The organism is Carnobacterium funditum DSM 5970, assembly GCF_000744185.1.
Lineage (GTDB): Bacteria > Bacillota > Bacilli > Lactobacillales > Carnobacteriaceae > Carnobacterium_A > Carnobacterium_A funditum.
Map to the genome: position 1 here is coordinate 807402 of NZ_JQLL01000001.1, position 57671 is coordinate 865072.

At 33.4% G+C, this 57671-nt stretch carries 59 protein-coding genes, 2 pseudogenes and 1 other annotated feature (2 of these 62 cut by a window edge); of the genes and pseudogenes, 10 read left to right on the forward strand and 51 right to left on the reverse strand.

Annotation, left to right across the window (positions count from 1 at the left end; all coding sequences use genetic code 11):
* The 4 genes from nrdD to BR44_RS03685 all read left to right on the forward strand — a co-directional run.
* Nucleotides 1-284, forward strand: partial view of an anaerobic ribonucleoside-triphosphate reductase gene (gene nrdD, locus BR44_RS03670; protein WP_034550709.1) — the final stretch only. 1903 nt of this gene lie to the left of the window's left edge; 284 of the gene's 2187 nt are visible here — the last part of the coding sequence; the start codon falls outside the window, past its left edge; it ends in the stop codon at nucleotides 282-284.
* Between the two features lie 29 nt (nucleotides 285-313).
* Nucleotides 314-877 (forward strand): anaerobic ribonucleoside-triphosphate reductase activating protein, encoded by a 564-nt coding sequence (nrdG, locus tag BR44_RS03675; RefSeq protein ID WP_034550710.1) that lies wholly within the window; start codon nucleotides 314-316, stop codon nucleotides 875-877.
* A gap of 122 nt (nucleotides 878-999) precedes the next feature.
* The gene (locus BR44_RS03680) at nucleotides 1000-1248 is read left to right on the forward strand and encodes a GlsB/YeaQ/YmgE family stress response membrane protein (protein WP_034550711.1); all 249 of its coding nucleotides are present in this window, start codon (nucleotides 1000-1002) and stop codon (nucleotides 1246-1248) included.
* A gap of 90 nt (nucleotides 1249-1338) precedes the next feature.
* Nucleotides 1339-1788, forward strand: coding sequence for a hypothetical protein (locus BR44_RS03685; protein ID WP_034550712.1), 450 nt, complete (start codon nucleotides 1339-1341; stop codon nucleotides 1786-1788).
* Between the two features lie 96 nt (nucleotides 1789-1884).
* Here BR44_RS03685 and ileS read toward each other — a convergent pair whose 3' ends face one another.
* The 30 genes from ileS to dapG form a co-directional block, all read right to left on the reverse strand.
* Nucleotides 1885-4665, reverse strand: a complete 2781-nt coding sequence (gene ileS / locus BR44_RS03690) for an isoleucine--tRNA ligase (RefSeq protein WP_034550713.1) — start codon at nucleotides 4663-4665, stop codon at nucleotides 1885-1887.
* A gap of 99 nt (nucleotides 4666-4764) precedes the next feature.
* Nucleotides 4765-4988 (reverse strand) — a binding site (T-box leader).
* A 1-nt stretch (nucleotide 4989) separates the two neighbouring features.
* Entirely contained in the window at nucleotides 4990-5619 is a 630-nt protein-coding gene (locus tag BR44_RS03695; protein WP_084676082.1) for a DivIVA domain-containing protein, read from the reverse strand.
* A 77-nt stretch (nucleotides 5620-5696) separates the two neighbouring features.
* Nucleotides 5697-6479 carry a YlmH family RNA-binding protein gene (locus BR44_RS03700; RefSeq protein WP_034550715.1) on the reverse strand — a complete coding sequence of 261 codons (783 nt, stop codon included), beginning with the start codon at nucleotides 6477-6479 and terminating at the stop codon, nucleotides 5697-5699.
* A gap of 16 nt (nucleotides 6480-6495) precedes the next feature.
* Nucleotides 6496-6786, reverse strand: a complete 291-nt coding sequence (locus BR44_RS03705) for a YggT family protein (RefSeq protein ID WP_034550717.1) — start codon at nucleotides 6784-6786, stop codon at nucleotides 6496-6498.
* A gap of 23 nt (nucleotides 6787-6809) precedes the next feature.
* Complete coding sequence (locus BR44_RS03710; RefSeq protein WP_034550718.1) at nucleotides 6810-7283, reverse strand: cell division protein SepF; 474 nt, start codon at nucleotides 7281-7283, stop codon at nucleotides 6810-6812.
* A gap of 38 nt (nucleotides 7284-7321) precedes the next feature.
* The gene (locus tag BR44_RS03715; RefSeq protein ID WP_034550720.1) at nucleotides 7322-8002 is read right to left on the reverse strand and encodes a YggS family pyridoxal phosphate-dependent enzyme; all 681 of its coding nucleotides are present in this window, start codon (nucleotides 8000-8002) and stop codon (nucleotides 7322-7324) included.
* A gap of 5 nt (nucleotides 8003-8007) precedes the next feature.
* Nucleotides 8008-9270 carry a cell division protein FtsZ gene (ftsZ, locus tag BR44_RS03720; protein ID WP_034550721.1) on the reverse strand — a complete coding sequence of 421 codons (1263 nt, stop codon included), beginning with the start codon at nucleotides 9268-9270 and terminating at the stop codon, nucleotides 8008-8010.
* A 33-nt stretch (nucleotides 9271-9303) separates the two neighbouring features.
* Nucleotides 9304-10641: a cell division protein FtsA gene (ftsA, locus tag BR44_RS03725; protein ID WP_034550722.1), complete on the reverse strand. Its 1338-nt coding sequence runs from the start codon at nucleotides 10639-10641 to the stop codon at nucleotides 9304-9306.
* Nucleotides 10642-10799: 158 nt separating this feature from the next.
* Nucleotides 10800-11675, reverse strand: coding sequence for a cell division protein FtsQ/DivIB (locus BR44_RS03730; RefSeq protein ID WP_051912490.1), 876 nt, complete (start codon nucleotides 11673-11675; stop codon nucleotides 10800-10802).
* A 24-nt stretch (nucleotides 11676-11699) separates the two neighbouring features.
* Complete coding sequence (murG, locus tag BR44_RS03735; RefSeq protein WP_034550723.1) at nucleotides 11700-12800, reverse strand: undecaprenyldiphospho-muramoylpentapeptide beta-N-acetylglucosaminyltransferase; 1101 nt, start codon at nucleotides 12798-12800, stop codon at nucleotides 11700-11702.
* A 20-nt stretch (nucleotides 12801-12820) separates the two neighbouring features.
* The gene (gene murD / locus BR44_RS03740) at nucleotides 12821-14203 is read right to left on the reverse strand and encodes a UDP-N-acetylmuramoyl-L-alanine--D-glutamate ligase (RefSeq protein ID WP_034550724.1); all 1383 of its coding nucleotides are present in this window, start codon (nucleotides 14201-14203) and stop codon (nucleotides 12821-12823) included.
* Between the two features lie 44 nt (nucleotides 14204-14247).
* Entirely contained in the window at nucleotides 14248-15213 is a 966-nt protein-coding gene (mraY, locus tag BR44_RS03745) for a phospho-N-acetylmuramoyl-pentapeptide-transferase (protein WP_034550725.1), read from the reverse strand.
* Between the two features lie 12 nt (nucleotides 15214-15225).
* The gene (locus BR44_RS03750) at nucleotides 15226-16704 is read right to left on the reverse strand and encodes a UDP-N-acetylmuramoyl-L-alanyl-D-glutamate--2,6-diaminopimelate ligase (protein WP_034550726.1); all 1479 of its coding nucleotides are present in this window, start codon (nucleotides 16702-16704) and stop codon (nucleotides 15226-15228) included.
* 14 nt (nucleotides 16705-16718) lie between these two features.
* Nucleotides 16719-18896: a penicillin-binding protein gene (locus BR44_RS03755; RefSeq protein ID WP_034550727.1), complete on the reverse strand. Its 2178-nt coding sequence runs from the start codon at nucleotides 18894-18896 to the stop codon at nucleotides 16719-16721.
* Nucleotides 18893-19279, reverse strand: a complete 387-nt coding sequence (gene ftsL / locus BR44_RS03760) for a cell division protein FtsL (protein WP_034550728.1) — start codon at nucleotides 19277-19279, stop codon at nucleotides 18893-18895. The genes BR44_RS03755 and ftsL overlap by 4 nt, the downstream gene beginning before the upstream one ends.
* A 37-nt stretch (nucleotides 19280-19316) precedes the next feature.
* Nucleotides 19317-20267 carry a 16S rRNA (cytosine(1402)-N(4))-methyltransferase RsmH gene (gene rsmH / locus BR44_RS03765; RefSeq protein ID WP_034550729.1) on the reverse strand — a complete coding sequence of 317 codons (951 nt, stop codon included), beginning with the start codon at nucleotides 20265-20267 and terminating at the stop codon, nucleotides 19317-19319.
* A gap of 50 nt (nucleotides 20268-20317) precedes the next feature.
* Nucleotides 20318-20749, reverse strand: coding sequence for a division/cell wall cluster transcriptional repressor MraZ (mraZ, locus tag BR44_RS03770; RefSeq protein ID WP_034550730.1), 432 nt, complete (start codon nucleotides 20747-20749; stop codon nucleotides 20318-20320).
* A 219-nt stretch (nucleotides 20750-20968) separates the two neighbouring features.
* Nucleotides 20969-21352: a DUF3397 domain-containing protein gene (locus tag BR44_RS03775; RefSeq protein ID WP_245592912.1), complete on the reverse strand. Its 384-nt coding sequence runs from the start codon at nucleotides 21350-21352 to the stop codon at nucleotides 20969-20971.
* A gap of 245 nt (nucleotides 21353-21597) precedes the next feature.
* Nucleotides 21598-21777 (reverse strand): 50S ribosomal protein L32, encoded by a 180-nt coding sequence (gene rpmF, locus BR44_RS03780; protein ID WP_034550731.1) that lies wholly within the window; start codon nucleotides 21775-21777, stop codon nucleotides 21598-21600.
* A gap of 72 nt (nucleotides 21778-21849) precedes the next feature.
* A complete protein-coding gene (locus tag BR44_RS03785) occupies nucleotides 21850-22410 on the reverse strand; it encodes a YceD family protein (protein WP_034550732.1) in 561 nt (186 codons plus the stop codon).
* A gap of 127 nt (nucleotides 22411-22537) precedes the next feature.
* Nucleotides 22538-23734, reverse strand: a complete 1197-nt coding sequence (locus BR44_RS03790; protein ID WP_034550733.1) for a nucleotidyltransferase — start codon at nucleotides 23732-23734, stop codon at nucleotides 22538-22540.
* Between the two features lie 14 nt (nucleotides 23735-23748).
* Nucleotides 23749-25518: a DNA helicase RecQ gene (gene recQ, locus BR44_RS03795; protein ID WP_034550734.1), complete on the reverse strand. Its 1770-nt coding sequence runs from the start codon at nucleotides 25516-25518 to the stop codon at nucleotides 23749-23751.
* A 129-nt stretch (nucleotides 25519-25647) separates the two neighbouring features.
* Entirely contained in the window at nucleotides 25648-26382 is a 735-nt protein-coding gene (locus BR44_RS03800) for a class I SAM-dependent DNA methyltransferase (RefSeq protein WP_034550735.1), read from the reverse strand.
* 5 nt (nucleotides 26383-26387) lie between these two features.
* Nucleotides 26388-26744, reverse strand: a complete 357-nt coding sequence (rsfS, locus tag BR44_RS03805) for a ribosome silencing factor (protein WP_034550736.1) — start codon at nucleotides 26742-26744, stop codon at nucleotides 26388-26390.
* Nucleotides 26745-26754: 10 nt separating this feature from the next.
* A complete protein-coding gene (gene yqeK, locus BR44_RS03810; RefSeq protein ID WP_034552883.1) occupies nucleotides 26755-27360 on the reverse strand; it encodes a bis(5'-nucleosyl)-tetraphosphatase (symmetrical) YqeK in 606 nt (201 codons plus the stop codon).
* Entirely contained in the window at nucleotides 27344-27955 is a 612-nt protein-coding gene (locus tag BR44_RS03815; RefSeq protein WP_051912708.1) for a nicotinate-nucleotide adenylyltransferase, read from the reverse strand. The genes yqeK and BR44_RS03815 overlap by 17 nt, the downstream gene beginning before the upstream one ends.
* Nucleotides 27956-28020: 65 nt before the next feature.
* Nucleotides 28021-28341 carry a ribosome assembly RNA-binding protein YhbY gene (gene yhbY / locus BR44_RS03820; protein ID WP_034550737.1) on the reverse strand — a complete coding sequence of 107 codons (321 nt, stop codon included), beginning with the start codon at nucleotides 28339-28341 and terminating at the stop codon, nucleotides 28021-28023.
* A gap of 41 nt (nucleotides 28342-28382) precedes the next feature.
* On the reverse strand, nucleotides 28383-29498 hold the full coding sequence (yqeH, locus tag BR44_RS03825; protein WP_034552888.1) for a ribosome biogenesis GTPase YqeH: 1116 nt from the start codon (nucleotides 29496-29498) through the stop codon (nucleotides 28383-28385).
* A complete protein-coding gene (locus BR44_RS03830; RefSeq protein WP_034550739.1) occupies nucleotides 29491-30036 on the reverse strand; it encodes a YqeG family HAD IIIA-type phosphatase in 546 nt (181 codons plus the stop codon). The genes yqeH and BR44_RS03830 overlap by 8 nt, the downstream gene beginning before the upstream one ends.
* Nucleotides 30037-30136: 100 nt before the next feature.
* Nucleotides 30137-31354, reverse strand: a complete 1218-nt coding sequence (dapG, locus tag BR44_RS03835) for an aspartate kinase (RefSeq protein WP_034550740.1) — start codon at nucleotides 31352-31354, stop codon at nucleotides 30137-30139.
* A gap of 208 nt (nucleotides 31355-31562) precedes the next feature.
* On the opposite strand from dapG, the gene BR44_RS03840 reads away from it, so the two are divergent.
* Nucleotides 31563-32204 carry a copper homeostasis protein CutC gene (locus tag BR44_RS03840; protein WP_034550741.1) on the forward strand — a complete coding sequence of 214 codons (642 nt, stop codon included), beginning with the start codon at nucleotides 31563-31565 and terminating at the stop codon, nucleotides 32202-32204.
* A 729-nt stretch (nucleotides 32205-32933) separates the two neighbouring features.
* Here BR44_RS03840 and BR44_RS03845 read toward each other — a convergent pair.
* The 7 genes from BR44_RS03845 to BR44_RS03875 form a co-directional block, all read right to left on the reverse strand.
* Nucleotides 32934-33167 carry a YkuJ family protein gene (locus tag BR44_RS03845; RefSeq protein WP_034550742.1) on the reverse strand — a complete coding sequence of 78 codons (234 nt, stop codon included), beginning with the start codon at nucleotides 33165-33167 and terminating at the stop codon, nucleotides 32934-32936.
* A gap of 168 nt (nucleotides 33168-33335) precedes the next feature.
* The gene (locus BR44_RS03850) at nucleotides 33336-34211 is read right to left on the reverse strand and encodes an NAD(P)-dependent oxidoreductase (protein WP_034550744.1); all 876 of its coding nucleotides are present in this window, start codon (nucleotides 34209-34211) and stop codon (nucleotides 33336-33338) included.
* A 128-nt stretch (nucleotides 34212-34339) separates the two neighbouring features.
* Nucleotides 34340-35365 carry a glycosyltransferase family 4 protein gene (locus BR44_RS03855; RefSeq protein WP_034550746.1) on the reverse strand — a complete coding sequence of 342 codons (1026 nt, stop codon included), beginning with the start codon at nucleotides 35363-35365 and terminating at the stop codon, nucleotides 34340-34342.
* Between the two features lie 24 nt (nucleotides 35366-35389).
* A complete protein-coding gene (locus tag BR44_RS03860; RefSeq protein WP_034550747.1) occupies nucleotides 35390-36577 on the reverse strand; it encodes a glycosyltransferase family 4 protein in 1188 nt (395 codons plus the stop codon).
* An 859-nt stretch (nucleotides 36578-37436) separates the two neighbouring features.
* Nucleotides 37437-39158: a phosphoenolpyruvate--protein phosphotransferase gene (gene ptsP / locus BR44_RS03865; protein WP_034550749.1), complete on the reverse strand. Its 1722-nt coding sequence runs from the start codon at nucleotides 39156-39158 to the stop codon at nucleotides 37437-37439.
* On the reverse strand, nucleotides 39158-39424 hold the full coding sequence (locus BR44_RS03870; protein ID WP_034550750.1) for a phosphocarrier protein HPr: 267 nt from the start codon (nucleotides 39422-39424) through the stop codon (nucleotides 39158-39160). Before BR44_RS03870 ends, ptsP begins: the two co-directional genes overlap by 1 nt.
* A 190-nt stretch (nucleotides 39425-39614) precedes the next feature.
* Nucleotides 39615-39815 carry a hypothetical protein gene (locus tag BR44_RS03875; protein WP_245592913.1) on the reverse strand — a complete coding sequence of 67 codons (201 nt, stop codon included), beginning with the start codon at nucleotides 39813-39815 and terminating at the stop codon, nucleotides 39615-39617.
* A 188-nt stretch (nucleotides 39816-40003) separates the two neighbouring features.
* Here BR44_RS03875 and BR44_RS03880 point away from each other — a divergent pair, with 188 nt between their 5' ends.
* Together BR44_RS03880 and BR44_RS03885 are read left to right on the forward strand one after the other, a co-directional pair.
* On the forward strand, nucleotides 40004-42241 hold the full coding sequence (locus BR44_RS03880; protein ID WP_034550752.1) for an ATP-dependent Clp protease ATP-binding subunit: 2238 nt from the start codon (nucleotides 40004-40006) through the stop codon (nucleotides 42239-42241).
* A gap of 181 nt (nucleotides 42242-42422) precedes the next feature.
* Nucleotides 42423-42704: a DUF1827 family protein gene (locus tag BR44_RS03885; RefSeq protein ID WP_034550753.1), complete on the forward strand. Its 282-nt coding sequence runs from the start codon at nucleotides 42423-42425 to the stop codon at nucleotides 42702-42704.
* A gap of 189 nt (nucleotides 42705-42893) precedes the next feature.
* On the opposite strand, the gene BR44_RS03890 is transcribed toward BR44_RS03885, so the two are convergent.
* The 6 genes and pseudogenes from BR44_RS03890 to BR44_RS12135 all read right to left on the reverse strand — a co-directional run.
* Entirely contained in the window at nucleotides 42894-44477 is a 1584-nt protein-coding gene (locus BR44_RS03890) for a peptide chain release factor 3 (protein WP_034550754.1), read from the reverse strand.
* A 308-nt stretch (nucleotides 44478-44785) separates the two neighbouring features.
* Nucleotides 44786-45127, reverse strand: coding sequence for a thermonuclease family protein (locus BR44_RS03895; protein WP_084676083.1), 342 nt, complete (start codon nucleotides 45125-45127; stop codon nucleotides 44786-44788).
* Between the two features lie 257 nt (nucleotides 45128-45384).
* Nucleotides 45385-46743 (reverse strand): FAD-dependent oxidoreductase, encoded by a 1359-nt coding sequence (locus BR44_RS03900; protein ID WP_034550756.1) that lies wholly within the window; start codon nucleotides 46741-46743, stop codon nucleotides 45385-45387.
* A gap of 297 nt (nucleotides 46744-47040) precedes the next feature.
* The gene (locus tag BR44_RS03905) at nucleotides 47041-48156 is read right to left on the reverse strand and encodes an AI-2E family transporter (protein WP_034550757.1); all 1116 of its coding nucleotides are present in this window, start codon (nucleotides 48154-48156) and stop codon (nucleotides 47041-47043) included.
* Nucleotides 48157-48363: 207 nt separating this feature from the next.
* Nucleotides 48364-48615 carry a zinc-binding metallopeptidase family protein gene (locus BR44_RS12130; RefSeq protein ID WP_425393572.1) on the reverse strand — a complete coding sequence of 84 codons (252 nt, stop codon included), beginning with the start codon at nucleotides 48613-48615 and terminating at the stop codon, nucleotides 48364-48366.
* Between the two features lie 61 nt (nucleotides 48616-48676).
* A pseudogene (locus BR44_RS12135) lies at nucleotides 48677-48886 on the reverse strand (peptidase M42); the annotation flags it as partial.
* 341 nt (nucleotides 48887-49227) lie between these two features.
* On the opposite strand from BR44_RS12135, the gene BR44_RS03915 reads away from it, so the two are divergent.
* Nucleotides 49228-49662 (forward strand): GNAT family N-acetyltransferase, encoded by a 435-nt coding sequence (locus BR44_RS03915; protein WP_034550759.1) that lies wholly within the window; start codon nucleotides 49228-49230, stop codon nucleotides 49660-49662.
* 331 nt (nucleotides 49663-49993) lie between these two features.
* Here BR44_RS03915 and mtnN read toward each other — a convergent pair.
* The 7 genes and pseudogenes from mtnN to yjbM all read right to left on the reverse strand — a co-directional run.
* A pseudogene (mtnN, locus tag BR44_RS11050) lies at nucleotides 49994-50344 on the reverse strand (5'-methylthioadenosine/S-adenosylhomocysteine nucleosidase); the annotation flags it as partial.
* A 176-nt stretch (nucleotides 50345-50520) separates the two neighbouring features.
* Nucleotides 50521-50805 (reverse strand): hypothetical protein, encoded by a 285-nt coding sequence (locus BR44_RS03925; RefSeq protein WP_051912496.1) that lies wholly within the window; start codon nucleotides 50803-50805, stop codon nucleotides 50521-50523.
* 3 nt (nucleotides 50806-50808) lie between these two features.
* Nucleotides 50809-51792, reverse strand: a complete 984-nt coding sequence (locus BR44_RS03930) for a ComEC/Rec2 family competence protein (RefSeq protein ID WP_245592915.1) — start codon at nucleotides 51790-51792, stop codon at nucleotides 50809-50811.
* 125 nt (nucleotides 51793-51917) lie between these two features.
* Nucleotides 51918-53282: a magnesium transporter gene (gene mgtE, locus BR44_RS03935; protein ID WP_034550762.1), complete on the reverse strand. Its 1365-nt coding sequence runs from the start codon at nucleotides 53280-53282 to the stop codon at nucleotides 51918-51920.
* A 28-nt stretch (nucleotides 53283-53310) separates the two neighbouring features.
* Entirely contained in the window at nucleotides 53311-54207 is an 897-nt protein-coding gene (locus BR44_RS03940) for an RluA family pseudouridine synthase (protein ID WP_034550764.1), read from the reverse strand.
* Nucleotides 54197-55009, reverse strand: coding sequence for an NAD kinase (locus tag BR44_RS03945; protein ID WP_034550766.1), 813 nt, complete (start codon nucleotides 55007-55009; stop codon nucleotides 54197-54199). The genes BR44_RS03940 and BR44_RS03945 overlap by 11 nt, the downstream gene beginning before the upstream one ends.
* Nucleotides 55010-55046: 37 nt before the next feature.
* Entirely contained in the window at nucleotides 55047-55709 is a 663-nt protein-coding gene (gene yjbM / locus BR44_RS03950) for a GTP diphosphokinase (RefSeq protein ID WP_034550767.1), read from the reverse strand.
* A 199-nt stretch (nucleotides 55710-55908) separates the two neighbouring features.
* Between yjbM and BR44_RS03955 the strand changes: the two genes are divergently transcribed.
* Together BR44_RS03955 and BR44_RS03960 are read left to right on the forward strand one after the other, a co-directional pair.
* Nucleotides 55909-56499: a CYTH domain-containing protein gene (locus tag BR44_RS03955; RefSeq protein ID WP_034550768.1), complete on the forward strand. Its 591-nt coding sequence runs from the start codon at nucleotides 55909-55911 to the stop codon at nucleotides 56497-56499.
* Nucleotides 56500-56656: 157 nt separating this feature from the next.
* On the forward strand, nucleotides 56657-57325 hold the full coding sequence (locus tag BR44_RS03960) for a DsbA family protein (protein ID WP_051912497.1): 669 nt from the start codon (nucleotides 56657-56659) through the stop codon (nucleotides 57323-57325).
* 319 nt (nucleotides 57326-57644) lie between these two features.
* Here BR44_RS03960 and pepF read toward each other — a convergent pair whose 3' ends face one another.
* Nucleotides 57645-57671, reverse strand: the 3' end of a protein-coding gene (gene pepF, locus BR44_RS03965; RefSeq protein WP_034550769.1) for an oligoendopeptidase F. The gene runs 1800 nt beyond the window's last position; the window shows 27 of its 1827 coding nt (coding positions 1801-1827); its start codon lies beyond the right edge, outside the window; the stop codon is at nucleotides 57645-57647.

A 57671-nucleotide genomic window follows, 5' to 3' on the forward strand; every position in this document is an offset into this window, starting at 1 on the left:
TGCGTCAAAATCCTAAAGCTTTAGAAGCTGTATGGGATTACGCATATGATAGAATAGGCTACCTCGGAACAAATACACCTATTGATCATTGCTACCAGTGTGGTTTTACCGGTGATTTCGATCCAACTGAAAAAGGCTTTAAGTGCCCTGAGTGCAATAATTGCAACCCTAAAACATGTGATGTAGTAAAGCGAACTTGTGGTTATCTAGGTAATCCGCAAGCAAGACCAATGGTTCAGGGTCGACACAAAGAAATCACTTCTCGTGTTAAACATATTAACTAATTACACAATCAATCTGGAGGAACAATAAAATGAGAAATCCAAAGCCAAAAGAATGGTTATCAAAAGACTATAGTAAAATGAAAGTTGCTGATTATAAACCCTTTATTTTTGTTGATGGTGAAGGTGTTCGTTGCAGTTTATATGTAAGTGGTTGTTTATTTGCATGTAAAGGATGTTACAATAAAATTGCACAAAATTTTGATTATGGTTATTATTACACTAAAGAATTAGAATATAAAATTTTAGAGGATCTAAATCAACCATATGTACAAGGTCTCACTCTTCTTGGTGGAGAACCTTTTTTGAATACAGAAATTGTTAATCCTTTATCAAAACGGATAAAAAAAGAATTTGGGAAGTCCAAAGACATTTGGGCTTGGACTGGTTATACGTGGGAAGAATTGATGCTAGAATCAGAAGACAAGCTTGAACTGCTTTCTTACATGGATGTTCTAATTGATGGTCGTTTTGAAATAAATAAACGTGATTTAACTCTTCAGTTCAGAGGTAGTTCAAATCAAAGGATTATCGATGTTCAAAAATCTTTAGATTCTAAAACCGTCATCTTATGGACTAGTGAGATAACCATTTAAATTAAATATTTCAAAAAAATTGTAGCTCAATGTATATCACTTGAATTGTGAACACGATGTGTCTATAATAGTAATAGTAATAGTAATATTACTTATTTATTTAGTAAAAGGAGGAAATTATAATGGGATTTATTTGGTCACTTATCGTAGGCGGTATTTTAGGAGCCATAGCAGGAATGATTTTAGGTAAAGACGTACCAGGAGGTATCATTGGTAACATTATTGTAGGATTTATCGGTTCATGGATTGGTTCTTCATTATTTGGTAGCTTTGGACCTGTCATTGGTGGATTTGCTATTATACCTGCATTAATTGGTGCTGTAGCTCTAATCTTCATCTTTTCACTTATCATGGGAAGACGTAAAGGTTAATTGTGTTTTATGATTTAATAAAAACTCTTTGAGAAAATTTCTCAAAGAGTTTTTATTTTTAATTTTTGATACAAAAAAAGGGGAGTTATTATGTCATTAGAGCAATACTCGGTTATTATAAATGCTCCACTTAAAAAATCCATAAAAATAATAAATGATCCTAATTTTTGGTTACCTTTTTTACCAGGATTTAATCAACTTACGTCTGTTTCTGATTGTACTTATTTGGTAGACCTCTTTTTATCCTTAGGGTCAGTCGCACGCAAAACATTATTAACCTTTCATTTTGAAACGAAAACGAAAACAAAAACTAACAACGTTCACTTTACTTTTTCTTCAACAAATAAACACATATCAGGTCTTGGCGAACTAAGTATTTATCAGTATTCTAAAAACAAAATACAATTAAAAGTTTCCTTAGACCTTCGCTTGAAAGGAAGAAAGAGTTTGCTTTTTACTCCGCTCTTACCTTCTGTGAAAAAAACGTGGGCCAAAAATATTTTAAATGAAGTGAAAAACTCCTTAGAAAGTGAACAATAAAAAAACTCCTTGCAAAGTAATTTAGAAAGAAAAGAAATTTCTGCTAATTACCTACAAGGAGTTTTTATGTCTCTTTTTTTAATGAGTCACCTTACTTTATTGCTCTGGTACTAAAGCCTCTGGAAAATTTTCTAATACAATTCCTGCACACCGTTCGCAAAGAGTCGGAGCTGTAGCATTTGTTCCTACATCTTCTTTAATCGCACGACATCTTTCACAAGTCTCACCGTGGGCATGTTCTACTAGGATAGCTAAAGAATCAAATTGTAAGGCTGTTTCTGGTGCATCCTTTTTATCTCCTACAATTTGTAAGTCTGATACAATCAATAATTGTTCAATATTGCTATTTAATGATGTAAATAAATCTCTTGTAGGTGCAGTAGGATAAATAGTTAGCTTCGCTTCAAATGATTTACCAATCTTTTTATCATTACGCGCCTCTTCTAATGCTTTTTGAACATCTTGACGAATAGCCATAAATGCATTCCACATATCCATTAATTCTGCTTCATTTTCATAAGATTTAACTTGTGGCATTTCAGCTAGTTGAACAAAATCTTCTTTTTCATCCAATAAGCTCCATATTTCTTCTGCTGTATGAGGTAAAATTGGCGTTAATAATTTAGTCAATTTAACAAGCACTTCGTTGAATACAGTTTGCATCGCTCTACGCTCGTATGAATTTTCTGATTCAATATAAACAACATCTTTTGCAAAATCTAAATAAAACTGAGATAGATCAACTGTGCAGAAATTATTAATTAATTGATAAATAGCTGGAAATTCATATTTTTCGAAGTTCATTTCCACTTTTTCAACAAGCTGATTTAAACGGACCATCATATACTTATCAACTGAACGTAAGTCATGGAATTCAATAGCATGATTCTCAGCTTTAAAATCAGATGTATTCGCTAATAAAAAACGCATGGTGTTGCGAATTTTACGATATACTTCTGAAACCTGTTTTAAAATCTCGTCACTTACACGTACATCTGCTTGAGAATCAACACTAGCAACCCAAAGACGAATAATATCAGCACCCATTTGTTTGGTTACTTTGTCAGGAGACATCGTATTACCAAGTGATTTACTCATTTTACGTCCTTCACCATCTAATACCATTCCTTGAGACAGTACCGTTTTATAAGGTGCTACACCATTAATAGCGATACTTGTTGTAATACTAGAGTTAAACCAACCGCGATACTGATCAGATCCTTCTAGATACATATCTGCTGGGAATGATAAATTAGCTCTTTCTTTTAAGACTGCTTCATGAGAAGATCCGGAATCAAACCAAACATCCATGATATCTTTTTCTTTGGTAAAGATATTATTAGGACTAGACGGATGTGTAAATCCTGCTGGCAACAAATCAACGGCTGCTCGTTCAAACCAAACATTGGAACCGAACTCCCCAAATAATTTTGCAACATGGTCTGTTGTTTCTGGTGTGATAATTGGTTCATTGTCTTCACCATAAAAAATAGGCAACGGTACACCCCACGCACGTTGACGAGAAATAACCCAATCGCCACGATCACGTACCATATTATATAGACGTTGCATACCCCATTGTTGTGTCCAATTCACCTTTTTAATAGCTTCCAAAATTTGTTCTCTAAAAAGATCTATAGAAGCGAACCATTGAGGTGTCGCACGGAAAATAACCGGTTTTTTTGTACGCCAATCATGAGGATAACTATGCATAAAGAAGTCTAAACTGAGTAAAGAACCATTTTCTTTTAAGATATCGGTAATTAATTTGTTTCCCTTATCATAAAATACACCCTCTAAACCAGGAGCTTCATCTGTAAAGCATCCTCTATCATCAATTGGTGACAAGACGCCTAATTTATATTTCTGCCCAACAATGTAGTCATCATCCCCATGTCCAGGAGCCGTATGAACTAGTCCAGTACCAGCATCTAATGTAACGTGGTCTCCCAATATAACTAAAGATGTCCGATCATACATTGGATGTTGAACAGTCATATATTCCATATCTTTCCCTTTAAGTTCACTAATAATTTCTACGTCTTCCCAACCAATTTCTTGAGCAACCGTATCTAGTAATTCTTTTGCAAGAATATATTTTTTCCCATCTGCTAAGACCGTAACATACTCATAATCTGGGTGAACAGTAATCGCTAAGTTAGATGGAATAGTCCAAGGCGTGGTGGTCCAAATAATAAGCGATGTGGATTCATCAACTAATCCCTTACCGTCAACAATTTTAAAAGCAATATAGATACTTGGAGATTTAACGTCTTTATACTCAATTTCTGCTTCTGCTAGTGCGGATTCACTTGAAGGAGACCAATAAATTGGTTTTAATCCTTTGTAGATATACCCTTTTTCGGCCATTTTACCAAAAACACGAATTTGTGCTTCTTCATAATCAGGATTCAACGTAACATAAGGATTATCCCATTCACCAGCAACACCTAAACGCTTAAAATCATCCCGTTGCTTATTAATTTGTTCCCAAGCATACTCTTCACATAGTTCACGAAACTTGGCAATAGACATTTCTTTACGCTTAACACCTTTATTGGTCAAAGCTTGTTCAATGGGCAACCCATGTGTATCCCATCCAGGTACATAAGGAGAACGAAAGCCCGTCATTGATTTGTATCGCACAATAATATCTTTGCTAATTTTATTCAATGCATGCCCGATATGGATATTTCCATTAGCATACGGAGGGCCATCATGTAAAATAAAAGCAGGTTTTTCTTTATTTAATTCTTGACGTTGACCATAAATGTCTTTATCTTCCCATTCTTTTTGCCATTCAATTTCACGTACTGGTAAATTCCCACGCATTGGAAAAGCTGTTTTCCCTAATTGTAATGTTTCCTTCATTTTCATTACTTATTCCTCCATTTTTATCGTTATAATTTTTTTATGGCATACTGTTTCCTACTTAAAAAACACAAATTTAGTGTACAAAAAAACACTTCACCCCTTAAAAGGGACGAAGTGACTTCGTGATACCACCCAAGTTCAGGAAATGAATGTTATTTTTATTCCTCTCAAGTAATTGGTAACGGTTATCAACCGGCTGATCTTACTAGCGTTTTCAAATCAGCACTCTTGGAAGATCTTACAATAGAAGGTACTGTTAGACTTTCACCATATTCTAACTCGCTAATAAGTATTGTATTGCTTTCTATTCCAATCATAGTTTTAAATTTATGGTAATTCTATTGCAGGCGTTATGCCTTCAGTATTTTGATTATCTTTATTTTTTGATTCATCTTCTTTAGTAGCTGATTCCATTTTCTCTTCATAACTTTCTTTTTGTTTCATTTCAGAAAGCAATTCTTTTAAAGTTGGTATTTCTAACGCTTCTTCTTGTGAAGGCTTTAAAATATCTTCCCATTCTTCATTTTTCACCATTTCTAATTGTGACTCCATCATTAATTGTAATCGTTGTTTAAAGATTCTACTTTGCTTTCTTAACTCATCAGTTTCAGTTGTAATTTTCTTTGCCTTGGCAACTGCTTCATCAAGTAAACGATCCGCATTTTTCCCTGCTTCTAAACCTATTAGTTCCGCTTCTTTTACTGCATTTTCTTTTAACCGATCAGCAGCATCTTGAGCAACAATAATAGATTTATTTAATGCATCTTGTAAATTATTATAATGCGTTACTTTTTCTTCAGAAAATTTTAGATTTTTTTCTAATTCACGATTTTCTTTTAGAACCATTTCATAATCTTTAATAATTTGATCCAAATAATCATTCACTTCATCTTGGTCATATCCACGCATCTTTACAGGGAACTCTTTATTATGTATATCTAAAGGAGTTAACACCATTTAAGACACCTCCATCATCTGATTTTTTTATCTTTGCTTCGACGTTTAATGATTCATTACTAGAATACCTAATTAGTTTATTTATGCAAGATTCCAAATTTTATACGCCATTTATCTTTTTTTGTTTTACCTACTATTTCTTGGACTTGTAATCTGCCAAATCCTCGTATAGAAACAATATCTAAGATTCCTAATTCAAAATCTGGTTGAGTTATTTCTGACCAATTTAATTTAATTTTTCCGGACTCAATCATTTGTTTTGAACGTTGTCTAGAAATATTAAACAGACTAGCTATAATTGTATCTAGACGCATAGAAGACACTGTCTCTTGCACTATTGTCCAATTATCAATTGGTTTCAAAATATCTAAATAAGTTTTTTTTATTAATCTAATGGAGACATTTCCTATTTTTTCAACTTGATTTTGAACAAATGGCTTCATACTCTCTCCAATAAAAAACTGCCATCGTTCTCCATCAGAAATGATGTCTCCAAAATAATCTCTTTTTAAACCTGTTGAAAGCAATGTACCAAGGATTTTTCCATGCGATAATTTTGTGAATTTGATTGGATAACGTATTTCAAAAAGAGCTACTTCGAAATCATCTTGTGTCGGTATAAAATATTCTGGACAAATATAAATCCTATTTCTTTCAGCAGCTTGATAACCGCCGAAAGAATAGATTTTTATGCCACTTCTTTTCCCTACAATTGTTTCAATTATATAAGCCTGTCTTGGATCTAAAAAATTTGTTAAATAAGGCGTATATTGATCTTCACATTCTCTAATCCAATCGGTAACTTGATCGATAAAAGGACGTTCTTCTTTCCTGAAATGTTGATAAACATTTTCTATCATCAAAATACCTCCTTGGTCAGAAGCTTAGAATTAATCTTACAATTATTTGATAAAATGAAAACAATCCTCTTTGTGCTAAGTTTAAAACGACTATCGCTACTATTCCAGAAACACTAATCATACCTATTGGTGGGATGAAACGTCTAAAAAAACCTAGATAGGGCTCACAAACTCGCACCAAAATTTGACCAATTTTTGATTGATAAGCTCCTGGAAACCAAGACATTAGTATATAAATAATGATAAGGGTCGAATAAGCTTGAATCAATCTCGACAAAATAAGGTAAATTAAATATAATATATCCATAACGTTTAGCGTACTCCTCTTTTCTAATATAATTCTTTTTCACGCATAATATCAGTTAACGTACCGTCAATACTCACATTCTCAGGAGTACATAAGAATATCTCATCACCAATGCGCTGAATATCCCCACCTAATGCGTAGACAGTTCCTGTTAAAAAATCTACAATTCTTTTCGCTTGTTCTTCATCCATCCGAACAAAGTTCAGCACAACTGACTGATCTTCCAACAAAATATCAGCTATCCCTTGTACTTCTGAGTATACTCGAGGTTCAAGAATAGTGATTTTAGCTTGTTTTGATGTGGGCTGCTGATTAAATGGCACCACTTTATTATTTATTTTCTCTCGCTTAGTGTTGATAATAGGAACTGTTTGATTAACATTCTTCCTATTTTCCCCACCTTTAGAAAAGGAGGGAGATTCTTGAGTAGGTGTTGGATCAAACTCGTCTTCTCCATCTAGTTCAAAAAAACGATTAAATCTATTCTTCATTCCCATTTTAATCCCCCTTAATGAATAAATGGCGGTAACACGATTTAATTACTCTTGAAAAATGAGGAACCTATTCGAATATAAGTCGCCCCTTCTTCAATAGCAATTTGGTAGTCTCCACTCATACCCATACTGAGTTCTGTACATGGAGCGTAAGGCAATTTTTTTTTTGCTATCTGTTCCTGACAGATTTTCAATCTTGAAAAAACGGATCGAATAACCGTTTCATCCCCTAACAATGGAGCCATCGTCATTAAACCGATTATTTTAATTTTAGGATAATCAGCTAATTGTGTAATGAATTCTTCTAATTTATCAGGATGTATCCCACTTTTAGAATTTTCTCCACTAATGTTGACTTGTACAAAACAAGCTATACTATTTTCTGCTCTTTTTTCAATTTCTTTTGCTAAGGATAAGCGGTCCAGAGAATGTAAAAAATCAATACGATTAATAATCTCTTTTACTTTTCTCGTTTGTAAATTCCCAATAAAATGCCAAGTTATATTTTGGTTATTCAATTCATTTTGCTTTTCAAGTAATCCTTCAGGTCGATTCTCCGCTAAATGATTAAATCCTTCTTGAATAATCTCTTTTGTTAGTTGAATTGGACTATTTTTAATTACTGCAACAACTTGAACAGTAGAACTTTTCCGTTCTCCTTTTTTCAAAGCTTGATTAAATTTTCCTTCAAACTGAGAAACATTTTCTTTTATATTAATCATCTAATTTACTTGCGACGTCTTCTGAAAAATGGTGGTGTATCAAGATTTTCATCTTCAGATTTATGTCCACGTTCTTGTTTTTCTTCACGTTTAAAAAGATCGAATTCGGACTTATCTTTTTCAGAACCTGATTCTGATTGTGAATTAGAAAAGTTTTGTTCACGAACATTAGGTTCTTTGCGAATATCCCAATCACCAAAAGGATCTTTTGAAGCTCTTGCTTGTGCTCCCTCTCCACGTTTTTGCGAATCGCTTGAGTCTATGCTACGGTTTCTTCCTGAAGATTTAGGACGTGTTTCTGTTTTTTTAGTTGTATCAATACCTGTAGCAATGACCGTTACAATAACTTCGTCACCTAAATTTTCATTGATAGATGTCCCAAAAATAATGTTTACTTCTGTTGTAGAAGCTGAAGAAACAATATCTGAAGCATCTTGGGCTTCATATAACGTTAAATCTGAACCACCAGTTATGTTTAATAAGACTGATTCAGCTCCGTCAATAGAAACCTCAAGTAATGGAGAAGAGATTGCTTTCTTCGTAGCTTCAGCTGTTCTATTCTCCCCACTAGCCATACCGATTCCCATTAATGCTGAACCTTTATTTTCCATTACTGTTTTAACGTCTGCGAAATCTAAGTTTACATACCCTGGTGCAGTTATTAAATCGGATATGCCTTGTACTCCTTGACGTAATACATTATCAGCTTCATGAAAAGCTTCAAGCATTGGTGTCTTTTTGTCGACGATTTCCAATAGACGATTATTAGATATGATAACTAATGTATCCACGTGCTCTTTCATCTGAGCAACACCCTCAGCAGCAAAACGCCCACGTTTAGGTCCTTCGAAAGTAAATGGTCGAGTAATCACTCCCACTGTCAACGCACCTTGTTCTTTTGCAATACGTGCTACGATAGCTGCGGCTCCAGTACCTGTTCCTCCGCCCATACCTGCCGTAACAAATATCATATCAGCGCCTCTCAACGCATCAGCAATTTGTTCTTCACTCTCTTCTGCTGCTTTACGCCCAATCTCAGGATTAGCACCTGCTCCTAATCCACGAGTAAGTTTAGGTCCTAATTGTATTTTCACTTCTGCGTTTGATCCAGCTAATGCCTGCACATCTGTATTGGCTACGATAAATTCTACGCCCTTAACACCTTCGTCGATCATACGGTTAACAGCATTATTCCCTGCTCCACCAACACCGATCACTTTTATAATTGCTCCATTATTCATCGGGTTTGTATCAAATTCTAAATCCATTCCATTTCCTCCTAATGACAAAGTCTACTGTATTTAATCAAAAAAATTCGAGAAAAAACTTTTAGCTTTATAAACCAAGCTGTCTTCTTTACGTTTTTCTTGTTTCTTCGGTTTCTCATTGTATTGTTGTTCTTGTTCTTCGTATTCAGGTATTTGGTTTTGGTTTTGGTTTTGTCTTAGTGTACTATCGTTTTCATCAACTGGTCTTTGGTTCAATGAATAGCCTTTTATAATTTGATGAATATCATCCAAACGTGATTCATAATTTACTAAACCAATACTTGTCGTAAATGTTGGATAGCGCATCCCCATTTGATCAGGAACATAGAGTTTGACATTAATTCCAAACATATCTTCTGCTAAATCAACAATTCCCGGAAGTGCAGCAGCTCCCCCAGTTAATATAATTCCTCCTGGCAAATCACGCGCTTCTACGAAATCTAGTTCAGTTTTAATTTTTTCGAAAATCTGAACTAAGCGTGCTTCGATAATTTCTGATAAATATTTTTCATCTACATTCACTGGTTTATTTTGTCCGATAACATCTACCGGAAATTCTTCATCGGATGAAGCTTCTTCTGGAAGTGCATAACCATAATCACGTTTAATCCTTTCGGCATTTTCAAAAGAAGTATTTAAAACAACAGATATATCTTTTGTTACGTATTCTCCACCTTCTTGGTTAGCGTAAACGAATTTTAGCTGATTATCATGCATAACTGATGCTGTAGTCTGTCCACCACCCATATCAATTAAGATAGTACCGAAATCACTCTCTCCTTTTGACATAGCTATGCTGCTTGTAGCTAGTGGCTGTAGGACAATATCTTCAATCTGTAGTCCAGCTTTTTCAACACACTTCTTTGTATTGTGAATGATGGTTTTTGGACCCGTAATCATAGTAGCATGCATCTCTAATCTAACACCAATCATTCCACGAGGATCTTTAATTCCATCAAAACCATCCACGATAAATTCCTCTGGTAAGATAGCCAAAATTTCTTTTTCTGGTGGAACTGATTTCACCATGGTAGCAGATAATACATTTTGTACATCATTTTTTGTTATCTCTTTATTTTCGCCAGAAACAGCAATCATGCCATAACAGGGTTCAATTTCAATATTATTTCCTGGAATACCAACAATCACTTTGTTAATCTCAACGTTTGCTTTTTGTTCTGCTTGCTTAATAGCTTTTTTTATTGAATTAACCGTTTTATCAATATCAACGATAATCCCGCGACTTAAACCTTCTGATTTTTCATTTCCTACTCCAATAATATTCATTTCACCGTTAATAAATTCAGCTACAACGACTTTTATTGAAGTGGTTCCAATATCTAGACTTACATACATTCCAGTATTTTTCATTCATTGAAACCTCCTTATACTTCATTTTCAGTTTTTATTTTTAGTTTATAATACTTATATTTGATTTTACCATATCGGTACTTAATTTACGAAGGTTTTAATAGCATTCTTAAATTCTTATTTCCGGCAAATTTTCTTTAATTATTACTTATTCTTCTTTAATCATCGTTCTCTTTTTTTATTTCAGGAGGAACCGATTCAAATGGTAAAAAATAAATACCTACTTCTATATTTATTGTTCCTTTTTCTTTACCAATTTTTCGAACAATATCTGGGTAATAAGCCATTTTCCTAGCAAATGATGTAATAGATGCAATTACCTGGTTTCCATCGTTCATATACATTTTTATTAAATATGGATCAGTTTTACTTGGTGTGTATTCAACTTCTGATACACTATTATGGATATTTTCTTTAAGTAAATGATACTGATCAAGCATTTCATTTAATACTTTTCCTTCTTTGAAATGAATAAATATAGGCTGATTTCCGATTGAAACTTTTCTACTTTCATTTACAATTTTTCCGTTTTCGAGAATATTATAATAAGCATCATTGTTCTCTAAATAAGCTACCGTTTTATATTCTGTAATAACTAATTCATAAGAATTTACACTATCAAACTTTAAATCCATCGATTTCACCTGGGATAGTTGTTTTTTTACTAGCGTTTCTTTTTCTTTTCTTAAAAAGAATGTTTCCCACAAAGAATCACCAGACTTAATTTGACTAGCATCAATCACAGCTTGATCTGTAACTTCACTAGCACCACTAACACTGATTTTCCCAATTTTACTTAGCGGTGTTATAAAATACACGACTACTAAAATTGCAAATGAAAATAACAAAAGTAACAAAATCAATCGTTGTTGCATTTTTTTACGACGTTTTTCTTTTAATTTAGGTAATTTATCTTCCAATGAATGATTTCTTTTTTTCTGTTCTGCTTTTTTTCCACGTATTTTATTTTTCCAAGAAGACGATTGCGCAGACAATTTTTTCTTCTGTTTAGTTGAATCTTGTTTTTCCGTCATACGCTGTTCTCCTCTTATCATTTTTTAACGTGTAATGTCTTTTATAATTTGTATTAAATAATCAGCAGCTTTAGGTAATCCTAGTTTTCCAGCTGCATCTGCCATATTTTTTCTTGCATCTTCATGTAGCATTAACTCATCAATTGCTTCTGTTAACTGTTTCCCATTCAATTCTTTTTCAGTTATCATTTTAGCGGCTCCACGTTTAGTTAAACTCTCAGCGTTTCTTGTTTGGTGATCATTGGTTACATAAGGACTAGGAATTAAAATACTCGGTAGACCTAAAGCTGTTAGTTCTGCTAGTGTTGTTGCACCACTTCTAGAGACTACTAATTCAACGTTTGCAAAAACTTCAGGCATATTTTCAATATATGGAACAACCGAAATAGACTGAATATTTTGTAGTTGTGTTTCAACTTGTTCCTTAATCGCTTCGTAATGAATATCTCCAGTCGCAAACAACACTTGATAGTTTTTATTTTTTAGCTCTGGTAAGGCCTCAAGGAAAGCTTGATTTAAACTTCTAGCACCACGGCTTCCACCAAAAATTAAAACAGTTGGCTGATCGGCAACTAAATGATAATCTTTTAAAATAGATGATGGTTTTATACCTACTACTTCTTGTGCTCTCGGATTTCCTGTATAGTTAACTTTTTCTGAGTACTTACTGAATTCCGCTTGGGCTTCTTCAAAACACACGGCAATCTTGGTTACATAGCGAGCCAAAAATTTATTTGTCACACCTGCTACACTATTTTGCTCATGAATGATCGTTGGAATTTTTAATTTTGAAGCCGCATAAATTACTGGTGCACAAACATAGCCACCAGTACCGATAACAACATCCGGCCTAAATTCTTTAATTATTTTTTTAGATTTTTTAATACTTGTGATAAATAATTGTATTGTTTTCAAATTACTAATAGAAATCGAACGTTTAAATCCTTGTATTTCAATTGATTTAAACGGAATATTGGCATTTCTAACAATTTTGCTTTCTAATCCTTTTTCTGTTCCTACATACAAAATTTCAGTAGCAGGATCTAACTGTTTCAATCTCTTAATTAAAGCTAGAGCAGGATAGATGTGTCCACCTGTTCCACCGCCAGATAATAAAATTTTCATTTTAGGTCAGACCAGTTGGTCTACTCCTCCTCTTCTTTTATTTCATCGACTAATTGCTCAATTGCGTCGATAAATGCATCACCACGCACTTCAAAACTACGGTATTGATCCCAACTCGCACAAGCTGGTGATAGCAAGATAACTTCTCCTCGTTCACTTAAGTCAAATGCAACAGGTACTGCAGACTCTACATTTTGAACAAATTTAATGTGCTGAATCCCAGCTTTTTCACCTGTTTTCGCTAATTTTGCTGCTGCCTCTCCAAAAACAACTAACGCTTTCACTTTTTTTAGTTCTGGAATTAATTCATCAAAATCATTCCCTCTATCCAGACCTCCAGCGAGTAAAATAATCGGTACATTAAAGCCTCTTAATGCATTTTCTGTAGCCAAGCTATTAGTAGCTTTTGAATCATTATAAAAACGTCTTTCCTGAAATTCTTTAACAAATTGAGTTCTATGCTTCACACCTTTAAATTGTTCAAGACACTCCCTTATTCTCCCGTTTTTCTGTCCCAATAATTTTGTTGCAGCAATTGCTGCCATGGCATTCTCTACATTGTGCTCGCCGGGTACCAATATAGAAGTTTTATTCATAATCGGTTCATTTTGATAATAAATAACATCGTTTTCTAAATAAACGCCATTTTCTAAATGTTCATATCGTGAAAAAGGGATAATTTGAGCTTTGCTCATTTTTGCCAATTCTCTTAATTCAGGCTGATCCCAATTAATAATTAAAAAATCAGATGCGCTTTGATTTTCAGTTATTCTTATTTTGGCATGAACATATTCATCTCTCGATCCATGATAGTCAAGATGCGCTGAATAGATATTTGTGATGATTGCGATATGGGGCCTTAATTCTGTTATTCCCATCAACTGAAAACTAGATAATTCCATAATAATTTCATCACTTGCTGAAGCTGTTTGGGCTACCAGACTAGCTGGAGTCCCAATGTTCCCAGCAACATAAGCGTGTCCTTTTTCACGACCTTTATTTAAAATATCTGCAATCATAGTAGTTGTCGTTGTTTTTCCATTTGTACCAGTAATCCCTACTAATATACTTTCAGAAACTTCATAGGCAAGTTCGACTTCTGTGATAACTGGTATTCCTTTTTCAATAGCACGCACAATAATCGGATTGGTGTACATAATTCCCGGATTTTTTACAACCCATTCAAAATCTTCATCAAGTAATTCTACAGGGTGCCCTCCTGTCACTACTCGGATCCCGGATTCTAGCAATTCTTGTGCTTCAGGGTTTTCATCAAAATTTTTATAATCATTAACTGTTACCAATGCTCCCAATGAATGAAGCAATTTGGCAGCATTCACACCACTTAAAGCTAGTCCTAAAACTAACACTTTAGTATTTTCGTATCGTTTAATTTTTTTCATCTTCAAACCTCTTTTCAACAGAGTTTTTCACCTATTATTTTATTTTAAAAAATTAACCAGAGACTTAATGCTGCTGTAACAAGACTGATAAACCAAAATGTTAAAACGACACGCCATTCACTCCAACCACTCATTTCAAAATGATGATGGATTGGGCTCATTTTAAATACTCTTTTTCCTGTTAGTTTAAACGAAGTTACTTGGATCATAACACTGGCCGTCTCGATTACAAAGATTAACCCAATTAGAAGTAATGACCACTCTTGTTTTAATAAAATAGATACTGCTGCCAATCCACCGCCTAATGCTAATGAACCAACATCTCCCATAAAAATTTTTGCAGGTTTTTTATTAAAGAAGAAAAATCCTACTAACCCTCCAATAATCGTTAAACAAAAAATTAACACATCTGTTTGTTGCTGTTGCCAAGCAATGACTGCATAGGCTGTATAGGCTATACCTGCTGTGCCGGCAACTAAACCATCTAACCCATCAGTTAAGTTAACCGCATTGGAAAATCCTACTAGCCAAAATAAAACAAAAATGCCATATAACCATCCTAAATGGATTGTACCTATAAAAGGAATCGCTAAATTAGTTGAAAGTTCACTCAATTGATAAACAACAAAAAACAAGATTCCACCGACTACCTGTCCGATTAATTTTTGCTTAGAAGTTAAACCTAAATTTCGTTTTCTGAAAATCTTAATAAAGTCATCTAAAAAACCAAGTAGACCATAAAGTAAGGTGATAAATAACAATAACATTAAACTTATTGTTAAACTTTTCTGCCAAATGCCAACCCAAACAGTTGAAATGACAGCCGCTATCAGGAAAACAGCACCACCCATTGTTGGTGTCCCAGTTTTAACTTCATGCCATTTTGGACCTTCATCTCTTGTTGTTTGCCCTAATTGTTTCGTTCTAAAATAGCCAATGACAATTGGCATTGCCATAATAGTCAGTGCAAAACTGCTAACCCACGGCAATAACATTTCTGTCCAATACATACTTAATCGCTCCTAAATTTCTTTAATTTTTAGTTTAATAGCTTCTTTTGCTTCTTCAACATCATCAAAGTGATGTTTTTTAGTTCCGATAATTTGGTAATCTTCATGTCCTTTTCCTGCAATTAAAATTATATCATCCGCAACTGCTTGATTCACAGCTGTTTGAATAGCTTTTCTACGGTCTAGAATCATTTGGTAGGTTCCAACTTTTAAGTTGATAACCATTTCATCAAGAATTTCTTGCGGATCTTCAGTTCTTGGATTGTCAGAAGTAAATATAACATAATCCGCATGTGAAAAGGCTACTTCTGCCATGATTGGTCTTTTCGTCCGATCTCGATCTCCACCGCATCCAACTATACAATAAACTTTACCGGTTTTAATTTCATTTACCGCATCCAAAACATTTAGTAATCCATCAGGTGTATGAGCATAGTCCACAATAGCTGTGAAGTCTTGTTTACCTTGTACAACTTCAAATCGGCCTCTTACTCCTTGAATTTCTTCCATTGAGTCAATAATACCAGCTAAGTTCATTCCTGAAGCATAGGCAGCTGCAATTGCAGCTAATGCATTGGAGACATTAAATTTACCAATCATCTGCATATGAACAGGATATTCTTTTTCTTGGAATAATAATGTAAAGCTAGTTCCTTTATTGGTTGTTTTTAAATCAAGCGCTCTAAAGTCTGCTGGTACATCAATACCATATGAATAGATTTGAGCTGCTGTTTTATTTTGATAGCTTCTACCAACAGAATCATCAACATTTAAAATAGCATATTTAGGTTTTGCATTTTGGTAACTATTCCCTAATTGAGAAAAAAGCAATTCTTTTGCATGCGCATATTCTTCCATTGTATGGTGATACTCCAAATGATCTTGACTCAAATTTGTAAAAATAGCGATATCAAAATCTATTCCCCATACTCTTCCTTGTACTAAAGAATGAGAAGACACTTCCATAGCACATGTAGTCACACCTGCATGATTCATTGCACTTAATGTTTTTTGTAAGGTAATGCTGTCTGGCGTCGTGTTTTTAGTTGAGAGTATCTCATCATTAATACGTCTATACATCGTTCCAATAACACCTGTTATTTCTCTGTTATTTCTAAAAATTTGATCTAACAAATGAGTAACCGTTGTTTTACCGTTTGTACCCGTTACTCCGATGACTCGCAATTTTTGACTAGGATGCTGGTAGAAGCAATCTGCTAAAATAGCCATAGCTTTTGTAGTATCTGCCACATAAATCACCGGTACAGATACGTTTATTTTTTTACTAGCCACAATCAAAGTGGCTCCTTTATTAACCGCTTCTTCAACCAACTTATGCCCATCTTGCACCGAACCCACAATACAAATAAATAAGGAGTCTTGTTCAATTTCTCGTGTATCTTGGGTTATTTTAGAGATAGATAGTTCTTGAGGAATATTGACAGATGCACCTTTAACAATAAGTGATGCGATTAATTCGATTGCTTTCATAGTTTCCACCTTTTCTATTCTTGAGGAGAAGCTAATGTAACAGTAATTGTTTCTTCATTCTGCATATTAACTTGAGGCATGAGACTCTGTTCAACTACATACCCTTCTCCTTTAAATGTAAATTTTATTCCAGTAATTTCAGACACTTTTAAAACATCATTCTTTGACCAACCTGCCATATCAGGCATTGTCATAGCTCCATTTGTCATTAGCATAATCCGTTGATCTTCAATAATTATTTTTTGAGACACTGGCAGTTGCTGTACTATTGTATCACCATTTCCAATAACGGTCACATTTAACTTTAATTCATCTAATTTTTCTAATGCCCCTTCTTTAGTCAGATCCGTTACTTTTGGCATTTCTACTTGATTTACATCTTGATTTTTTGATTCATCAGTTAAATGTTGGTATTCAAGAGCTCGTTTCATAACAGGATTAAAAACGGCTTTAACTACATCACTTCCAATTACTGAAGAGTCCTTAATTGTTGGTTGTTGCACCGTTACATATAGCACCACTTTAGGATCATCAGCTGGTGCCATTCCAACAACTGAATAAACATAATTGTTTCCTCCGCTATAATACTCCTTTGTGTCAGGATTTACAATTTGAGCCGTCCCTGTTTTGGCTGCAATTTTGTGCCCCTCTATTTTATAGCCTTGTCCAGTACCATTTTCACTGTATACTACTTCTTTTAAATAATTCAAAGCTTGATCAGCTGCTTCTTTAGAAATGGGTTCATCTACAATTTCAGGGTCAAATACGGTTTCTTTTCCTGTCAATGGATCAACAATTTTACTTATAAATTGTGGCTTCATCATTTTGCCTTCATTTGCTACGGCTGAATAAGCTTGCATCATCTGAACAACAGTTACTGTCAATCCTTGTCCGAATGAAGTATTGGCTTTCTCAAGTGGCCACATATAAGGATTAGAGCCATCTTGTTCATTTGGCAGACCGGTAGATGTGGACTTTCCTATACCGAATTTATCCATATATTCTTTCCAAGTTTCTGTTCCCATTTTTTCCATTAAGGTTACAAAAGCTACGTTACTTGATCGTTCTAACCCTTCTAAGAAGCTAATTTGACCCCAACCATTTACATTGTGATCATTTACTATGCCTCCTTCGATTTTTTTAGAACCTGACATATAGGTTTCGTTAGGATTAAATACTCCTTCGTTGATAGCTGCTGCAAGTGTTAATACTTTCATTGTAGATCCTGGTTCAAAAGTACTTTCGACTAGTAAATTCTGCCATAAATCTCCAATTCCTTCTTTAGTCGTCCCATTAAATGATGGTCTTTGAGAAGCAGCTATGATCGCACCTGTTTCCGGATTCATCAGCGTAGCTGTCATACCCACTGGTTTATATTTGTCATTAACCTCAGTCATAACACTTTCTAAATAAACTTGCATTCTTTTATCCAAAGTTAAATAAATATCTTTACCATCCACTGGCTCAGTAGACTTCACAGAAGAATTAGGTAAAACATAACCAAAACTATCTTTCTGGTACTCGATAGAACCATCTTTACCCGTCAACACATCATTAAAAGCTTGTTCTATACCCATTAAGCCAATTAAATCGGCATTTGATGAATGTTCGCTTATCTCACCGTCCTCATTTGTCGGCAATTCAGCGTAACCAACTATATGCGACGCAAAAATACCATTTGGATACAATCGAGTCGGCGTTTCATCAAAAATAATTCCTGGTAGTTTTTCTTCTTCTATTGCTGATTTTATATCATATGTTAATTTTTTACCTGCAGAACCAAATTCAACCTGACTCAAATCTTTTTGCTTTAATTTTTTTAAAATATCAGCTTCACTCATAGCGATATGCTTGGCTAGAGCTACAGCTGTTTTTTGTTTATTCACCACATATTGAGGTTTATCAGGAGAATTTGACCATTTATCTGTTAAGATAGCGATTAACGAATAAGAAGTAGCGTCCATAGCAATAGGGTTGCCGCCCATATCATAAATGGCTCCCCTGTTTGCTTCGAGTACGCTACTTCTTGTATAGAGGTTATTAACATTTTGAGACAAATCTTCTCCGTTAATTTCTCCTTTTACCATAATATAAGTAAAACGTCCTACAAATACCAAAAATGTAAATAAGGTAACGAAAAAAAGCAGGATCGTAATTTTCTTTCTATTCTTTAAAGGGTTTTTATTTTTCATTTAATGACATTCCTTACATTAGCTTCATTCATTTTTAGCCCTTGATTATTAGCAATTTTATATATCCGATCGTACCTAGAAAGCTCTTGTACCTCTTGTTTCAAATTATTGTTTATTGTCGTTGTACTTACGATTGAAGTTTTGGTATCTTGTAAGGCACGATTTATACTTGCCACATTAATCTCTAAAGAGATACTAACAGCAATTAAGGTGAAGGCTATAGTCATAATCATTCCAATCAACATCTTTTCTGTTCTAGTTACAATTGATTTTCCGGGAATAGGTTTATGTATCGGGCTATTTGTTTGTTTTGGTGTGGCAAGTGGCGACTGTAGAGGCATTTCCACTTCAACATTTCTAGCTAGATTACTATTTAACGACATTTAGATAACTTCCTTTCTAACCTCTATTTTCAAATTTTCATTTCCTTTGCTTCTCTACCACTCTTAATTTTGCACTTCTAGCTCGATTATTTATCTCCAATTCATCTTTGCTTGGTAAAATTGGTTTTCGAGTAATCAATTTTAATTCTGGTAAGTATTCTTCAGGAATAACTGGTAACCCTCTTGGTGTTTCTTGACCCTTAGCGTATTCTCTAAACATTGATTTTACAATTCGATCTTCTAACGAATGAAAAGTAATTGCGCTAATTCTGCCTCCTACTTTTAATAAGCTGATTGCTTCTTCAAGGGAGTCTTCTACTGAAGATAACTCATCATTCACAGCAATTCTTATCGCTTGAAAGACACGTTTTGCAGGATGGCCACCTTTTCTTCTAGCTGGTGCAGGAATACCTCTTTTAATGATTTCAACTAGTTCCCCAGTTGTTTCAATTGTTTTTTCTTCTCGTGCTGCTTCGATCTTTCGGGCAATACTTTTAGAAAATTTTTCTTCCCCATAACGGTAAAAAATTCTTACTAAATCTTGATAAGTCCAAGAATTAACAACTTCTTTAGCTGTCAACGGTGCATCCGTATCCATCCTCATATCTAATGGGGCATCTTGATGATAGCTAAAACCTCTTTCAGCTTCATCCAGTTGTGGTGATGAAACGCCTAAATCATAAAATATTCCATCTACTTCAAGTACTCCTTGAGCATTCAACTCTTCTTTTATAAAACGAAAATTAGATTTGATAAATGTGACCATCCCTTTTTCGACATAATCAGCTAACCGGATTTCAGCATTTTCAATTGCTCTTGTATCTTGATCAAAAGCATATAAATGACCGTTTTCGTTTAATTGAGAAAGCAAGTATTCACTGTGTCCGGCTCCTCCTAATGTGCAGTCAACATAAATTCCATCCGGAACAATAGATAAATTATCTACTGTTTCATGGAGTAAGACTGTTTCATGATTAAATTCTGTCATTTTTTCCCCACCTAGCTTTTATACTAATTTTTTAGTCAATCGTTAACGTTTTAAAAACCAAAATCTATCATATTTTCGGCAATCTCATCAAATGATTCTTCCGCTTCAGCCGAAAAAGCATTCCATTTTGTTTCGCTCCAAATTTCGATGCGATCGGAGACCCCTACAACGTGACAGATTTTCTGTAAATCTGCGTGTTCTCTTAATGTTTGAGGTATATTAATTCTTCCTTGTTTATCTAATTCACATTCTGTTGCTGCTGAATAAAAGAATCTTGTAAATGCCCGAGCTTCTTTTTTAGCTAATGGGAGTTGTTTTAATTTTTCTTCAAGTATAGACCATTCGTTTTTGGGGTAACCAAATAAACATCCATCTAAACCTCTTGTTAAAATGAAAGTCGTTCCTAAGTCATTACGAAACTTAGCTGGCATAATTAAGCGGCCTTTGGCATCAATATTGTGCTTATATTCACCCATCAACATATCTATACTCACCTCACCATCAATAGATGATTTTAGTCTACCACATTGCCCCACTTTCCACCACAACTAAACGATACATTTCAAAAAAAAATGAGTATTGAAATATTTGTTAGTTATTTGTCTTAATAGACGGTAATAATAGAAGAATTTTAAAGTGGTGACTTCTCCCAAATAACAGACAAAAAAGCAGCAAGATGGTTTGAAAATCCATCCTACTGCTTAAGAAATCGTTAGTTTATTTATAATATTGGCTCCTACTAACAAGTAATAGGTGAAAAAAGAAAATATGAATACAAAACGCCAATACGTTTTAAAAAATTGGCTGTAAATAATTTCCCCTTTTTTGTAGGCTATGAGTATTGCAATACCCATTCCTAAACTAAGTATAAAAATTAAAAAGTAAGAGAAAATAGATTTTCCAAAAGTTTGAATGCTTAATATCTGTATACCCATCATTAAATAAGGAACTATTAAGTCTGCAAGTTTAATGTTTATTTGTTGATTTCTAAAATGGCGATTAACACTTTCACTAAAAAAATAAAGCAATACAATCGGTATAAAATAAAGCACTATATCTGATATTTCAAACATTGCTCCATTCAAGATGATTCTCCTTTCGATTTGTAAAATGATAAGGCTATTTTTAATCGACTATATTTATGGATGTTTACTCAGTTAAACCTCTTATCCAATTTACCTTAAATTAGTTTTTTTGTATACAATTAAAAAAATAGCTAACAACTAAATCAAATTTGTTAGTACTAATTTTTTATTTTTTCCCAAAGCAAAACACCCTTGAGCCATGGTCTCAAAGGTGTTTTTAACATTATCTCAAGATACTGTTAGGATTATGCTTCTTTGCTTACTACTTCTTTACCATCGTAATGGCCACATGCTGCACAAACGTGATGACTTTTTTTCAATTCACCACAGTTAGGACACGCATTCATGCCTGGCACTTCTAATTTAAAATGCGTACGACGTCTGTTTTTCTTAGCTTTTGATGTTCTTCTTTTTGGTACTGCCATTCTCTACACCTCCTTAAAATTTCTTCTGTTCTTCATTTGATAGCTTGAAAAGAGAAGATTTAAGCTCTATTCTCACTTCTTATCATCAGATTCATTTTTAAATAAATCTTTCAAACCTGCAAAACGAGGATCCAAAGTTTCAGCTTTTTGTTCTGTTTTTTCTGATATAAAATCTCGTTCAGACATAACAACCCAATCGTTTCCACTAGGCATTTTATTTTCCTGTGCTTCTTCTTCAGTGAAGACCTGAATTGGAATATTTAACAATACCGCATCTTCAATTGCCTCTGATAAGTCGATCCAGTCATTCTCTAATTGAATAATCGTTCCTTCTTCTTCGTCAATTTCGCGACTCGTTATATGTTCTGGAATATAAATCTCGTCTACCTCTAAAGATAGAGGTATTAATACTGGTTCTAATGATCTTGCGGAAGGTAGCGTCACATTTAATGAAACAACCATATGAAGCAAGATCTCGTTTTCTTGAACGATTAGATTTCCTTCCAAAAGAATTGGAGATACATCTAAAATTTCTTTATTCCTCTTTATCAAGGATTTTTTCAAATCAACTGTTTCAGAGAAAATAAGCGGTTCAAAGCGGTATTTTTGCAATTCGTTTAATGACCATTTCATTTTTCATCACTCCTAAAGCAACAAAGGTAATTATACTAGTCAATCATACCTTTGTCAACGTATTTTACCTTACACTAAAAAGCATGCAATCCTTGTTTTCACATATCTTTTCATAAAAAACCCAAAACTAATCCCATATTAATGGTTGTCGCCGATAATCTTGTTGTATTATTGCTTGTGTATATCCTAAATTATAAATCTCGCCTGCTTTAATATCTAATCCCCATAGAGAAGCATTTTTTTGATTGATATTATTGAGTATAGGTAATTCCACAGTTTTCTTTATTTGATTTAAATAAGTCTGACCGGTTTTATTAAAACCTAATATATGAATTGCTTTTGGTGAGTCTAACTGCGGATTTATTTCAGATTCTTTAATATTTAATAATATATACACACATAAACGCTGTAACCTAACCCAAGTATAGCGTTTATTTTTTACTAATGAAATAAAATCTTTAAAGTTTTTAGCTTCTTTAACTTTTTCTTTTAACCGGTACTCAATTCCTTCTTTCATTTGATAGATTAAATGCAATTCATTGATTGATTGATTAATCAATTGATATTTAAGATACGACCAATAATTTTCCCACGTTATCCACTCAGCATTTGCTAACAACTCATAACTAGACTCCGGTAAAACTTCTTTCAAGGCTACCAATGAGTTTCTTTGACTAGGATTAGTGCTCAACTCTTTACGAATGGCTGTAGCGCTAGCTATTTTTTGAGTATGCTTTATTTTTGTATCATGATACTCGGCTTCTTTTCGTTTAATGGGGTACAATCTCATCGGATCAGAATACTTAGCATTTTCTTTTGCATAAGCTAGGCCTAAAATAGTATTCGGTGAAGTTAGGTTAAGTGCCGTGTTTGGAATTAATTCCTGCATTATTTGATTCATTTGAAAAGCGTAACTAGTCCCATCATTTTTCAGTTCATTAAAACGTTCCTCAATTACTGTTTCTTTTTGACTAAGTATCTTTGTCATATCGAAATAATCGATAGCCTTACCCGTCTCAGCTCCAAAGCACAAATCATTACAACCCAAAGCCTGAAGTAAAGCTACCCCTCCTTTAGCGAAATAGTCGGCTGGTTGAACACTAAAAGAGACAGGTAATTCAACCACCAAATCAGCTCCCTGGGATAAAGCCATCTCTGCACGTGTCCATTTATCTACAATTGCGGGTTCGCCCCTTTGTAAAAAGTTTCCACTCATTACTACAATGACTACCTCTGCATTCGTTTTTTCTTTTGCTTGTTGGATATGATAAAGATGGCCATTATGAAATGGATTGTATTCTACAATAACACCGCAACTTTTCATTTTTCATCCTCACTTCAAATTGTAACTTTAATCTCTTTTAGCGCTTCAAGAAATACTGAACCATACTTTTCTAGTTTATTTTCCCCTACACCTTTAACCAAAAGTAATTCACTTTCAGTCTGAGGTACTAACTGACACATTTGTCTTAAGGTCTCATCTGAAAAAATAACATACGGAGGTACTTTTTGCAAGGTTGCTAAACCCTTTCGAATTTCTCGTAAACGATCGAATAAACTATCATCAATGGCTACTTTTTGTGCTTTTTGTGCTTGTTTACGAGTAACATTACTTTTCCCTTTCAACACTGATGCCCCTTTTTCAGTAATCCTTAATAAAGGGTATTGTCCATCTGTTGGGATCAAAAATTTTTCTGCAGTTAAGTAATCAATGAGCTGCGTAACTTCTTTTTGTGGTACTCCATTCATCAAACCATATGTTGATAGTTCTTCAAATTTCCATTGTTTAATTTTTTGATCTTTTGAGCCTGTCAAAACCTTCATAACCATAGATTTACCAAACGTTTCTCCCATCCGCTTAACACAAGATAAAACCTTTTGAGTATCTTTGGTGATATCAATAGCTTCTCGTTCGTCTAAACAATTGCTACAGTGGCCACATTCGTTGCATTCATCCCCAAAATATCGAACAATATAAGATTGTAAGCACATCTGTGTTGAACCATATTGGGCCATTTCTCTTACCTTAGTATATTCTAATTTTTTATGTTCCTCATCCATATCTGATTGCTCAACAAAATAATATTGAATCTGTATATCTTGTGGTGAGAATAATAAAATTGCATCGCTTGGTAGCCCATCTCGTCCTGCACGACCAGCTTCTTGATAATAAGCTTCAATATTTTTAGGTATCTGATAATGGATAACAAAGCGTACATTACTTTTGTCAATGCCCATTCCAAAAGCATTTGTTGCCACCATTACTGTTATTTCATCATAAAGAAATTTTTCTTGCCATTCATTTCGTTCGTGTTCTTTCATGCCACCGTGATACTTACCTGCTAGTATTTTTTTTGATTGTAGTAATTCATAAATTCGTTCAACCTCTTTGCGAGTGCTTACATAAATAATACCGGATTGACCTTCATTTATTTTCAAATAATCTAATAGATATCGATTACGCTCTTGTCCTTTCACCACTTGAAAAGCTAGATTATTGCGCACAAAACCAGTATTAACAAGGTTTCCTTCGTTTATATCCAATAAATTGATTATGTCGTTAGACACAAGCGGTGTCGCAGTTGCAGTTAAAGCTAAAATAGTTGGACGATAAGAAAAGTGTTGAATCGTCTCACATAAAGACAAATAACTTGGCCTAAAATCATGCCCCCATTGGGAAATGCAGTGGGCTTCATCTATTGCAATCAATGAAACTTTAATAGATTGCATAAGATAAAAAATTTCTTCTGTTTGAAATCGTTCGGGAGCTACATAAACCAATTTGTATTCTCCGTCACTAGCTTTTTTTAAGCGTTCATTCATCTCTTGAGATGATAGTGTACTATTTAAAAATGTGGCGGGTATACCTAGTTCTGTCAAAGCATCTACTTGGTCTTTCATTAAAGAAATTAAAGGTGAAATGACAATTGTAATTCCATCAAATAGTAGAGCAGGAATTTGATAACATATCGATTTCCCTCCACCTGTAGGCATAATAGCTAAAGAATCTTTCCCATTTAAAATGTTTTCAATTACTTCAGTTTGTCCAGTTCTAAACTCGTTAAATCCATATATTTCACTCAATAATTGTCGGGCTTTTTCTAGCATGTGTTAACCCTCCGTTTTTCATTATATTCTCTTAATAGATTAAAAAAACAGAAAAATCAGTTTCGATTCTCCTGTTTTTTACTCTGTTGAAGCTATTATTATTTAATCAACTTTAATGACTAAACATTTTTATTTTGTACATGCAAAAAACCAGCGTACTGATTCTTTTTTTACCTCAGAATCACCAAAATCAGAATAAACTTCGATAGAAGTGAACCCAGCTTTTCCAAGCATATCACAATAGGCTTCTAATGGGTAGGTCCGTTCTTTATGTGTTTCATCAAAACGTTCATACAGATTAATACCTTTATCGTAAACAAAAAAGGTTAAATCGTGCTCAATAGAATATCTTTCCTCTCCTGAGTAACTTTGCCAAAGAAAACTAATTTCTTCTGATTGGTCATTATACATATAGCCGGGGAAAATTTCGTCCATTTGATAAGTGGAATGAACATCAAAAAGAAATGTTCCATCTGAACTTAAGATTTTAGATACCTCTTTAAAGACATCTAAGACTGCATTTTCATTTGGCATATAACAGATAGAATCTGAAAAACAAGTAACAGCTTCAAACTCTCCTGCTTCAGATAAATCCAACATGTTGCCTTCAATTAAAGGCAAACGAACCCCAGCTGACAACGCTCGCTCGTTTGCAAGACTGAGCATATTTGGAGACAAATCCAGCCCTGTTACGTTATAACCACGTTTTTTCAATGTCACTGCTAAAGCTCCAGTCCCACATGCTAGTTCTAATAGTTTTTGACCGTTATTATTAAGTTGTTGGTCAACGAAGTGGCCCCAACGTTCATAAAGCGAGTCATCCATAATTGCATCATAGACTTGAGCAAAAGTTTGATAGCTCATTTTTTTTAGACCATCTCTGTGATGTCAACTAAGGGTGCATCACTCCATAATTTTTCAAGATTATAAAATGCACGCTCTGAATAGTGGAATACGTGAACGACAACATCCCCTAAATCAATTAATAACCATTTTGCTGAATCTCGACCTTCAACACGTTTTACTTCATAGCCTGTTTTTTGTGTTTGGCTAATAATTTCGTCTGCTATAGCTTGAACTTGTTTTTCGCTATTCCCATGCATTATAACAAAATAGTCTGCTAAAATCGAAATTTCTCTAACGTCCATAGCCATAATGTCTTCTGCCCGTTTATCATCTGCAGCCTTTACTACTAATTCTAATAATTTTTCGCTTGTTGCTGTCATGTTGTTCCTCCTAATTTTTTGCTACCCACGCATTATACGTCTCAATAGCCTTTGGGTAAATCTTTCTTTTTTTTGAAATTAAATGTTGCAATATATGTTCTGTTTCAAATGCAACAGCCAGTGTTAAATTACTTATCGCTAATTTCCTAGCTTTATCTACTCCAGGAAAATCACGTCCTGGCTCAATATAATCTGCGACATAAATAATTTGTTCTAGCATGCTCATCTTAGAAGAACCAACTGTATGATGACGAATAGCATTTAATATCTCTTCATCTTGTATACGCAATTCTTTTTTTACTAAAATCGCTCCTACTGGTCCATGCCAAATTTCGCTGCCGTATTGTAGTAAATCTAGATCTAAATTTGCACTAATAATTAAATCATGCATCTCTTGCGGATCTCGTTCCTTAGCGTAATCATGAGTTAAAGCAGCAATGCTTGCTGCCTCGATCGAATCATTATAACGTTGAGCTAATTCAACAGCAACTTTTTCAACCCCAAGAACATGTTCAAATCGCTTTTGGCTCATTTTTGATTGGACTTTTTCAAGTAGCTCACTTCTAGTAAATTGGATGTAGTTATTACTATAAGATATGTCAGTTGATTTTATCATCATGTTGATATAATCCCTTCTCATAAATGTACTCTAAGGTTCGATTTGGAATCAAATACTGTACAGTACAATTCATTTTTATTTTCTTTCTCAACATGGTTGAACTGATATCTATTAATGGAACATCCACCCAAATAATAGGATACTCAGTTGCTAAGGCATAACCAGGACGATTCACTCCTACAAACTGGATTAATTGAAGTAATTTATCAATTTCATACCATTTAGGTAAGTATTCAACCATATCCCCTCCGATAACAAAATAATAATCTGTATCAGGATGTTGTTCAATTAACTGAATCATTGTATCATAGGTGAAACTCTTTCCACCTCGTTCGATTTCATTTCGTTCAATATTAAAATAAGGATTATCTTGAATTGCTGCCTCAACCATTTTCAAACGATGATTGGCATCTATTGCCTCTTTCCCATCACGATGTGGTGGATTAGCACTTGGCATAAAATACATCTTCTCTAAATCAAGTTGTTGACAAACTTGATCAGCGACTATTAAGTGGCCAACATGAGGGGGATTAAACGTTCCGCCTAAAATCCCTACTTTTTTTCGTTCAATTCCCAAAGGAGCCGTTTCCATCAATGCCTCTGCTTGATTAAAAAAAATAGTTGGCCTTTTCAAAACAATCACCTTTCCTCACAAAATTATTTTTTTCTTTTTGCTGGTACTTTCATTGAAATCCGTTGGTATTTTTCTTGTGTAGAAGGCTGAAATAAAACAATCACACGACCAATTATTTGAACAGCCTTACACCCTAACTCTGTCTCAATTTTGTTTGCTACTTCCTCAACTGCTTCATCTGTATTTTGTAGTAAATTAATTTTGATTAATTCTCTTTTTTCAAGAGCTTCCCCTATTTGAACAATAACTTCTTTATTTAGACCATTTTTCCCAATCTGAAAAATTGGATCCAAGTGATGTGCCTTGCTTCTTAAAAAACGCTTTTGTTTTCCTGTTAAATCCATTTTCTCACTCCAGTTAAATCGATCTCTCGATTCTAATTTTATTAAATCAATGATTTCCTTATAATAACGTCTACACCTTTTGGAGCCCACCCAGCTATTATTGCTCCAGGTTCATTAATTGTAACCCATCCTAAGCCCGCAAAAACAATATCGGCTTTTTCTTTAACAGTAAACTCAAAACGAACCAATTCTGGAAAGCCCATGACTTCATCTTCACGAGGAGGTTGCAATAATTTCCCTACTTGTTTTTGATACAATTCATCTGCTTTTTCTAGTTTAGTTCTATGAATTTTTAAGTCATTTGATGTAAAACAAGTAAAAGACCTTTTATCGCCTTTCAAGTAATCAAAACGTGCGACACCACCAAAAAATAATGTTTGTCCCTCATTTAGCTGATAAACCATTGGCTTGATTTCTTTTTTTGGTGCAATTAATTTCAAATCCTTATCTCCTAAAACATGGGCCATCTGGTGGCGATGTATAATGCCGGGAGTGTCAATTAAGAATTTCCCATCTTCTAACGGTATTTCAATTCTGTCTAATGTTGTTCCTGGAAATTGGGAAGTTGTAATTAAATCTTGTACCCCCGCAGTCATATTGATAATTTGATTGATAAGAGTTGATTTCCCTACATTTGTTACTCCTACTACAAAAACATCCCGTCCTTTGCGATGTTTTTCAATAATAGCTAGTAAATTTTCCATTTCTTTAGGCTTAACAGCACTTGTCAAGACAACGTCTTCTGGACGCAATCCCTCTTCAAAAGCTCTCTCACGTAACCATTGTGTCATTTTACCTCGTTTTAAAGATTTAGGTAATAAATCAACTTTATTCCCTACTAAAAGAACAGGGTTATCTCCAACAAAACGGTGCAATCCTGGAATCATGCTGCCGTTGAAATCAAAAATATCAATGACGTTTATAATCAGTGCATCCTTTGTTCCTAGTTCATTTAACAATTTCAAGAAGTCGTCATCGGTTAAATGGACATCTTGAATTTCATTGTAGTGACGTAATCTGAAGCAACGTTGACAATAGACTTCGTTTTTTTCTAAACCTTTTTTCAGTGCAGATTCTGGTGTATAACCAGATTGATCTTTATCGACTGTCTGTATAACTGCTCCACAGCCAATGCACCGTAATTCTTCTTCATTCATTAATTCTTTCGTCATGTAATGACTTCCCCCATCTCATGTCTGGATCTTTTTTAATCAAATAATTCATAATATGCAATTCCATATAACGATTAAGTTTTGTATTCCAAGCATCACTGTCGATGATAGGCTTTACTAGTACTGTACGAATGCCCGCTAAATTAGCGCCCCATATATCAGTCATAATCTGATCTCCAACCATCAAAATATCTTCTTTAGGAAGATTTAATTTTGATTCTGCTTTTTTAAATCCAATTATTGTCGGTTTTATAGCTCTAGAAACATAGTCTAAATCTAAGGTTTTTGCTACTCTCTCAACACGATGTGCACTATTATTTGACAGTATAATAACTGGGATACCTGCATCTTTCATTACTTGGATCCACTGTATCAGTTCTTGGGTACCGTCAGGGTTATCCCAGGCAATCAGAGTATTATCTAAATCTGTTAGAACAGCTTTTACATTTTGTTTTTTTAATTGTTCAGGTGTTAAGTGATATATAGCTTCTATCATCCATGTTGGTTTAAATATATTCAGCATAGTTTCTCCCTACTCATTAAAATAGGAGTACTTTTCCAGTACTCCTTCTAGTTTACTATCTAATCAATTATACGTTAAAACCATGAAATAGCAATCAAACTCAATTGTTTTTAGTTTGATTCTCATTTTGTAAAAAGACAGCATGCAGTGAATTAACAGCAATCCTTAAGTTGGCTTCCGCTACTAGAATCCATACAGTCGTATAACTATCTGCCGATTGATAGATAGGTACGCGATTATTGGCTAAAGTTGTCACGATTTTTGAAACAATTCCTGGTACACCTGTGATACCTGCTCCAACAATTGCAACTTTTGCACAGTTTTCTATACAAGTATATGAAACGGCTTGTTTTTCAAATAGCGCTTGAGCATCTTCTAAAGCTGTTTGAGGCAACGTAAAAATAATATGATCTGGAAAAATATTAATGAAATCAACGCTAATCTGTAATAAAGCTAGTGACGTAAAGATTTTTTCCTGCATCTCATAATCAGCTTCAACCTTAAACTGTACTAAGTTTGGAACATGAGCAATTCCAGTAACCTGACGATAATGTTCTATTTGACTTTCGATATGTGTCACTAACGTCCCTGTGTTCGTAACTGGTTGGTTCGTTGATCGGATACGCAAGGGTATTCCAGCTTGCATTGCAATTTCAACAGCTCGAGGATCAATTACTTTTGCTCCTTCATGTGCCATATTACTAACTTCTCGATAGCTTACAACTTCTAGAAATTGTGCATTATCAACTAGACGAGGATCGGCAGTCATCATCCCTGAAACATCTGTAAAAATGTCAATACTTTCAGCCCCAAAAGAAGCACCTAAAAAAGCTGCAGTTGTATCGCTTCCACCACGCCCAATTGTGGTGATATGTCCACTTTCACTCACTCCTTGGAAACCCGTAACTACAACAACATCATTCAATTTAAAAAAATTAGTAATGGCAGTTTTATCTATTCTTTTTACTTTAGCGTTGCCAAAATCTTCGTTAGTAATAATTCCAGCATCCTGACCCGTTAAACCAACTGCTGCTATTCCCTTTTTCTTTAAACCATTAGTAAAAACAGCTGTGGAAATTGTTTCTCCCACTGAAAGCAGCATATCTTTTTCGCGTAAATCTAAATAACTACGATTTCCACCAATTAGTGAAAGTAAAGAATCAGTGGCATACGGATCTCCTAAACGTCCAATAGCTGAAACAACTACAATAACTTTATATCCTAAAGAAATAGCATGAACAATATGTTTTTCTGCTGCAGCACGACTTTTTTCGTCTTTAACGGATGTTCCGCCAAATTTTTGAACCAAAATTTTCATTATATACCATCCTTTAAAGTTACATCTTTTAAAAAAATAAGACTCATTCTTTGAATTCACTACCTTAATTATTTATTTGTTATCTATCCGTTCATTTTTATTATAACGAAGTCTTATACATTATTCAATAAAGTGATAGGTGGTAAACTAATTTTATTTTTCATGGTATACTTTAACAAATATTTGTAAAAAAATGGAGAGTGAAAGAATGTTTCTTAAAGAAGTTTGTCTTGAAAATTATACATCTGTTCCATCAGCTATTGCCAAGGGTGCACATCGAGTCGAACTGTGTGATTATTTATCTTGCGGTGGGACAACACCTAGTAAGGGAGTGATGCAAGAAACCTTAGCTTATTGTAGCGAACATTCTGTTCCTGTGATGACAATTATCCGTCCACGTTGTGGAAATTTTGTTTACAATGATGTTGAATTAAAAATAATGGGCTATGATATCATTGAAGCTAGAAACCTTGGATTAGATGGAATTGTAGTGGGCTGTTTAGATGAAAACAATTGGTTAGATGAAGATGCAATGGAACAAATTTTGGAAGAATCTTATGGATTACAAGTTACTTTTCACATGGCTTTTGATACGATTTCCGACGAGCGTCAATTTGAAGCTATCGATTGGTTAGTTGAGCATGGCGTACAACGTATCTTAACACATGGAGGAACAGCTGATCAGCCTATCGAAACAACTTTGTTCCATTTAAAAAAATTAGTTGATTATGCAAAAGATAGAATAGTCATTATGCCAGGAGGCGGAATAACAGATGAGAATGCTCAAGCTGTTATCGATTTCTTAGGTGTCAATGAAATTCACGGGAGCAAGATTTTAGGAAAACTATAATATGAATCAAAAAACGAATCCTTGTAGTTACATGTCTAGCAGAGATTCGTTTTTTGATTCGTTTTTTTAACAGAAGTAAAAAATTAATAGAAAAGAAGTCTCCATCCATCTAAACACGAACTCCTGAATCTGTGCTAACAACTTCTTTAACCGTCCTATCAGGATATAGTTTTAAAATGACCTTTTTATATCTTTTCAATTTCAATTCTGGATAAGAACCAAAATAGTAGGACAGCACTACTTAAGAAAGTTTCGTACGTATCATGTTTATTGGCCAACTCTTAGCGAACAAGAAATGATGGAATTAATTTTGAGCGATAGAGTTCATGTAAAAGAACTTTTCCCCCATCATTTTACCTGCTAAACAAGTATCCATTTCCTCACGGGAATGAATAAGTCTAAAATATTTTCCTTGAATAAAGAACAATAACCTAAACGGTATGCTTAAATCGTTGACATTGCAAAGAAGAAAAGAAAGTTCCAAAACATATTTCTGAACTTGCACTCTGAAACTCTATTTCTTCGATACTAGTAAAAATATTTCTGTAAAAGATACTACGAATGATTCAGGTAGAATTATAAGTTTAAAAACTATATTATACTCATTTTATTCTAAGCTGGATTATTCTAATTTAATTTCAATTATTATTTAGTCATGTTTGATTTTAGAATCTCAAACAAAAAAATAAAGAATAAGCTAGTTTAACTAAGCTCATTCTCTATCTTTTATCAGTCTTGCAATAATTCAAAAATCTCAATTGCAACTAAATCTAAATCATCAAATTGATAAACTTGATGTGTTGAACTGTCTTCTAATTCAAAAGTAGTAGTCTTAGCATCATAGGAAATCAGGCAGCGTTCATTGCCTTCTTTTTCAAATCTACGAACTTGAACTTCACTATCTTTATCTTCTAGCATAGCTTCCAATCGGCGAATAATTGCCTGTAATTGTGAAGGTTTCATGATCTCGTACCCCTTTCAAACTTGGCTCAGTCACTATTTTAACAGATTTTTCTTTAAAAGACAGCAAAGTTATCCTTTTTTCTTAAAATAATTTCAATTTTTCAATTAAACAACCTATCTTTTAGAATCCTAGATGCTCTTAGACTGCTTAAAAATCATCATTAAGATTTATCTTTTCCCTTCTGGCCACCACAGTTTAATAAATGCTTGAGTTCCATCATTTGCATAACCTTCCGTTTCTAGTCTTTCATACAACTGCTGGGCTAAAGCTGTAAAAGGTAGATCTATATTCATTTTATTGGCTTCATTTAAGGCAATCTTCAAATCCTTCACAAAATGTTTTACAAAAAAACCTGGTGAAAAATCTTCGTTTAAAATTCTAGGACCATAATTTACTAATGACCAGTTACTAGCACTACCACCACTTACCGTATCAATAACTCTTTCTAAATTTAAGTTCGCTGCTTCAGCATAAACCAACATTTCTGTCATACCTGTCATAGTTCCGGCTACCATAATTTGATTGGCCATTTTTGTATGTTGTCCCTTACCCGCTGAACCCTGTAAATTCACTTTACTTGAAAATACAGTTAGAATAGGTTCAATTATTTCAAATGCTTCTTTATCTCCACCAACCATAACAGTTAATGTTCCTTTTTGCGCACCCAAATCTCCACCAGAAACTGGAGCATCTAATACAGGTATATTTCTTTTTTCCCCTTCTTTATATAACTTAACAGCTAAAGTAGGAGTGCTAGTAGTCATATCTATTAGAATATGATTGGATGTTGCTGTTTGGAAAACTCCATTTTCCCCTAAGTACGTTTCTTCTACGTCAGTGGGATACCCCACAATCGTAATAACAACTTCACTTTTTTTAGTCACCACTGCAGGATTTTCACACCAAACAGCACCAAGAAAAACTAATTCATCTGTTTTACTCTTTGTTCTATTGTAAACATTTACTTCATATCCAGCTTTAAGTAAGTGTTTCACGATGGAGCTACCCATTACGCCTGTTCCTATAAAGCCAATTTTTTTCATTTTTATAACCACTCCTTCCAGATAAAATAACATTAATAGTATAACATTTTAGATAAAAAACTAATATATTAAACGTTTTTATTAATCAGCTTTATTATTAGAGATTAATGGTTTGTGGAATTTAACAATCACCTTATTTTAGCTTGTTGTCTATAGAAATCTAGCCATATTTTCGCTAGTCTTTCTTCTGAATAAATCTTACTTCCGGCAATTGATTTTTGAACTAAATCTTGATAATAGTCTGAGCTAGACATCATTTTTCTAATTATTTTCTTCATCTCTTTTCGATCAGATGCTGGTTCATAGTAACCTTCTAATATGGGCAAGTACAAAGCCAAATCCCTCAAAATAACCGGTTTATCACAAGAGAAAGCTTCTAAAATACACATTGGAAAAAGTTCATCGAAAGATGGCAATAAAAAGACATCTGCTAGGTTATAATAGCTACACATATCTTCTCTATTTATTATTCCAGGGAACCATAGATTTTCAGGTGATTGTTCTATTAATTTATTGAATTTATCATAACCATCTGTTATTTTTCCAAATGAAAACCCACCTAACCATATGAATTGTACTTCTGGCATCTCTTTTGCAAGTTTGATAAAATCAAGTACTCCTTTACGCTCTTGAATTTGTCCAGCTCCCAAAACTACAAATTTATTTTCTGGAATATCTAGACTATCTCTTTTTTTCTTCATTTTTTCTGCTTCTATAGGATAAAACTTTTCTTTTGAAACAAAATTCGGAATATAGGAGATATTCTCTGTCACTATTCCATAATTTGTCAATTCTTCAATAAACGAAGGATTGACTACAACTAAATGATCCATTCGTTTATAAAATGTAACGATATAGCTATAAAATAACGATTCTATCCAACTAGGCAAATGAATACTCCCTTTTAAAGTGGACGGCAAAAAATGCACGTACCCAATTCGTCTACCAAACCTTTTTTTAAAAAAAGTACTCAAAAAAAATGTAGGATTAATCGTGTGATAATGACTAATGTCTGTTTTATAGTACTGATTAATTTTAACTTCCAACTCTTTTGCATGATACTTTCTCAACAAATTGATTAGTTCTGAATAAGCACTACCTACCCCTTGTCCAGCTACCTTATCTGCAGAAGAAAACATTGTTATTCGTATCATGATTATTTCTCCTCTTTTATCTTTTTATCGTTGTTTTAAAAGAATCGCTAACTTTTTTTCATCATCATATTGTCGAATCATTTCTTTGTAAAATTGTATCACTTTTTCTCCAAATAATTCTGATGATAACATTTCAAATAAACTTTCTCGGTTTTTTTCTATATTTTCAGTATTTATATTTAACGTTTTTTCCGTCAAGCACTGATAAATAGTATTCGCTAATTCTTCATCATTTTTAAAAGTTGCTCCAAAATCCCCATTATGAGTCAACATTTCTGTGTACTCATTGTGTCTTGCCACAATATTTGTTCCAGATGCTATCGACTCAATATATGTTAATCCTTGTGATTCCGAATCAGAAGCGCTTACGAATAAATCAGCAGCTTGGTAGTAGGCTTGTACTTGAGAATTTTCTACTTCTCCTACGAAAAAAATTGACTTGGTCAGATTTAACTCTTGCACTAAACGTTCCAGTTCTTGCTTTTCTGGACCATCTCCAACAATAAGTAACTTTGTTGCCGGCTTTTTAATTAAGACTTCTGGCATAGCTGTAATAAGACTATCAATACTCTTTTCTTTAGCAACTCTCCCCAAAGATAAAAGCAAAGGTACCTCGCTACTAAAAGACAACTCTGTCCGTATATCTCTTGTTGTTTTTTTAAAAAAATTTTCTAAAATAATTCCAGTAGGTATAATTACTATCTTTGAAGTAACGTCATAATTTAATAATTGACGTGCTGCTTTTTTACTCGGTGCTATAATACCAGTAGATTTATTACAAAATAATTTTGAAGCAATTTTAACATGATTCGGACGAAGAATTTTTCCTTTTCCAATGTAATGAAGATAATCTTCATACATTGTGTGGTAAGTATGGACACATGGAATTTTTAGTTGGTGTGCAATATATTTACCAGTTAGTCCCAGACTAAATTCTGTTTGAGTGTGAATGATATCTAAGCCTTGTTCTCTAGCTATTTTGACTGCTCGATGCAAACCTTTTATTGCAATTCGACGATCTTGAAATGAAAAAAAAGGTAAACTTGGCAATCGGATAATCCCTTCCTCGTTATCTTTCACTTTAGGATCAGTAGTAGTAAAAATGATGACAACATGTCCTTGTCGCTCAAGTTCTCTTTTTAATGCCTCTATCGAACTTGCTACTCCGCTTATTTGTGGAAAATAAGTATCAGTAAAAATTCCAACTTTCATTTAATTTCACCCCTTTGTTTGATTATACTTCGTTTTATGTAAAAACATAAATATTAGCCTTTATATAATCAAAAAACCTTGAAATAGATTACATTTTCAAAAATAGTTCTACGTTTACTAACATTGCTGGAAAAGATTAGTCTTCAATTATTCGTATTTTTGAACTTATTGTCTGATGCTATTTCTATTAATCTTCAGTTTCATATTAAATATGAAATAATCCAGTTCTCATAATTCAATAAATTTCTACAACAATAAACAACTCAATTAAGAAAGTTAATTTTAATACCTCTTATTTCCCCATTAGAATAACGGCATTACAACAAAGATAATAAAAGGTATTTTTAAGATAAGGAAAATATTTTCTTGAGGTTTTGATACGTATTTCTATAATAAAGAGACTTCCTTACTTATCTCTCTACTTGAAGTTTCTTTTAATTCATTGTAATTATTTTCTTAAACCGCTTTAATAATCGATTAATAGCGCTGATAAGTAGTAGTTGATATTACACCGTAGACTAACATTGCAGATACAATGGTGGATTCAAAGCGCTATCCGAACATAAAATAGTAGGAGCGAGTTTTATATTCCCCGCCATTATATTGACCGTGTTTAATAAAATTGCATTTGAATTGACTATTTACATCTTGAATATCTAGTATTTCTAGACTATCCTTTGAAGTAGTCAAGTGAGTCCTTCTTAGTTGTAAGTTTTCGTCGACTATTATTTTACAGGAGAACTCACTTGTTTTCTATTTATATTTAAAGAACATAAAAAATGACGCTAGTGATTCTTTCACCAACGTCATATATACAACCAAAAAACGTTGAAATCAAAAGATTTCAACGTTTTTTACTTTATTTTGTATATTCTTCAACTAGGCTAACGACTTCTTCAGCTGTATCACAATCATTGATTGCTTTATCTGCTAATTCAGCCATTTTTGTTGAGTCTAAACGTTTCATTAAGCTACGTGTTTTCAAAATGCTTGATGAACTCATCGAAAACTCGTCAAGTCCAAGTCCTATCAATAATGGTACTGCGGTTTGATCTCCAGCCATTTCTCCACACATACCTGTCCATTTGCCTTCTTTGTGAGAGGCATCAATCACGGTTTTAATTAAACGTAGTATTGATGGATTATATGGTTGATACAAGTAAGAAACTCGTTCATTCATGCGATCTGCTGCCATAGTATATTGAATCAAATCATTGGTTCCAATACTGAAGAAATCTACTTCTTTAGCAAATTTATCGGCAAGTACAGCTGCAGCAGGAATCTCAATCATGATACCGACTTCAATATCATCTGAAACAGCAATGCCTTCATTTTCTAATTTTTCTTTCTCTCCTAGCAACATAGCTTTAGCTTTACGGAATTCTCCTAAAGTTGCAATCATTGGGAACATGATACGCAATTTACCAAAAACAGAAGCACGCAATAATGCACGCAATTGTGTTTTAAACATTTCTGGTTCTGTTAGGCAGATACGAATTGCACGGTATCCTAAAAACGGATTCATCTCATGAGGCAGTGTTAGATAAGCGAGTTCTTTATCTCCACCGATATCCATTGTTCTAACAACAACTGATTTGTCTCCCATACCTTCTAAGATAGTTTTATAGGCTTCAAATTGAGCTTCTTCAGTTGGGAAGTCAGGTGAATCCATATAAAGGAACTCAGTACGGTACAACCCAATAGCTTCTCCACCATTATCTTTAACCCCAACTAAGTCTTTAGGTGTTCCAATATTGGCAGCTAGTTCAATATGTTTCCCATCAGCAGTATATGTTTTTTCATTTTTCAACTTATTCCATTCTACTTTTTGAGCTGCAAATTGTTTTGCTTTTTCTTCGTAAGCAGAAATATCAGTCTCATCTGGATGAACTAATACGTCACCTTCTAGACCATCTACAATAATGTTGTCTCCTTCTTTAACTAAATCTGTTATAGTTTTAGTTCCAACAATTGCTGGAATTTCAAGAGAACGTGCCATAATTGCTGAGTGAGAAGTCCGCCCGCCAATATCTGTTACAAAAGCTTTTACATATTTACGGTTTAATTGAGCTGTGTCACTTGGAGTTAAGTCATGTGCGATAACGATTACTTCTTCATCAATCATTGATGGGTTGGGTAACCTTACCCCTAAAAGATGACTCAATATACGCTTTGTAACGTCTTTAATGTCAGCAGCACGTTCTTGCATGTAAGGATTGTCTTCCATCCCTTCAAAGATACCGATAAACATATCTGTTACTTCTTTAAGTGCGCTTTCAGCATTTACTTTATTATCGCTTATGTTACTTTCGATACTCCCAATTAACTCAGGATCAGAAAGAACCATCAAATGTGCATCAAAAACTTGAGCTTCTTTTTCGCCTAAAGCTTCAGCAGCTTTAGAACGAATCAGCTCAAGTTCTTGCTTAGCTTTATTTAAGGCATTTTTTAAACGGTCTATTTCTGAATCAGAATTTTCAACTGAGATTTTGTCGAAAGATAAATTGGGCTGAACAAGAAGATAAGCTTTTGCTGTAGCAATGCCGTCACTTGCTGCAATCCCTTTTAATTTTTCAACCATTACTCAGCTAAACCTTCTTTCTTCATTGTTTCTTCGATGCTTGAGATTGCTTCTGCTTCATCAGTACCATTTGCACTAATAACAACTTCTGCACCTTGGCCAACGCCTAATGACATTACACCCATGATAGATTTTAAGTTTACAGATTTACCTTTGTATTCAAGATTGATATCTGAGCTAAATTTACTAGCTGTTTGTACCAATAAAGTTGCTGGACGTGCATGAATCCCTGTTTCAGCTATTACATGAAAATCGCGTTTTTCCATTATGTTTGATCTCCTTTTAATAAAAAATAATTTTATGAGGGTTCTCTCTATAGTAGTTGTTTTCCAAACAGTTTTGTTTAAAGAACACGCTATTTAAAAATAACCCTTACATCTTCATAGGTTACCATTTTTAATAAGATTCTACAACTACTTTCTTTTTTTTCTTTGTATCATGTTGTTTATTACCAGTTTATTCGATTGAATTATAATGATAACTAACTTCACCATAGTGGTTTGCTTTGCCAATAATCGAATTTTTTTTTGGATGATTTAACCAGATTTCTCTGAACTTCATAAAATCCTCTTTTTTTATAATGATTTCTTCCATTTCGCCTCTTACTAACTTCTCAACATTTTCTTCAATTTGACTATTATCCATTTTAGTTGTCATTCCCCTTCTAAAGTGAAATCCTTATTTAATAAATGTTTATTGTACTCTAACTTTTTGATAAAAGATAGAACAATTCACTTGAATGTCAGACAAGGTCAGTGTATAATAAAAAACAAGGTCAGGGAAGGTCAAACACAAAAACCATCTTCTATACCTTAAAAATTAATCATCGAAAGGTTGTGTGCTATATGTTATGCCAAAATTGTCATCAACAAGATGCAACTATTCATTTATATACAAATATGAATGGTCAAAAAGGCCAATTAGATATCTGCCAAAATTGTTACCGTTTATTAAAGGAAGCAAACAGTAAAGGAACTAGTCAAAATAATCGCCAAACTCCACAAGATCCTTTTGGTTTAGGTAATTTAGATGATTTTTTCCGTTCTATAAATTCGCCTAAACAGAATGATCAAAATTTCGAACCTACTCAAAATATTCATAGTGGTGGGAGCGGACAACCTCCTACAAATAAAATAACTGGCCTCTTAGGAGAATATGGTACGAATGTAACTGATTTAGCAAGAAATGGTGCTATCGATCCTATTATTGGTCGCAATAAAGAAATTGAGCGTGTGATTGAAATCTTGAATCGTCGTACAAAGAATAATCCCGTTTTAATCGGTGAACCAGGTGTTGGTAAAACAGCTGTAGTAGAAGGTTTAGCTCTAAAAATTGTAAATGCTGAAGTACCTGAAAAATTAATGAATAAAGAAGTTATTCAATTAGATGTTGCCTCTTTAGTACAAGGAACTGGTGTCCGAGGACAATTTGAAGAACGGATGCAGCAATTAATGGATGAAATGAAAAAAAATCCAAAAATCATTCTTTTTATAGATGAAGTTCACGAAATTGTAGGGGCCGGCAGTGCAGAGGGTAGTATGGATGCGGGGAATATGTTAAAACCAGCTTTAGCACGTGGTGAACTACAAATGGTTGGAGCTACTACTCTAAAAGAATATCGTACTATTGAAAAAGACGCAGCTTTAGAGCGACGTTTACAACCTGTCCGCGTAAGTGAACCTTCAGTAGACGAAACCATTGATATTCTAAAAGGTATCCAAAACAAATACGAGGAGTATCACCAAGTAACTTACACTGATGAAGCAATCCGGGATGCTGTTCTTTTATCTAACCGATATATTCAGGATCGTTTCTTACCAGATAAAGCTATTGATTTACTTGATGAATCTGGTTCTAAAAAGAACTTGACGATTCAAGTAGTTGATCCAAAAGTTATTGAGGATAAAATTGCTGAAGCTGCTCAACAAAAACAAGTAGCTTTAAAGAAAGAAGATTATGAAAAAGCTGCGTTCTATCGTGATCAAGCAGTAAAATTTTCAGCTATGCGCGATAAACAAACTATTCAGTCCGAGGAACGTCCTATTGTCACGGAAAAAGATATGGTTCATATCATTGAAACTAAAACCAATATACCAGTGGGTGAACTTAAAGAAAAAGAACAAACACAACTTCGTAGCTTAGAAACTGACTTGCGTAAACATGTCATTGGACAAAATCAAGCAATCGAAAAAATTTCTAAAGCTATCCGCAGAAGTCGTATCGGTTTGAATAAAAAAAATCGCCCGATTGGATCATTTTTATTCGTCGGGCCAACAGGTGTTGGTAAAACAGAATTAGCTAAACAACTAGCTTTAGAGCTCTTTGGCAACAAAGAGGCTTATATTCGCTTTGATATGAGCGAATACATGGAGAAACACAGCGTCTCTAAATTAATTGGTTCCCCTCCAGGATATGTAGGCTATGACGAAGCAGGACAACTAACTGAGAAAGTTCGTCATAATCCATACAGTATTTTGCTCTTAGATGAAATTGAAAAAGCACATCCAGATGTTTTACACATGTTTTTACAAATTTTGGAAGATGGTCGTCTAACTGACGCACAAGGTCGTACCGTTAGTTTCGAAGATACCATAATTATTATGACTAGTAATGCTGGTAGTGGTTCAATAGAAGCAAATGTTGGTTTTGCAGCCGCTAAAGGTAATCAAAAATCCGTGTTAAATCATTTGACTGATTTCTTTAAGCCAGAATTCATTAACCGTTTTGATGCAATTGTTGAATTTAATTCCTTAAAACAAGAACACCTACTTGTAATTGTTGACTTGATGTTACAAGATGTTAACGATATGCTTAAAGATCAGGGAATTAGTATAAAAGCTGATGAACTTGCTAAGAAAAAATTAGTTGAACTAGGATACGATCCTCAACTAGGAGCTCGACCATTACGTCGCATCATTCAAGAACAAATAGAAGATCGCATTGCTGATTTTTATATTGATTACCCAGAAATCAAAAAATTAGCAGCTTCAATTAATGAATATGATGAGATTATCGTAACATCTGAACAAGACATCACTTCAATAACAAAGGCAAATCAAACTACTAACGAAACGGCTAAATAAATTTTATTCATTCAAAAAACTGTTTAGACGATATTCTAGACAGTCTTTGATTATATATTTCAGAATAATTTTTCTGTTTTTTATATTGTATTCTGTTTCACTCAATTAATATGCTTTGAATTTACTAACTATTAATTATATAATGGCCTTAATATAATAGATTTAAAAAAGAGGTGAAAAAATGAAGCTTATTGACGTTACCAATAGCCATATAGATTTAGTAACCGAGCAATTAGGAAGTACTGATGCAAACTTTATTAAAGTTTATACATTAGGTCCGACAACTATAATTTTTTCGGGAGCTCCTACTCATGAAGATGTTCTTTTATTAAACAATCACCGTAATATAAAGAATACAGAGATTCAATACGCCATTGAGAATATTTTAGAGGCGGAACTTAATCAAGTAGATATTTTACACGCTCCTAACATCGTTGAATTATCCATACAAGTAGAACAATAATTATTTCTTTTTTCCCCTTCCTTTATAAATTGGCTAGGACATAAATATTTTCCACAAAAAAAATTGTCTTCTTCCTTTAAAGTTAAATAGAAATATAAAAAAATACACTCCCACTAATGAGTAAATAATTCATTAGTTTTGGGAGTGTATTTTTTTAAGGACTTTTTGTCCTAGCCCCTTATTTCATTTTTAAAGCAACGATGTCAATTCTACATTTGGATACTTATCTGCAAACCAGTGCATAGCAAATTTGTTTTCAAATAAGAATAAAGGTTGATCATAACGATCGCGAACAAGTAAATTTCGACTAGATGACATACTTGTATCCAATTGTTCTGGCTTAATCCAACGTGCAATTTTATTCCCTATTGGAGTCATAATCACTTCTGACTTGTATTCATGTAGCATCCTATACTGGAAAACTTCAAATTGTAATTGTCCTACTGCTCCCAGAATATAGTCTTCTGTATGGAACGTTTTATACAGTTGAATCGCTCCCTCTTGTACTAATTGTTGAACACCTTTATGAAAAGATTTTTGTTTCATTACATTTTTTGCTGAAACTTTCATAAAAATTTCAGGTGTAAATTGCGGTAATTTTTCAAACTCAATATTTTTTTTTCCTTCAAAAATAGTATCACCAATTTGAAAATTACCTGTATCATACAAGCCAATAATATCTCCTGCAACTGCTCGTTGAACTGTTTCACGGCTCTCAGCCATAAATTGAGTTGAGTTAGATAGTTTTATTTTCTTATTCGTTCTAGCAAGCGTTACATCCATTCCGCGTTCAAATTCGCCTGAGCAAATTCGAATGAACGCAATACGGTCACGGTGAGCGGGATTCATGTTTGCTTGTATTTTAAAGATGAAACCTGAAAAATCATCTGCTGTTGCTGGGATTTTATCGCCTGCCACATCTTTATGAGAAGATGGACTAGGTGCAAAATTCAGAAAAGTATTTAAAAAAGTTTCGACTCCGAAATTAGTTAAAGCAGATCCAAAAAATACTGGTGTTAATTGTCCAGTTAGAATTTTTTCTTCGGAAAACTTATTTCCTGCTTCATTTAATAACTCGATATCCTCTATCGCTTCATCATATAGAGAAGATTTTTTTATAGGATGATCTCCTTCTATTTTACCTTCTGCATTTAATTCAACGATTTTTTCTCCGTCTTTCCCATTTATTTCAGGATGATGAATTTCAATCTTTTTATTGTAGTTATCATATAGCCCTAACAAACCTCTTCCCATTCCAATAGGCCAGTTCATAGGATAAGAATCAATTTCCAACACTTCTTCAAGTTCTTCTAGTAATTCCAATGGTTCTTTGCCATCGCGGTCAAGCTTATTAATAAAAGTAAAAATTGGAATGCCACGCATGCGACAAACTTGGAATAATTTCTTAGTTTGAGGTTCAATCCCTTTCCCGCTATCAATAACCATTACTGCACTGTCCACAGCCATTAACGTTCTATACGTATCTTCTGAAAAATCTTCATGCCCAGGCGTATCTAGAATATTAATTTTCTTGCCTTGATAGTCGAATTGCATAACTGAACTAGTAACGGATATGCCACGTTGTTTTTCAATTTCCATCCAGTCAGAAGTTGCAAATTTACCTGTTTTTTTACCTTTCACTGTCCCTGCTTGGCGGATTGCTCCACCAAATAATAAGAGTTGTTCAGTGATTGTTGTTTTCCCAGCATCCGGATGGGAGATAATCGCAAAAGTTTTTCTTGATTCTACTTCGTCTTTTAATTTCTGTTCCATATTATTATCCCTCATTTAAATCATTATTTAGTCTTTTTATTTACTGGCATGCAGTTACAAGTCAATACCCTTTTCTGTAGAACTCTTCCTTAACTATAATCTAAATAATTATAGCACACTCATCAAGATTTTTTATTTATTATTAAATCTATATTTCATTGCATAACCCTTTTTCGACCAACTATTCTTTTTATCTCCTTCTTTTAATCTGTTAAAATAATGTTCTTAACCTTCTTTATAGACTACTATCGCTTGCTCTTCACGAACTAGTTCTTCTTCGACTAATACATCATCAGCAAATAGATAGGCTAATGTACATCCATATTGATTTTCTTTTTCTTAAGTAGGTTCATATCTAATAGCTCATTTTTTCCCATTAAATAGTCTGATAAACATTCTTTTGATTCTTTTCCGAATAGTTGAGTTGCACCAGTCTTAGCTATCGTACTTTCAGAAGTATTCATTAAAAATAGACGTATTTTTTGACTTTCTCCATTTTGATTAAATATAATCGTATCCCCATTTATCACTCTTTCTAATTCTATCGATAATCCTTTAGCTTCTAATTCCACTAATGAATTCGTGTTTGGAGAATCTAAAACAAAATAACTTCCTATCATAGAAAGAAGTACCGCTATAATACCTAACATTATTTTTCCTCAAGTTCTTCACTTCCTATTAATAGGTAACTTCACTTTTTCAATCATTATCATATTACACCTATCATATGGTAACAACCCGCTTTTCTATTGTAATACAAAAAACTTCTTGACGAAAGATTGAACCAAATAAAGATAGTTTCAATCATTAATTAGTTTCTTTTCAGTTACTATGCGTAAAATAAAGAAGGAGGAAAGGACAAATGTCCCTTCCTCCTTTCCTTCGATTCTAAAAATAGTATCCTAAATTATTTTTCAGCTAATTTTCTTTCTTGTTCTACTGCTGCTTGAGCTAATATATTCAAGTAGTTCCAAGGACGGTCAAAGTGAGGCTGGAAGAAGAAATCAACGTATGCTAAATCTTCAATAGTCATTTTATTTTGAATAGCTAAAGAAAGAGTGTTAGCAGATTGTGTTACATCATATTTAGACATAATTTGTCCACCAACGATGCGATTTGTTCCCACTTCATAGACCAATTGCATTAAAACTTCTTCAGTGGTCGGCATAAATTCCGGACGATAATTATCTTTAACCAAAACAGAACGAACATCTAAATCAAAATGTGGTGCGCCACTAGTAGTTACTCCTGTTGAACCAATATTAAACCCAAATAAATATAAACCAGATGTTGATTGAGTTCCTCTGTATTTAACTTTTGGTTCTACAATATTTTTCCCTACCAGTGTTCCCATACGAACAGCATTCGTTGCTAAAGGAATATAAGCATGTCCACCATTTGGATTATAGTTTACTGCACAGCTATCTCCTGCAGCATAAATATCAGAATTACTTGTTCTCATGTAATCATCTACAATAATTGCTCCGTTTGGTAACATATCTACTTTACCTTTTAATAAATCGTTATTAGGACGGAATCCTACGCACAAAACAACTAAATCTGCTTCATACTCACCTTTGGGAGTTACAACAGACACAACTTCACCAGCTTCATTAGCATTAAAGCCATTTACTGTTTGGTTCAACGCCATTTTAATGCCACGTTTTTGCAAATCTGCTTCTAATACGTCTGTAAATTCTTTATCTAAATATTTATTTAAAATTCGGTCTAAACCATCGATTAGTGTTACCTCTTTACCAGACTCAGCAAAAGCTTCAACTAACTCGATACCAATATATCCACCACCAACTATTGTGATTTTTTTAGCATCTTTTGATTTAGCAATTAATTCATTTGCTTGATTATAATTTTTGCACAATAAAATATTTTTATGATCAATACCAGGAATAGGTGGGATAATTGGCCAAGAACCTGTAGTGTTAACTAACTTATCATACGATTCTTCAAATACTTCACCTGTTTTAATATTTTCAACAACTATTTTTTTAGCAACTGTATCAATTTCTTTAACATTGTGTTCCATTTTCACTGTTGCACCCATAGCTGTTAATTCTTCAGGGTTTGAATAAAATAGCCCTGCTGGGTCTTTTACTACACCACCGACGTATAGTGCAATTCCACATGATAAAAATGAGATATTATCATTACGTTCAAAAACTGCTACTTTTGCTGAAGGGTTTTCATTTAGAATTGTTTTTACCGCTGATGTCCCAGCATGAGTACAGCCAATTACGATTACTTTCATGTTGTAATTCCTCCTATTATTAACTTTTTATTGGATTTGTTTAATAAAATTAACACCATTTAATTGGTATTATTCTTCACCAAACACAATTAAACTATATCACAATATATTTAAAAAAGGAAACTTAAAGAATTATTTCACTAAATAATATTAGTGATTTAATGTCATTTAACTAATTTATTTCATTAAAACAAACATATTATTTCATTAAAATAAGCATCAAAAAGAAAGATATCTTTCTTTTGGATGCTTATTTTAAGTATATAGATACTATATTGAGTTTTTGGAAGAACTGTATTACTTTTTATTGTCTTCGCCTTGTAAATTTTGGTGTCTCTTTTTTATATTTATCATATCATGTAAATAGACAACTATCGTTTTTACAACTGCATAGAATGGCACACCTAAAATCATACCCAAAAGTCCAGCGAGATTTCCTGCAACTAATAAAATTACAATAATAGTTAAGGGATGTATCGCTAATGTTTTTCCAATTACGTTTGGCGAAATGAAGTTACCGTCTATTTGTTGCACCACTAAGACAACTAATGCCACCAAAATTGCTTTTGTTGGAGAAATAGTTAAACCAATAATGACTGCAGGTGCTGCACCAATATAAGGACCAACATAAGGAATAATATTAGTAATTCCTGCTATGATTCCTAGCAACAATGCATAAGGCATACCTATAATTAAGTAGCCAATGAACGTAAAGATCCCAACCATCAAACAAACCAATGATTGTCCACTAATATACGAAGCAATCGTATTATTCATTTGACCAAGCAGCTCAATCATTTGTCCTCTAAATTCTTTTGGAAAAAATTTTGCTACTGCTGGTCGAAAATGTTGTCCGTCTTTAAACATATAAAACAGTATAATAGGAGCGGTAAATATAACAATAGTGGTATTCGCAACTGCTCCAAAAATTGAACCTACACTATTTGTAATTGCTGAAAAAACAATATTAGCTATATTTCCAATAGATAAATCTAATTTGTTCATTGATTTTTCTATATTAAAGTTTTTTAACCAAGGTTTTTGAATAATTTCTCTAGAATAATCTTCCAAGGACTTAATTAAGTCCGGGATATTAGAGATCAATTGCCCAATTTGATTAACTAAAATAGGAAGTACTGAAACAATCAAAATAACAACTATTCCTAGAAATAAAAGCATAATAATTATAATGCCATACTTACGTTTTATGTTAGTTTTTCCCATTAAATTAATTATAGGATTCAAAAGATAGTACAAAAATCCTGCTACCAGTATCGGTGTAAACAACGTTGACACAAATGTTGTAATTGGTTGAAATATAAAATCAATCTTTGTTGACATAAAAATTAAAGTTGCTATAACTAATAGCCAGATAGACCAAAACATTAATTTTGATTTCCTGAAGAGTTCCATTTTTCCATCTCCTTTTTTATACTGAATCCATCATAGAGCTTAGTAAATAATTTCCAACTAATTTCTCCGTTACTTCTATTAAAAACCTATGAGTTCTTTCATTTGCATGGCTAGCATCGATTCCTGCACCGATTAACGCATGACGAACATCTACTACTGTCTTTCAGATACAGAGTATTCATCCGTTTGTTGATTGTCACCAATAGCTCACATATCTACTACTAAATATTCTACTCCTTTTTCAAATATATTTGAGTTTCCTCCATATCCAATTTCTTCGTTATTAGAAATAAAAAATTGAGTTGTATAAGGTAATTCAATTTTTTCTTTCATTATTTTTTCTAAAAAATTTAATAATAGGGCTATACTTTCTTTATCATCAAGATGGCGGGATTTAATAGAGCCACTTTTTGTTACCTCTGTTCGAGGATCGAAATTAATAAAATCTCCGACTTCTATACCTAATTTTTTGTTTCTTCCTTACTTTGAGTTTTTCATCAATACGAATCTCCATATTTGTTTAATCTCTTTGAACTGTACCGGCTTCTTTATAGACGTCAACGCCTGTCTGATGTAAAAGAATTGTTCCTGTATACGTTTCTCCATGAGAAGTCTGAATAGTACAATATTCACCTTCAATCGCATTATATCGAAACCCTCCAATCAGATTCATTTTCAAGCGACCATCCGGATTTATAGCCTGTACCATCGTTCCAAGTGTATCTACATGAGCGGTTACTAGACGTTATTTTTGTGGTCTTTTCATTTAACAGTTCCTATTAAACTGCTTTTATTATTCTCATAAGCATCATATCCTAATTTTGTAAGGATTTGCTTTATTTCTTTTTATTATTTGACTCGTGTTTCCAGTTGGAGAAGGTATATTGGCTAAATATTTCATCTATCCAATTGTTTTATTATTCATTATTTCACCTCCATCTTACTGTTTTCATCATTATATGTTAGTGGTGATAGAAAATAAAGATTTATTCCTACCGTTCGTCTCCTCTAGAAACATCCTATTTTCTATGTTATTCTTAGAGCCAGAATAACGTAGAAAGAAGGTAAGTTATGAATTATTTTTGGTCAACTGATTTAAATTCTACTATCTATAAAGATTCATTATCTATTCGAAACAAGGTTTTTGTAGATGAACAACAAGTACCACCAGAAATGGAAGTAGACGAATTTGAAACTCTAACCACATATGTAGTCGGCTATTTAGATTCAATTCCTGTTGTTACTGCTAGACTTTTGCCAATGGATCAACGCACCTATAAGGTACAACGTGTAGCTGTTTTAAAAAACTACCGTGGCAAACAAATTGGCAAACAGATTATGGCTGAAATAGAACGCTTTGCGATTGAAAAAAAACGTGTTTCTTTAGTTTTAGGAGCTCAAGACCAAGCTATCGGATTTTATTCCTCTTTGGGTTATTCGATTAATAGTGAAGGCTATTTGGATGCAGGCATCCCTCATCACGATATGATTAAAAGCTTAGTTTAACCACGTTACTAGTTTAAACAATAAGATTTAAAAATAAAAAATAATGATCATATTTCCCTATTAGAAAAGGAAATACGCTCGTTATTTTTTTATTTGCTCAATTCCACCAATTAATCAACGAATTTTTCAACAAACAACATCAATGTTTCTGCTGCAAGATTCCTATTTTTTCAAAACCTGCTTCTGCATTTTCACCTGCTATATCTGATAACCTTCTAATATTTATGAATGGAATAGCTTAGTGATAGGCTGTTTGATGAATAGCAGTCCTTCCATTTCTGCAGCTTTCGCAGTTGGAAATCATCTTCTAATTTCTTCTACTCTTTTTTTATCACTCATAAAAGAATCTGCTGTAAGGATTAAAACCGCATATTATTTTTTGACTAGTATCTAATTCAACAAATACTTTAAGAGCAAGTTCACTATATTTATCATCTACTTGGCAACTAGCTAGCATTTCTGGAACTTGTTCTAAAGTATAATTAAAAACAGTTGCATCGACATCGCAAAAAATTGATTCTGTTGAGATAACGATATCCCAAATGCACAAAGAGCGATCCATCCCTCCTGCAAAACCAGTGTTTAAAATAAAGTCAGACGTAAACCGTTCTATTAAAATCGCTGTAGACAATGCAGTATTCGCTTTACCAATTCTAGATTGAACTAAGACAATATCATTGCCATTTAATAATCCTTATTCGAATACCGCATTAGCAACTGTGATTTTTTCATTCCCATCTTTTCTCGTAAAGACCTAACTTCTTCAGCCATTGCAGCAAAAATTGCGATTTTTATTTTTTCAAACCTTCTTTCCTTATTTTTATTGTTCAACCAAATTAGCGACTAACATCACACTTTTCAACTATCCTTTAGTCTCTTCACCTGATATTTTTTTCCTTCCGTTCTTTTAATTAGGATTTCTCGTTTTGTTTTTACTTTTTCCAAACGCCTATTTCTTTCATTCGGAATTAAATTAATTTTTTCAATAATCGATGGTCGATTTGATTCATAATAGATTTCAAAAACATCACCTAAAACTACTTCATTAGGTAAATTCCATCTACTTATTTCAATTGGATCATTGCCATTATCAGGAATCAGTCGAGCAACATCTCCTTCTAATTCTTCTAAAATTACTCGCATTTTCTATTCCTCCTTTTCAGTTTCAACAATAAATGTTCCATCTTTATTAGCTTTTATCGTAATCGTTCCATTTTTTTCCGTTCCATAAATAGGAATATTCATTTTGTTTAGTCGATCTACTGTTTCTAATCCCGGATGACGATAACCCTTGTTTTCACCTGCTGAATAAACACTAATTTCCGGATTTATGGCTTCTACCCATTCTTTACTTGTACTGGTTTCTGAACCATGATGACCCATTAAAAGTAAATCAGCGTTTAAATTTGCTCCATCTTTTATGATATTTTTTTCAACACGTGAAGACGCGTCTCCACTAAATAATCCACTGAAATTAGTAAATGAAACCTTAGTCACAATAGAATCATCATTTGGGTTGTTTCTTAACTCGGTCCCAGGATTTAGCACTTCTAGATAAAAAGGACCAACTTGATGTGTTTCTCCATTTTTTGGTTCAACATATTGTGTATTGCTATTTCCGATTGCATCCAGTACACGTTCATAAATTTTACTGGTTGAATCATAGCCGTTCATCCATACTTCTTGAACATCATAATATTGCAAAATCAAATCGCCATATCCAATATGATCGGAATCATTATGAGTGAAAATCAGTAAATCAATTTTCCCACCCGTTCCAATGTAGCGGTCTAAATAAGTCAAGATTTTTTTATCTTTATCTTCGTATCGACCCGTATCAATTAAAATAGTTGTTCCATCATCCGATTGGAGTAACGTCGAAGATCCCTGACCTACATTTAAAAAATGAAATTGTGCATTCTGAACAATGCTTTGATTATTATTATTTGTTTTTGTAGAATGATTTTGAAAAACAAGAATCCATTCTTCTTTAAATTGATTTATTTTTTCACTAATATAATTAACTGGCCTATCATTTCTCCCTAAAAACAATCCAATTGTAAAAGAAAAAAGAATAATAAAAATTAATGTCGCTACTTTCATTTGTCGATTTTTTTGTTTTTTTGTCAATTTTTTCTTTTTTTTCCGATAAACCACTTTATTTCAATCCTTTACTATTAAAAAAAACTTTCTAAAAAAAGAAAGTTGTCTTTATTGATTTATTTTCAACTTTTTTTCTATTACCCCAAAAAAAATTATATAAAAAACTTCATAAAATAAGCTGCAATATTAAAATAAATTAAGACACTTGTTAAATCACTTAGAGTCGATATAAACGGTCCGCTTGCGACCGCGGGATCAAAACCTAGTCGATCCATTAAAATAGGAATCAAACTTCCTGCTAAATTGGCTACAATAATTGCAAAAAGCATCGCTGTTCCAATAACAAAACCTAGAATAAAGTTATCTTTCCAAATACCGATTACTAAAAAAATAGTAACTCCTGTTGTCAAACCTGTAACTACACCTGTTAAAACTTCACTGATAACTAGACGACTAAAACTTTTGCTTTTGTCATCGTTGTCTGCTAATTTCCTAACCGCTACCGCTAATGATTGGGTTCCTGCATTACCAGCTGTACCAGTTATCAGAGATATAAAGACGGCTAAAATACTAGCTTCACTTACTAACACTTCATATCGACTGATTAACGATGCTGTTCCCATTCCTAGAAACAATAACGTAATCAACCATGGCAACCGCTTTGAAGCTGCTATAAAGGGATTTTCAGATTGCTCGCCAACATCAACACCGGCCAAACCGGAGTAATCACTTGCGGCTTCTTCATCGATAACGTCAATAATATCATCAACCGTGATGACGCCTAAAAGATAATCATCTTTATCTACCACGGGAACAGCTAAGAAGTTGTAATCCCGAATAGTTTTAGCAACATCGTTTTGATCATCTGTTACATTTACTGAGATAGGACGATCTCCCATTACATCCGAAACTAATTCATCGTCTTCATGAGTAATTAAATCCCTCAAAGAAATAACACCTACAAGTTTTTCAGCAGTATCTATCACATATATGTAATAAATGGTCTCTGTATCTAAAGCTTTGCTTTTTAAGATATGCATAGCGTCTTGAATTGTTTGTGTCGCCTCCACTGAAACATATTCAGTTGTCATAATCGAACCTGCTGTCTCATCTTCATAATGAAGCAGTTCTTTTATTTCATTTGCATTATCGGCGGTCATCATATTTAAATACTTACGTAAATCTACTTTTTCTAATTGATTTAAAATGTCTACCGCATTATCCGTATACATCTCACTCAACATGTCAGCCGCGTATTGAGGATCCATTTCTTTTAAATAAACTTCAACAGACTCTTCATCTTCTTCCAGAATTTCAAACATATCCGCCATTTCTTTTGGTGAAAGGTAAAAATACATTCGCTTTCTTTCTTCTTCCGTTAATGACAAATAATATTGACCTTGTTCATAAGCATGTAAGGATAAAAATTCGAAACGAAATTCTTCTAATTTTTTTTCTTCTAAATAAAGCTTCAATAAAGCTAATTTTCCTTCCATTTCTAATTGTGCTTCATTCAATAATAAGGCTCCTTTCTAAAAGGCAATTCTATCCATTATTATGTTTGAGCCATTCTGATATATCTTCGGGATAGTCTGCTTCTAATACAATTTTTTTGTGTGTGAAAGGATGGATAAAATCTAATTCACGACAATGTAAAGCTTGTCTTTTTATCCATTCATTTTTTTCTCCACCGTAAAGATCATCACCCATCAATGGGAAACCAATATGCGCAAAATGAACACGTATTTGATGAGTTCTTCCCGTATGCAATTGGACATCTACTAAAGTTGCTTGATTATACCTTTCCTTTACCCAATATTCAGTCAAAGCTGTTTTACCTTTTGGATGAACGATTCTTCTAATAATGGAGTCTTCTGGTCTACCAATTGGAGCTTCTATTTTCCCATGTAATTCATCTGTTATTTTCCCAGTTACTAGAGCAACATACTTTTTATGTAATTGCTTTAATTTCAGCTCTTTGTCTAATAAAGCATGAGCATAACCATGTTTAGCAAACAGCATCAAACCGGTTGTATCCCGATCTAAACGTGTAACAATGTGGATGACCTGATCAATATAATTTTCGCGTACGTAATATCCTTTTACACGATTGGCCATGGTACCTTTTGGATGAACCTTTGAAGGAATTGAAGCTACACCGTAAGGTTTATTGACAATTAAAAAGTGTGCATCTTCATAAATAATATCAATTGGAATATCGATAGGCATGGTCGTATCATAACCTTTTTCATCTGGTATGGTGATGTCTACTTGATCCTTGTCTTCAAGATAATATACGGCATTCTCTTCGCGGTGATTAACTTCAATTTTCCCACCTTGAAATTTTATTTTTGCTAGTAATCCTCTCGAAATTCCTTTTGTTCTTAAAAACGTTTTTACTTGTTGTTTTTCCGATGACTCATAAATCCAATTAAACTTCATATTTATTTTTCGCTCCAATAAACGCGTCTTCTACTCTACTCCAAAAATGTGTATGCCGATAACGAGCAAAATGAATACGCTCCTCTGCTATACAATATTGTAATTCAACGATATTTTTTTCAGATGATGATAATTGATCGACAGTCAGTACAAATCCATCTGTTGTAACGGGTCTTATTCGTATCCACTCATCTGGTGCTACTATCATTGGCGAACTTAACGTCCTGAAAACTCGATTATTAATAGATGCTATCTCTGCTAACTGAATAGCTTCCAGTCTAGGATGAATAATCGCTCCTCCAACTGATTTATTGTATCCAGTTGAACCTGTAGGAGTTGAAACACAAAGTCCATCCCCTCTAAATCTTTCAAATAGCTCATCCTTAACAAACACGTCACAAACCATCGTCCCATCTACACGTTTCATTGTCGATTCATTCAATGCTAAAAAATGAGAAGGCTCTTTTTTCCCTTGATAACTCACTTTGATGTCTAATAATGGATAACTGATGCTTTCTCCTTTATCTTCAATTAAGCTTGCTACTAAATCTGGAAGTTCATAATCACGCCAGTCCGTATAAAAACCTAGGTGTCCTGTATGCACTCCGACAAAACGTATTTGATTTAACAGGTGTGCATAACGATGGAAAGCTGATAGCAATGTTCCATCTCCACCTATTGTGATAACTAAATTAGGGTTTTTATTATCTATCTGAATCCCCTTTTCAACCAACATTATTCGTAACTCGGCTACTAATATTAGGGACTTTTCGTTATTATTATGAACAATAGCTATTCTCACAACTCTTTCCTCCTATCCTAAAGCAATTAACTTGTATTCATTTAGCATTCTTATGTTTAATTTTTTTTGATTTATCTCGTTGGTTATGTGAAAACATTTGTTGTGCTTCTTGAATTTCTTCTCTAATTTGAGACATCTCTTCGTCTAGTTGAAAAACAGCTTCCGCAGCTCTTTTCAATCGAATCTTGATATCTTCTGGAAATTCACCTTGGTATTTATAATTTAAAGAGTGCTCAATGGTTGCCCAAAAATTCATTGAAAGTGTTCTTATTTGAACTTCAGCCAAAATTATTTTTTCGCCTTCAATGACTTGTACAGGATATTCAAATACAACATGATAAGAACGATAACCACTCTCTTTTTTATTTGTGATATAATCCCGTTCTTCTATAATTTTAATATCGTTTCGATTTCTTAATAAACGAACTACTTCATGGATATCTTCCACGAATTGACACATAATTCTTAAACCAGCTATATCTTGCATATCTGTTTCCAAATGTTTTAATGGCACATTACGTAGTTTTGCTTTAGCTAAAATGCTATCTATCGGTTTTACTCGTCCAGTAACGAATTCAATCGGAGTGTGCAAATTTTCTTTTCCAAATTGTTTTCGAATCCCTTTTAATTTAACTTTCAATTCTTCTACTGCTTGTTGGTAGGGTATTAAAAAATCTTCCCAATTCATTTCTTCTTCCATTATTTCAACCTTCTTTATCGCTCATTTTAACACTCGTTCACGTAAATATTGCATATATACCCATTTTAACATATACGGTTTAAAATAAGAAATAATCGAAATTTACAAATATAAAATAAATATGCTATTCTATTTGTGACTCGCTTTTTAAAGTTGACGGTACTATAGTTTAATTAAACTAGTTAAAGGAGTGAAAAATATGAGTGAAGAATTTGAAATAGAGTTTAAAAATAAATTGTCTGCTAAGGATTATTATAGGCTTCTTAATTATTATAAGGCTGAAGAAGGAGACTTTTTTATACAAGAAAATCATTACTTTGATTCTACTCTCTGGGAGTTAAAAAAAATGCATGCTGGCTTAAGAATTAGAGTACTTGATGATACAGCTGAATTAACACTTAAAACACCACTTAACAAACACTTATTAGAAACAACAGACTACTTATCAATTATTGAATCTGAAGATTTATTATTAAAAGATCAGATTTATTTTACAGGTCATGTAGCAAGAAAACTAAGAGAACTAAATATTAATCCAAAAGATATGCATTTAATTGGCTCGCTTAAAACTAAACGTTTTGAAAAACAAACTTCTGTGGGGTTAATCGTACTAGATCAAAGCTTTTATGGAGAACAAACAGATTTTGAATTAGAGTTCGAAGTACATGAAGCTCAAACCGGAGAAATCGCTTTTGATACTTTTTTAAAAAAGCATCAGTTAAAAAAAAATCGTTCAGAAAATAAAATTGTCAGGATGATCAATAATTCACTAAAAAATAAAGCTGAATAAAAAAATAGAAATGTGACTAAAATGTGACTGCCACCCTTTTTTTAAAATCTAGTATGAGACTTATTGATACTATTTTTTTTGAATCTTTGATAAAATAAGTATGTTGTAAATAAAACAACAATGTTTTTAATACTATACAAAGTAAAGGTGAAATAAGATGTTATCAAGTACGCATTCCAGTAAAGGGAATCAATACAAACAAGTGACAGAAATTTATTTGTTCATCAACCCTATTGGATCTGCATGTTATCAAGCGGAGAAAGGATTGTTGGACTTTATCGAGTCAAACGAAAAAAAAATTCATTTCCACTTTATCCCTGTCCACAATTTCAAGACATTTTCTGATTACATGAAAGCAAAAAAATTACCCAAAAATGACTTAGATTTAAGAAACAAACATTTCTTTCAAATCTACGAAGCGTGTCTAGCTTATGCCGCTGCATCAATGCAAGGTAAAAAGAAAGGCCGTATATTCTTAATGGCCTTACAACAAGCTATTGCGATTGACAATCAGCCCTTCTCACAAAAACTAGTTTATGAAACGGCCTTGAAATCTAATTTAGATATCCCTATGTTTTCTGAAGATAAACAATCAGAATTTGCTAAAACCGCTTTTGAAGCAGATCAGAAAGTAGCGCGTGAAATGCATGTTCTTTCTAACCCTTCTTGCGTCGTCTTCAATGATCAGAGCTCCAATCACGGATTATTAATTGAAGAGGATATCAATTTTGAAACGCTACAAGCATTGTGCAATGAAGGCAAAGATAAGAATCAGCTAGCTTTTTCTGGTAGAAATAAAAAAAAGAATCATTTGTTTGTTCTTTAAGTTAATAGCACGAAAAGTAACTATCCATTTAACTGTAGATATAAACGACTAATTTTTAATAGATAAAAAGACCTTCAAATGAGTGGATTTGGAGGTTTTTTCATCTGTTCATTGAACTATACCTTTTTATACGAAAAGAGGCTGGAACACAACCAAATGTTTCAGCCTCTTTCACATATCAGAATTTTCATTCTGGAACGTGCTCCAAAAAGCAAATCCAATATCCACTTCACGAATAATGTTCGATGGTCTATGACCATCTTGCGCTTTTCCATGAAGTAATTCGGGTCTAAACGCTTAATATCCCACTCCCTAATGATTACAATTCACTATTTTTACTATCTGC

Bases quoted from the DNA above. Each gene is read 5' to 3' on its own strand.
- BR44_RS03855 (WP_034550746.1), bottom strand. From the start codon at position 35,365: ATGATACGAATAACAATGTTTTCTTCTGCAGATAAGGTAGCTGGACAA.
- BR44_RS03705 (WP_034550717.1), bottom strand. From the start codon at position 6,786: ATGGATATATTATATTTAATTTACCTTATTTTGTCGAGATTGATTCAA.
- murD (WP_034550724.1), bottom strand. From the start codon at position 14,203: ATGAAAAAAATTAAACGATACGAAAATACTAAAGTGTTAGTTTTAGGA.
- BR44_RS03730 (WP_051912490.1), bottom strand. From the start codon at position 11,675: ATGACGGAAAAACAAGATTCAACTAAACAGAAGAAAAAATTGTCTGCG.
- BR44_RS03715 (WP_034550720.1), bottom strand. From the start codon at position 8,002: ATGATTAATATAAAAGAAAATGTTTCTCAGTTTGAAGGAAAATTTAAT.
- rsfS (WP_034550736.1), bottom strand. From the start codon at position 26,744: ATGACAGCAACAAGCGAAAAATTATTAGAATTAGTAGTAAAGGCTGCA.
- dapG (WP_034550740.1), bottom strand. From the start codon at position 31,354: ATGAAAATTTTGGTTCAAAAATTTGGCGGAACATCCGTTAAAGACGAA.
- BR44_RS03880 (WP_034550752.1), top strand. From the start codon at position 40,004: ATGTTATGCCAAAATTGTCATCAACAAGATGCAACTATTCATTTATAT.
- rsmH (WP_034550729.1), bottom strand. From the start codon at position 20,267: ATGACAGAATTTAATCATGAAACAGTCTTACTCCATGAAACAGTAGAT.
- recQ (WP_034550734.1), bottom strand. From the start codon at position 25,518: ATGCTAGAAAAAGCCCGACAATTATTGAGTGAAATATATGGATTTAAC.
- yhbY (WP_034550737.1), bottom strand. From the start codon at position 28,341: ATGGATTTAACAGGAAAACAAAAGCGTTTTTTAAGAAGCAAGGCACAT.
- BR44_RS03895 (WP_084676083.1), bottom strand. From the start codon at position 45,127: ATGTTAGGTATTATAGCGGTACTTCTTTCTATGATAGGAAGTTATTTT.
- BR44_RS03790 (WP_034550733.1), bottom strand. From the start codon at position 23,734: ATGAAAAGTTGCGGTGTTATTGTAGAATACAATCCATTTCATAATGGC.
- BR44_RS03750 (WP_034550726.1), bottom strand. From the start codon at position 16,704: ATGAAAGCAATCGAATTAATCGCATCACTTATTGTTAAAGGTGCATCT.
- ftsA (WP_034550722.1), bottom strand. From the start codon at position 10,641: ATGAAAAATACTGGAATGTATGTAAGTCTAGATATTGGAACCACTTCA.
- BR44_RS03680 (WP_034550711.1), top strand. From the start codon at position 1,000: ATGGGATTTATTTGGTCACTTATCGTAGGCGGTATTTTAGGAGCCATA.
- murG (WP_034550723.1), bottom strand. From the start codon at position 12,800: ATGAAAATTTTATTATCTGGCGGTGGAACAGGTGGACACATCTATCCT.
- BR44_RS03850 (WP_034550744.1), bottom strand. From the start codon at position 34,211: ATGAAAAAAATTGGCTTTATAGGAACAGGCGTAATGGGTAGCTCCATC.
- BR44_RS03800 (WP_034550735.1), bottom strand. From the start codon at position 26,382: ATGAGCTATCAAACTTTTGCTCAAGTCTATGATGCAATTATGGATGAC.
- BR44_RS03925 (WP_051912496.1), bottom strand. From the start codon at position 50,805: ATGCGAGTAATTTTAGAAGAATTAGAAGGAGATGTTGCTCGACTGATT.
- rpmF (WP_034550731.1), bottom strand. From the start codon at position 21,777: ATGGCAGTACCAAAAAGAAGAACATCAAAAGCTAAGAAAAACAGACGT.
- BR44_RS03940 (WP_034550764.1), bottom strand. From the start codon at position 54,207: ATGAAGTTTAATTGGATTTATGAGTCATCGGAAAAACAACAAGTAAAA.
- BR44_RS03885 (WP_034550753.1), top strand. From the start codon at position 42,423: ATGAAGCTTATTGACGTTACCAATAGCCATATAGATTTAGTAACCGAG.
- nrdG (WP_034550710.1), top strand. From the start codon at position 314: ATGAGAAATCCAAAGCCAAAAGAATGGTTATCAAAAGACTATAGTAAA.
- yqeK (WP_034552883.1), bottom strand. From the start codon at position 27,360: ATGATAAAATCAACTGACATATCTTATAGTAATAACTACATCCAATTT.
- BR44_RS03830 (WP_034550739.1), bottom strand. From the start codon at position 30,036: ATGCTGAATATATTTAAACCAACATGGATGATAGAAGCTATATATCAC.
- BR44_RS03700 (WP_034550715.1), bottom strand. From the start codon at position 6,479: ATGATAGAAAATGTTTATCAACATTTCAGGAAAGAAGAACGTCCTTTT.
- BR44_RS03860 (WP_034550747.1), bottom strand. From the start codon at position 36,577: ATGAAAGTTGGAATTTTTACTGATACTTATTTTCCACAAATAAGCGGA.
- BR44_RS03955 (WP_034550768.1), top strand. From the start codon at position 55,909: ATGAGTGAAGAATTTGAAATAGAGTTTAAAAATAAATTGTCTGCTAAG.
- BR44_RS03785 (WP_034550732.1), bottom strand. From the start codon at position 22,410: ATGAAATGGTCATTAAACGAATTGCAAAAATACCGCTTTGAACCGCTT.
- ftsL (WP_034550728.1), bottom strand. From the start codon at position 19,279: ATGTCGTTAAATAGTAATCTAGCTAGAAATGTTGAAGTGGAAATGCCT.
- yqeH (WP_034552888.1), bottom strand. From the start codon at position 29,498: ATGAATGAAGAAGAATTACGGTGCATTGGCTGTGGAGCAGTTATACAG.
- BR44_RS03815 (WP_051912708.1), bottom strand. From the start codon at position 27,955: ATGGAAACGGCTCCTTTGGGAATTGAACGAAAAAAAGTAGGGATTTTA.
- BR44_RS03875 (WP_245592913.1), bottom strand. From the start codon at position 39,815: ATGACAACTAAAATGGATAATAGTCAAATTGAAGAAAATGTTGAGAAG.
- BR44_RS03915 (WP_034550759.1), top strand. From the start codon at position 49,228: ATGAATTATTTTTGGTCAACTGATTTAAATTCTACTATCTATAAAGAT.
- BR44_RS03960 (WP_051912497.1), top strand. From the start codon at position 56,657: ATGTTATCAAGTACGCATTCCAGTAAAGGGAATCAATACAAACAAGTG.
- BR44_RS03890 (WP_034550754.1), bottom strand. From the start codon at position 44,477: ATGGAACAGAAATTAAAAGACGAAGTAGAATCAAGAAAAACTTTTGCG.
- BR44_RS03695 (WP_084676082.1), bottom strand. From the start codon at position 5,619: ATGGTGTTAACTCCTTTAGATATACATAATAAAGAGTTCCCTGTAAAG.
- BR44_RS03840 (WP_034550741.1), top strand. From the start codon at position 31,563: ATGTTTCTTAAAGAAGTTTGTCTTGAAAATTATACATCTGTTCCATCA.
- ftsZ (WP_034550721.1), bottom strand. From the start codon at position 9,270: ATGGATTTAGAATTTGATACAAACCCGATGAATAATGGAGCAATTATA.
- ptsP (WP_034550749.1), bottom strand. From the start codon at position 39,158: ATGGTTGAAAAATTAAAAGGGATTGCAGCAAGTGACGGCATTGCTACA.
- mraZ (WP_034550730.1), bottom strand. From the start codon at position 20,749: ATGTTGATGGGTGAATATAAGCACAATATTGATGCCAAAGGCCGCTTA.
- ileS (WP_034550713.1), bottom strand. From the start codon at position 4,665: ATGAAAATGAAGGAAACATTACAATTAGGGAAAACAGCTTTTCCAATG.
- BR44_RS03905 (WP_034550757.1), bottom strand. From the start codon at position 48,156: ATGGAACTCTTCAGGAAATCAAAATTAATGTTTTGGTCTATCTGGCTA.
- BR44_RS03870 (WP_034550750.1), bottom strand. From the start codon at position 39,424: ATGGAAAAACGCGATTTTCATGTAATAGCTGAAACAGGGATTCATGCA.
- BR44_RS03845 (WP_034550742.1), bottom strand. From the start codon at position 33,167: ATGAAACCTTCACAATTACAGGCAATTATTCGCCGATTGGAAGCTATG.
- mraY (WP_034550725.1), bottom strand. From the start codon at position 15,213: ATGTATTGGACAGAAATGTTATTGCCGTGGGTTAGCAGTTTTGCACTG.
- yjbM (WP_034550767.1), bottom strand. From the start codon at position 55,709: ATGGAAGAAGAAATGAATTGGGAAGATTTTTTAATACCCTACCAACAA.
- BR44_RS03900 (WP_034550756.1), bottom strand. From the start codon at position 46,743: ATGAAAGTAATCGTAATTGGCTGTACTCATGCTGGGACATCAGCGGTA.
- BR44_RS03685 (WP_034550712.1), top strand. From the start codon at position 1,339: ATGTCATTAGAGCAATACTCGGTTATTATAAATGCTCCACTTAAAAAA.
- BR44_RS03755 (WP_034550727.1), bottom strand. From the start codon at position 18,896: ATGAAAAATAAAAACCCTTTAAAGAATAGAAAGAAAATTACGATCCTG.
- BR44_RS03710 (WP_034550718.1), bottom strand. From the start codon at position 7,283: ATGGGAATGAAGAATAGATTTAATCGTTTTTTTGAACTAGATGGAGAA.